Annotated in this window: 50 protein-coding genes; 29 read left to right on the forward strand and 21 right to left on the reverse strand. The window is 55.0% G+C overall.

The genetic code is table 11. The features are described from left to right. Window positions 1–22: 22 nt before the first annotated feature. Together ASC86_RS11000 and ASC86_RS11005 are read right to left on the reverse strand one after the other, a co-directional pair. Window positions 23–901: an ImmA/IrrE family metallo-endopeptidase gene (locus tag ASC86_RS11000; RefSeq protein WP_056320500.1), complete on the reverse strand. Its 879-nt coding sequence runs from the start codon at window positions 899–901 to the stop codon at window positions 23–25. Then, on the reverse strand, window positions 898–1227 hold the full coding sequence (locus ASC86_RS11005; protein WP_056320502.1) for a helix-turn-helix transcriptional regulator: 330 nt from the start codon (window positions 1225–1227) through the stop codon (window positions 898–900). The genes ASC86_RS11000 and ASC86_RS11005 overlap by 4 nt, the downstream gene beginning before the upstream one ends. Window positions 1228–1435: 208 nt before the next feature. On the opposite strand from ASC86_RS11005, the gene ASC86_RS11010 reads away from it, so the two are divergent. From ASC86_RS11010 to ASC86_RS11020, 3 genes are read left to right on the forward strand one after another with little or no spacing between them, the layout of a single operon-like run. Continuing rightward, on the forward strand, window positions 1436–2683 hold the full coding sequence (locus tag ASC86_RS11010; protein ID WP_056320505.1) for a nucleotidyltransferase: 1248 nt from the start codon (window positions 1436–1438) through the stop codon (window positions 2681–2683). Beyond that, complete coding sequence (locus ASC86_RS11015; protein WP_056320507.1) at window positions 2680–3117, forward strand: hypothetical protein; 438 nt, start codon at window positions 2680–2682, stop codon at window positions 3115–3117. The genes ASC86_RS11010 and ASC86_RS11015 overlap by 4 nt, the downstream gene beginning before the upstream one ends. After that, window positions 3114–4160: a CBASS cGAMP-activated phospholipase gene (locus ASC86_RS11020; protein WP_056320509.1), complete on the forward strand. Its 1047-nt coding sequence runs from the start codon at window positions 3114–3116 to the stop codon at window positions 4158–4160. The genes ASC86_RS11015 and ASC86_RS11020 overlap by 4 nt, the downstream gene beginning before the upstream one ends. A gap of 417 nt (window positions 4161–4577) precedes the next feature. Here ASC86_RS11020 and ASC86_RS11025 read toward each other — a convergent pair whose 3' ends face one another. Beyond that, complete coding sequence (locus ASC86_RS11025) at window positions 4578–5300, reverse strand: hypothetical protein (RefSeq protein ID WP_056320512.1); 723 nt, start codon at window positions 5298–5300, stop codon at window positions 4578–4580. Between the two features lie 101 nt (window positions 5301–5401). On the opposite strand from ASC86_RS11025, the gene ASC86_RS11030 reads away from it, so the two are divergent. Beyond that, window positions 5402–5683 carry a hypothetical protein gene (locus tag ASC86_RS11030; RefSeq protein ID WP_056320515.1) on the forward strand — a complete coding sequence of 94 codons (282 nt, stop codon included), beginning with the start codon at window positions 5402–5404 and terminating at the stop codon, window positions 5681–5683. Between the two features lie 248 nt (window positions 5684–5931). On the opposite strand, the gene ASC86_RS11035 is transcribed toward ASC86_RS11030, so the two are convergent. Continuing rightward, a complete protein-coding gene (locus tag ASC86_RS11035; RefSeq protein WP_056320519.1) occupies window positions 5932–6813 on the reverse strand; it encodes a DMT family transporter in 882 nt (293 codons plus the stop codon). Between the two features lie 122 nt (window positions 6814–6935). On the opposite strand from ASC86_RS11035, the gene ASC86_RS11040 reads away from it, so the two are divergent. Continuing rightward, complete coding sequence (locus ASC86_RS11040) at window positions 6936–7775, forward strand: transporter substrate-binding domain-containing protein (RefSeq protein WP_200943804.1); 840 nt, start codon at window positions 6936–6938, stop codon at window positions 7773–7775. 61 nt (window positions 7776–7836) lie between these two features. Here the strand turns inward: ASC86_RS11040 and ASC86_RS11045 are convergent, their stop codons facing one another. From ASC86_RS11045 to ASC86_RS11090, 10 genes are all read right to left on the reverse strand, one after another. Next, a complete protein-coding gene (locus ASC86_RS11045) occupies window positions 7837–10128 on the reverse strand; it encodes a methyl-accepting chemotaxis protein (protein WP_056320680.1) in 2292 nt (763 codons plus the stop codon). Window positions 10129–10284: 156 nt separating this feature from the next. After that, a complete protein-coding gene (locus ASC86_RS11050) occupies window positions 10285–11025 on the reverse strand; it encodes a hypothetical protein (RefSeq protein WP_156387006.1) in 741 nt (246 codons plus the stop codon). Next, entirely contained in the window at window positions 10997–11698 is a 702-nt protein-coding gene (locus ASC86_RS11055) for an ABC transporter ATP-binding protein (RefSeq protein WP_056320528.1), read from the reverse strand. Before ASC86_RS11055 ends, ASC86_RS11050 begins: the two co-directional genes overlap by 29 nt. Then, on the reverse strand, window positions 11695–12447 hold the full coding sequence (locus ASC86_RS11060; RefSeq protein WP_056320531.1) for an ABC transporter ATP-binding protein: 753 nt from the start codon (window positions 12445–12447) through the stop codon (window positions 11695–11697). Before ASC86_RS11060 ends, ASC86_RS11055 begins: the two co-directional genes overlap by 4 nt. Then, window positions 12444–13448 carry a branched-chain amino acid ABC transporter permease gene (locus tag ASC86_RS11065; protein ID WP_056320533.1) on the reverse strand — a complete coding sequence of 335 codons (1005 nt, stop codon included), beginning with the start codon at window positions 13446–13448 and terminating at the stop codon, window positions 12444–12446. The genes ASC86_RS11060 and ASC86_RS11065 overlap by 4 nt, the downstream gene beginning before the upstream one ends. 3 nt (window positions 13449–13451) lie before the next feature. Continuing rightward, entirely contained in the window at window positions 13452–14318 is an 867-nt protein-coding gene (locus tag ASC86_RS11070) for a branched-chain amino acid ABC transporter permease (protein ID WP_056320536.1), read from the reverse strand. A 20-nt stretch (window positions 14319–14338) separates the two neighbouring features. Continuing rightward, entirely contained in the window at window positions 14339–15613 is a 1275-nt protein-coding gene (locus ASC86_RS11075) for an ABC transporter substrate-binding protein (RefSeq protein WP_056320538.1), read from the reverse strand. A gap of 64 nt (window positions 15614–15677) precedes the next feature. Beyond that, a complete protein-coding gene (locus tag ASC86_RS11080; RefSeq protein WP_056320541.1) occupies window positions 15678–17327 on the reverse strand; it encodes a choline dehydrogenase in 1650 nt (549 codons plus the stop codon). Window positions 17328–17379: 52 nt separating this feature from the next. Further along, the gene (locus ASC86_RS11085; RefSeq protein ID WP_056320544.1) at window positions 17380–18804 is read right to left on the reverse strand and encodes an aldehyde dehydrogenase family protein; all 1425 of its coding nucleotides are present in this window, start codon (window positions 18802–18804) and stop codon (window positions 17380–17382) included. Between the two features lie 62 nt (window positions 18805–18866). Beyond that, complete coding sequence (locus ASC86_RS11090) at window positions 18867–20540, reverse strand: choline dehydrogenase (RefSeq protein ID WP_056320547.1); 1674 nt, start codon at window positions 20538–20540, stop codon at window positions 18867–18869. A 345-nt stretch (window positions 20541–20885) separates the two neighbouring features. Between ASC86_RS11090 and ASC86_RS11095 the strand changes: the two genes are divergently transcribed. The 4 genes from ASC86_RS11095 (at window position 20886) to ASC86_RS11110 (ending at window position 25181) form a co-directional block, all read left to right on the forward strand. Further along, window positions 20886–21527 carry a TetR/AcrR family transcriptional regulator gene (locus tag ASC86_RS11095; RefSeq protein WP_056320549.1) on the forward strand — a complete coding sequence of 214 codons (642 nt, stop codon included), beginning with the start codon at window positions 20886–20888 and terminating at the stop codon, window positions 21525–21527. Between the two features lie 183 nt (window positions 21528–21710). Then, window positions 21711–23150 carry an APC family permease gene (locus ASC86_RS11100; protein ID WP_056320552.1) on the forward strand — a complete coding sequence of 480 codons (1440 nt, stop codon included), beginning with the start codon at window positions 21711–21713 and terminating at the stop codon, window positions 23148–23150. Continuing rightward, the gene (locus ASC86_RS11105) at window positions 23147–24019 is read left to right on the forward strand and encodes an NAD(P)-binding domain-containing protein (RefSeq protein ID WP_056320555.1); all 873 of its coding nucleotides are present in this window, start codon (window positions 23147–23149) and stop codon (window positions 24017–24019) included. The genes ASC86_RS11100 and ASC86_RS11105 overlap by 4 nt, the downstream gene beginning before the upstream one ends. A gap of 130 nt (window positions 24020–24149) precedes the next feature. Continuing rightward, entirely contained in the window at window positions 24150–25181 is a 1032-nt protein-coding gene (locus tag ASC86_RS11110; RefSeq protein WP_162244995.1) for a toll/interleukin-1 receptor domain-containing protein, read from the forward strand. Between the two features lie 95 nt (window positions 25182–25276). Here ASC86_RS11110 and ASC86_RS11115 read toward each other — a convergent pair whose 3' ends face one another. Together ASC86_RS11115 and ASC86_RS11120 are read right to left on the reverse strand one after the other, a co-directional pair. Continuing rightward, window positions 25277–26071 carry an SDR family NAD(P)-dependent oxidoreductase gene (locus ASC86_RS11115; RefSeq protein WP_056320562.1) on the reverse strand — a complete coding sequence of 265 codons (795 nt, stop codon included), beginning with the start codon at window positions 26069–26071 and terminating at the stop codon, window positions 25277–25279. A 33-nt stretch (window positions 26072–26104) separates the two neighbouring features. Further along, a complete protein-coding gene (locus ASC86_RS11120) occupies window positions 26105–26896 on the reverse strand; it encodes an aspartate/glutamate racemase family protein (RefSeq protein ID WP_056320565.1) in 792 nt (263 codons plus the stop codon). Window positions 26897–27092: 196 nt separating this feature from the next. Between ASC86_RS11120 and ASC86_RS11125 the strand changes: the two genes are divergently transcribed. From ASC86_RS11125 to ASC86_RS11135, 3 genes are all read left to right on the forward strand, one after another. Continuing rightward, complete coding sequence (locus tag ASC86_RS11125) at window positions 27093–28205, forward strand: nitronate monooxygenase family protein (protein WP_056320568.1); 1113 nt, start codon at window positions 27093–27095, stop codon at window positions 28203–28205. A 262-nt stretch (window positions 28206–28467) separates the two neighbouring features. Beyond that, window positions 28468–29283, forward strand: a complete 816-nt coding sequence (locus tag ASC86_RS11130; RefSeq protein ID WP_056320571.1) for a transporter substrate-binding domain-containing protein — start codon at window positions 28468–28470, stop codon at window positions 29281–29283. Between the two features lie 259 nt (window positions 29284–29542). Then, window positions 29543–30988, forward strand: a complete 1446-nt coding sequence (locus tag ASC86_RS11135) for a hypothetical protein (protein WP_056320574.1) — start codon at window positions 29543–29545, stop codon at window positions 30986–30988. Window positions 30989–31369: 381 nt separating this feature from the next. Here the strand turns inward: ASC86_RS11135 and ASC86_RS11140 are convergent, their stop codons facing one another. Then, window positions 31370–32188 (reverse strand): citryl-CoA lyase, encoded by an 819-nt coding sequence (locus ASC86_RS11140; RefSeq protein WP_056320577.1) that lies wholly within the window; start codon window positions 32186–32188, stop codon window positions 31370–31372. A 209-nt stretch (window positions 32189–32397) separates the two neighbouring features. Between ASC86_RS11140 and ASC86_RS11145 the strand changes: the two genes are divergently transcribed. From ASC86_RS11145 to ASC86_RS11165, 5 genes are all read left to right on the forward strand, one after another. Beyond that, window positions 32398–33822, forward strand: coding sequence for an FAD-dependent oxidoreductase (locus ASC86_RS11145; RefSeq protein ID WP_056320580.1), 1425 nt, complete (start codon window positions 32398–32400; stop codon window positions 33820–33822). A 24-nt stretch (window positions 33823–33846) separates the two neighbouring features. Further along, window positions 33847–35007: an FAD-dependent oxidoreductase gene (locus tag ASC86_RS11150; protein WP_056320581.1), complete on the forward strand. Its 1161-nt coding sequence runs from the start codon at window positions 33847–33849 to the stop codon at window positions 35005–35007. A gap of 121 nt (window positions 35008–35128) precedes the next feature. Next, window positions 35129–35626: a MaoC/PaaZ C-terminal domain-containing protein gene (locus ASC86_RS11155; protein WP_056320585.1), complete on the forward strand. Its 498-nt coding sequence runs from the start codon at window positions 35129–35131 to the stop codon at window positions 35624–35626. Continuing rightward, complete coding sequence (locus ASC86_RS11160) at window positions 35623–36045, forward strand: acyl-CoA thioesterase (RefSeq protein WP_082510073.1); 423 nt, start codon at window positions 35623–35625, stop codon at window positions 36043–36045. The genes ASC86_RS11155 and ASC86_RS11160 overlap by 4 nt, the downstream gene beginning before the upstream one ends. Window positions 36046–36107: 62 nt before the next feature. Next, the gene (locus tag ASC86_RS11165; protein ID WP_056320588.1) at window positions 36108–37370 is read left to right on the forward strand and encodes an NAD(P)/FAD-dependent oxidoreductase; all 1263 of its coding nucleotides are present in this window, start codon (window positions 36108–36110) and stop codon (window positions 37368–37370) included. Between the two features lie 13 nt (window positions 37371–37383). On the opposite strand, the gene ASC86_RS11170 is transcribed toward ASC86_RS11165, so the two are convergent. Then, window positions 37384–38010 carry a TetR/AcrR family transcriptional regulator gene (locus ASC86_RS11170; RefSeq protein ID WP_162244996.1) on the reverse strand — a complete coding sequence of 209 codons (627 nt, stop codon included), beginning with the start codon at window positions 38008–38010 and terminating at the stop codon, window positions 37384–37386. A gap of 217 nt (window positions 38011–38227) precedes the next feature. Here ASC86_RS11170 and torT point away from each other — a divergent pair, with 217 nt between their 5' ends. From torT to ASC86_RS11190, 4 genes are read left to right on the forward strand one after another with little or no spacing between them, the layout of a single operon-like run. Beyond that, entirely contained in the window at window positions 38228–39484 is a 1257-nt protein-coding gene (gene torT / locus ASC86_RS11175; protein WP_156387008.1) for a TMAO reductase system periplasmic protein TorT, read from the forward strand. Window positions 39485–39495: 11 nt separating this feature from the next. Further along, on the forward strand, window positions 39496–41007 hold the full coding sequence (locus ASC86_RS11180) for a sugar ABC transporter ATP-binding protein (RefSeq protein ID WP_056320599.1): 1512 nt from the start codon (window positions 39496–39498) through the stop codon (window positions 41005–41007). Continuing rightward, on the forward strand, window positions 41004–42038 hold the full coding sequence (locus tag ASC86_RS11185; RefSeq protein WP_056320601.1) for an ABC transporter permease: 1035 nt from the start codon (window positions 41004–41006) through the stop codon (window positions 42036–42038). The genes ASC86_RS11180 and ASC86_RS11185 overlap by 4 nt, the downstream gene beginning before the upstream one ends. 28 nt (window positions 42039–42066) lie before the next feature. Continuing rightward, entirely contained in the window at window positions 42067–44403 is a 2337-nt protein-coding gene (locus ASC86_RS11190; RefSeq protein WP_056320603.1) for a molybdopterin-dependent oxidoreductase, read from the forward strand. 41 nt (window positions 44404–44444) lie between these two features. Here the strand turns inward: ASC86_RS11190 and ASC86_RS11195 are convergent, their stop codons facing one another. The 3 genes from ASC86_RS11195 to ASC86_RS11205 form a co-directional block, all read right to left on the reverse strand. Then, the gene (locus tag ASC86_RS11195) at window positions 44445–46106 is read right to left on the reverse strand and encodes an electron transfer flavoprotein-ubiquinone oxidoreductase (RefSeq protein WP_056320604.1); all 1662 of its coding nucleotides are present in this window, start codon (window positions 46104–46106) and stop codon (window positions 44445–44447) included. A gap of 718 nt (window positions 46107–46824) precedes the next feature. After that, on the reverse strand, window positions 46825–47757 hold the full coding sequence (locus tag ASC86_RS11200) for an electron transfer flavoprotein subunit alpha/FixB family protein (RefSeq protein ID WP_056320608.1): 933 nt from the start codon (window positions 47755–47757) through the stop codon (window positions 46825–46827). 25 nt (window positions 47758–47782) lie between these two features. Continuing rightward, entirely contained in the window at window positions 47783–48529 is a 747-nt protein-coding gene (locus tag ASC86_RS11205; protein ID WP_056320611.1) for an electron transfer flavoprotein subunit beta/FixA family protein, read from the reverse strand. A gap of 234 nt (window positions 48530–48763) precedes the next feature. Between ASC86_RS11205 and ASC86_RS11210 the strand changes: the two genes are divergently transcribed. The 8 genes from ASC86_RS11210 to ASC86_RS11245 all read left to right on the forward strand — a co-directional run bounded on the left by ASC86_RS11210 (window position 48764) and on the right by ASC86_RS11245 (window position 57655). Then, on the forward strand, window positions 48764–49354 hold the full coding sequence (locus ASC86_RS11210) for an adenylate kinase (protein WP_056320613.1): 591 nt from the start codon (window positions 48764–48766) through the stop codon (window positions 49352–49354). Window positions 49355–49569: 215 nt separating this feature from the next. Further along, on the forward strand, window positions 49570–49956 hold the full coding sequence (locus ASC86_RS11215) for a RidA family protein (protein ID WP_056320617.1): 387 nt from the start codon (window positions 49570–49572) through the stop codon (window positions 49954–49956). After that, window positions 49907–51628, forward strand: coding sequence for an NAD(P)/FAD-dependent oxidoreductase (locus ASC86_RS11220; protein WP_200943805.1), 1722 nt, complete (start codon window positions 49907–49909; stop codon window positions 51626–51628). The genes ASC86_RS11215 and ASC86_RS11220 overlap by 50 nt, the downstream gene beginning before the upstream one ends. 190 nt (window positions 51629–51818) lie before the next feature. Continuing rightward, entirely contained in the window at window positions 51819–52610 is a 792-nt protein-coding gene (locus ASC86_RS11225) for an SDR family oxidoreductase (protein ID WP_056320620.1), read from the forward strand. Then, on the forward strand, window positions 52607–53788 hold the full coding sequence (locus tag ASC86_RS11230) for an acyl-CoA dehydrogenase family protein (RefSeq protein ID WP_056320621.1): 1182 nt from the start codon (window positions 52607–52609) through the stop codon (window positions 53786–53788). Before ASC86_RS11225 ends, ASC86_RS11230 begins: the two co-directional genes overlap by 4 nt. Then, complete coding sequence (locus tag ASC86_RS11235; protein WP_056320624.1) at window positions 53785–54636, forward strand: polysaccharide deacetylase; 852 nt, start codon at window positions 53785–53787, stop codon at window positions 54634–54636. Before ASC86_RS11230 ends, ASC86_RS11235 begins: the two co-directional genes overlap by 4 nt. Then, on the forward strand, window positions 54633–56186 hold the full coding sequence (locus ASC86_RS11240; protein WP_056320627.1) for a class I adenylate-forming enzyme family protein: 1554 nt from the start codon (window positions 54633–54635) through the stop codon (window positions 56184–56186). Before ASC86_RS11235 ends, ASC86_RS11240 begins: the two co-directional genes overlap by 4 nt. 29 nt (window positions 56187–56215) lie before the next feature. After that, window positions 56216–57655, forward strand: a complete 1440-nt coding sequence (locus ASC86_RS11245) for an amidase family protein (RefSeq protein ID WP_056320629.1) — start codon at window positions 56216–56218, stop codon at window positions 57653–57655. The last annotated feature ends 16 nt before the right edge of the window (window positions 57656–57671 follow it).

Consider the following 57671-nt stretch of genomic DNA (forward strand, 5'->3'; position numbering starts at 1 on the left):
CTGCAGAGGCAGAAGAACGATACTACGCCACGCTGGACGCACCAGCTATGGCCGCATAACTTAAACCAAACGGTCTCCGGCAAAGTCGGGGCGGTTCACTGTCAGAGCGCAGGCACATCTCAAAAACGGGCTCATCGAACCAAACCCCTGAACGCTGATGAATTCCGGAGAGCGCTTCCTCCGTATATTCGCCACGTGTTGCTACCGCTTGGGCCGGAAGCTCGTAAACATCATTTCTGGTTCGAAGAAAGCGGCCACTTCTAAACGCTGCTTCGCTTGACTTTGCCCAGTGCGCAAACCCTTCGTTCGAGACAACGAGCATTGCCCTGGTCTCGGAGTATTCGAGCCAGCGTAGCACGGCGGCCGTCAACGAAACTCCGTAGCGCTTCGCGATCCTACCCAGCTTCTCGAAATCGACCTGCTCTTTGGCAGATATTTGCCGCCGAAAATCGTGCAGCGGCATGAGTAGTGTCGCCGCGAACTGATCGGCTTCAGCCTCGATGTCACCGCCAGCTCCTCGGATGACACTGTCTTCGCTGCAAAATATCCCGTCCTTGTACTGCTCCTCAGACTCAATTCGCTGTCTATGTAACACGTAGTGCCCCAGCTCATGAGCAACGGTGAACCGGCGGCGGGTTTCCGACTGGGTTTCGTCATAGTAAATACCCCATTGCCTGGGAAGCGTTTTGCTAAAGACCAGAGCGCCCGCGCAGCCCGTAATCTTTTTACCTACGACCTCGTGGATTGGGCTATTTGGTGATGTGCTGGATGAGTATTCAATTGCGAGTCTCTCCACATCTACCGGGCCAACGTCAAATCGGTCACCGCCCAAGACCACGTCCATCATCGTTGTCAGCTTATTGGCTTCGGCTCTGGGTTTAGGCGGTGGTGTAGTTTTCATTTTTTTCCCATCTTGGCCAACGACTCCGCCATTTCTCGCAAGACCTTGCGAGTATCGTCGGGAAGTTCACTGTATTGTCTGAAGAATGCGATATCCTCCGCTTGGGTGCGGGTCTGGTCGTCGCTCCCGATCAGGTAGTCGGCTGTGACGCCGAGTGCTCTACCTATGTCCGCCAGTTTCTCGGCGGATGGTCGGGGAGGGTGCTTGTTTTCCAATTCCCATATGTAGCTCTTGGATGAGCCGGAAGCGGCAGCCAGTTGATCCAAGGTAAGCTTCTTCTCTCTGCGCAACGCATTTATGCGAGCGCCAAGTTTGTTCTGTGTCATCCGATTTCCTTCCTTATTTTGGTTTTTCCACAGGTTCGGAGTGGCGATATTCTAAGTTCCTTGACTTCGAAATTCAAGGTCACCATATTCGGTTCTGACTAGCGAACTTTTAATTAAGGTTTAGCGAAATCTGACAGGCAGACACAAAAAGGGAGCGCCACCATGAACACCAATCCGGCAGGCAAAACGAACATTATGGAGAAAACGAATGACAAGAACTACGCTCGATGGAATTGATCCTTTTCTGAACCGTATCGACGCGATCCTTGCTGAGATCGCCTTTAGCATCCAGCTCCCGCCGTCACTCCATGGTAAAGCCGTGGATCGCTACGAGGCGGTGAGAAAGCACTTGGAAGCAACGACCTCGATCTTTCATGACGAGATCGAGCACTTCTATCCCCAAGGGTCTATGGCAATCGACGCCACGATCTCGACACGTGGCACGGACGACGAGTACGACCTCGACATCATCGCTCAGCTCGGCGAGCGCTTTCGATCCATGCAGCCCCTCGAAATTCTGACCGAACTTGAAAAGGGCTTGATTGGGTATCGCGGCTTGACGGTGGTACGACAGACCCGCTGCGTTACAATCTACTACGCAGACAAGATGCACCTCGATATTACTCCGTCATTGCGGGATAAGGGCACACTTGAGCGACAGAGCGTTATTATGCACGCGAAAGGCCCCGAGGCGTCGGATGACGACCAAGATGTGCCTATGAACGCATACGGCTTCTGCCAGTGGTACGCTGAGCGCACTCCTTTGGAACTGAAGGTCCTCGAAGCCTTCAAACGCCGTTGGGAGGATGCCGAACAGCGGGCTGTCAAGGCTGACGCCGACGTTGACGAGGTCCCGGTGCAGACGGAATTTATCGTCAAGAGCAATACCACTTTGGCGCTGCAGCTATTGAAGCGGTATCGCAACGTTCGCTATGCGAACCGTCCAGGCCGCATGCCGCCGTCGGTAATGTTGTCGTACTTTGCCGGTCTGGCAGCCAAGCCGGGCAGCTCATTGACTGACGCGCTTCTTCGCATCGCGAACTGGATCATCGGCGAAATTGACCAGGCCACGATCCGCAACAAGACGCTTCACGTCGAGAACCCAGTTTATGCCGATGATGTGTTCACCGACCGCTGGCCGGAGAATGTCGAGCAGCAGGAGCGGTTCGCTCGCGACCTGCGCGAACTTGTGAAGGGTGTCGAAAAGGCGTTGAACGGCGAGATGCTGCCGACCGCCTTGCAGGATTGGCTTCGCGAGGTCTTCGGGGATCGCGTCGTCACGAAAGCTGTCGACAACATGGTCAAAGAAACGCGTCGGGCTGCCGATCAGGGAACACAAGGCTACACTAAGCGCGGGAGCATCCTCGTTCCTGCCGCTCCGGCAGTTGTGACCTCGATCTATGCTTCGCCGGTCAAAGCCTCTCCTCACACCTACTTTGGGGATCGCCTCAAATGAGCGGGCAATACAAGACCATCGATGAGCAGATTGCCGCCATGCGGTCCGACTGGCCGCTCTTCCGCGCACACAAAGTTGACCGCCATTCGGCGGTCTGGACTGGAGATGTGAAACCCCAGTTCGCCTGTTATCGCATCGAAATCCGATATGAGATCGGCGATTTTCCGGAGGTTCGGATATTGTTGCCAGAGCTGATACGGAAGCCGGAATATACAGATGGTCCCTTGCCGCATGTATACGGACCTCTCAGCGATCCAACACTTTGCCTGTTTGACCCTGCCGCCAATGAATGGGACGGCACCATGTTGATTTCTCGAACCACCATCCCGTGGTCCATTGACTGGACCGTGTTCTACGAATTTTGGCTAATGACCGGCGTTTGGTCGGGAGGCGGCCGTCATCCAGGTTCAGCACAGGAGGCCGTACAGCAATGAATTACATAGCTCCTCCTCGCTCCGATGGCACCATTCAGCACACTCGAAAAAAGCAGCCATGGCCGAAGGCCCGACTGTTTCGCATCCTATCTATCGATGGAGGCGGAATCAGGGGCGTTTTCCCTGCTGCCTACCTTGCGGAGATCGAAAAGCGTTTTCTTGGTGGTGGCTCTATTGCGTACCACTTCGACATGATCGCGGGCACTTCCACCGGCGGCATTATCGCTCTCGGCCTCGCGAACGGCATGACCGCAGCCCAGGTGCTGCAAATCTATACGGAGCGTGGTCACACCATCTTCCCGTCGCCAAAAGGCGTCGGTCGCCTGCGGCAACTCCTTCGTTTCCTGTTTCGGCCGAAGCATGATCAATCCGTATTGAAGGGTGAACTTCTCCGGATTTTTGGCGACAAGGTAATCAACGAGGCCACCACGCGCCTCGTGGTTCCGAGCTTCGAAGGGGTGCACGGCGAGCCGTTCATATATAAGACGCCCCACCATCCTGACTATCAAAAGGATCGACACAAGACTTTCGCCCATGTCGCGTTGCACACCAGTGCCGCCCCCGCCTACTATCCGGCCGTTGAGGCCGACGGTCATATCATGATCGATGGCGGGGTTTGGGCGAACAATCCAATTATGAACGCTCTTGTTGACGTCTTGGCCTGCTATGACATTCCGAGAGAGAACATCCGCATACTCTCCCTGGGAACAGGCGACGAAACGCTGAAGCTCCGTAAGAAGCAGCTAAATGGTGGCGTGAATGGCTGGGGCATTTCCATCGGAATGCCTCCGATTTTCAAGATTGCCGCCAGGGCGCAATCAAAGAATGCTCTCGGCCAAGCATATCTCCTCGTTGGCAAAAACAATGTCGTTCGCGTGGACGTGCCCGAGCATGAAGAGCTTATCGCCCTAGATGACGTTCGCCGGTCTCTCATCGAACTGCCTAGGGTGGCTCGCGCGCAAGCTGACGCGTCAGGCCACTATATAGAAAGCGTGTTTCTGGCCAGTAAGGCGGATGCGTACACGGCCTGTCCATTGACGTGAAATGGGAAGGGATGAGTTTGGCTTTCCATCCCACCTTACCATGGGGTTATTAGATGTCACTACTAACACCACTTTACCGCGTTGCAGTTGAGTCAATGGCCGAAGCCAGCCGTCTCCAGGATACGGCAATCATTGATGAGTTCGTGAAGGCCCGTGGACTGAAGGAATGTCCCCCTGAAGATGATCGATTTATGTGGGCGTACGAACTCGCAGTGCCGGGTGAACGGCTGTTCTTCAGTATCGATACTACGATACTTCCCAAGCCTTCAGTCCGGGACCCGACAAAAATATCTATCTGCTGAAGTTTATGCTAAATGGCCAGGTCGTGGCGCAAGAAACTGTCGATTTTCTCGACAGATCAATCTACTAGTTGGCTCACATTCTGTCGAGATTCGGGAAGGGTACCTCCCACTACCGTTAACCTGGTTGAGCAATTAGCAGTTCGATTCCGAGATCAACCCGAGCGATATCTCGCGCCACCAGCAAATTCGTAAGGGTTTCTTCCTGCTCCGTGCTGATCGCTGCCGTAGGCATGGCCGCTCGAACGCGAACCCGCATTCTATCGGCTAACCCGGCTGCCTGTCTTCGGGAAGTAGATGAAGCCAAGTCGACAACCTGATTGCGGGTAGTGCGAGAGGTCTCTCTTGCATCACCATATTGCTTCTGCTGGAAGAGCGCGCCAACCTTTTGCTGGACGTCATCGAAGGTTGTGCGGCGTATTTCCTGCGGATCAGAACAGAAGAACGCATGCCCCAGATCGCTCCGATAGGCGATGGTATGCTGCTTGTTATCGGGAAGTGGTCCGATATCCCCTGGCGAGAAAAATGCGGTGTCTCGGAAAACCCTGCCCAGACCATAGGAGCTATTGAATTCGTGAATGTCCGGAAGACAAGGGGCGGCGTAGAAAACGCAACCCGGATGTTTCTTCTCCAGATCAATGAGATGGGCATGCTGCTTCGATAGGTCATTGCGCATTAAGCCAATCCGATAAAATTGCGTCTTCAACCCTGGGCAACTGCCGGTCGATACCTCGAACGCAGTTCCCTTCTTCATCCGGTCAGGCAGCTTAAACTGAAAGAAAAGCGGCACTGCTGGCAGTTGGATTTGAACGTCGTATCCAAGCTTCGCCTCTTGGACCAAATTAGGGAATACCGGCGCGCCCGTTGCCCCAGCGGGGTGTGACCGAATGAGACTTTCGGTAAACGCATAGTCTGTACGCAGAACAGAGTCCTGAGACGCACATGTCGACAGTCGCCTTCAAGGCCGGGACGGATGTCATGTTCGGCTTCGATACGTACCGCAACATTATGGCTCGGGTGTCTGCAAAGACAGCGCCCGTCTTCAACTACCGGTTCGATCAAAAGGAGCCGATGTTCGGCGGAAACTTCGCGGCCCATGCAGTGGAGCTTCTATATCTCTTCGGTTCTCTCGACATTGATGAAGCGTGGGGTGAGCCCGGCCTCCCAGCAGCGAGAGCGAAGTTGTATCCTGGGGCGAGCATTATCTCTTGCGGGACACCCTGATTGAAGCTTGGACAAGCTTTGCACGCAGCGGACAGCCGTCAGCGAGGATGATGCCCAAGTGGGAACCGTTCACCGCAGATCAAAACGTTACAATGCTGATCAGCAGCGAAGCAAAGCTTGTGAAGGATGTCTACGATGCCGATGCCAAGGCAATTCTAAGCACCCTCAAGAGCGGTCTGCTCAACTAGTCGGCAATTTACCAATATCATACCGCTGACCTCAGCCAGCGGTATTAACCTCTTGACTGTCTATATCCTTGGATTGCCGCCTCGATTGACGCGGCTTTCCCGCCAAACTGTAAACAAGCCAGCGGCCACGACGATAATTGAGCCAATGATCATGTTGCCCGTCACCACTTCGTTGAAAATGAGCGCGCCCATCAACACGTTCAGAACGAGTTGCAGGTAAGACACCGGCTGAACCTCAACCGCCAGCAAGTAGCCATACGCAATGATTAGAAAATAGTGGCTTACTGCACCGCTCACGCACAGCAATAGTATGAAATACCAGTCAGTAGGCGCGACGTGTGTCCAGTAAAACGGGCCAATCAGAGTGATTGATATTGCCCCGGCGATACCAGTGTACAGCAGGCTCGTGACAGAGCTGTCTTTCCGGCTAACAACCTTAGTTGCAATGCTGTACAGCGCAAATGAAAGGGCTACCAAGACTGGCAAGATCGTGGAGATACCGAACTCAGCCTCTACAGGATTGATAATTATCAATACGCCAACGAGACCAGCTACTACCGCCGTTGCTCGCTTCCATCCTACCGTCTCGCCGAGCAGCGGAACCGAGAGGACTGTAACGAAGAGCGGCGTGGACTGTATTACTGCTTGGCTCATTGCCAGCCCCGCGTATTTATACGCAATAACTGCCAACACGATTTCTAAAGCGAGAAGACATCCCCGAGCGACTTGGAGCCAAGGGTGATGGGTTCTGGCGGCTTGGCGAATTCCCCTGGGCGAGCACGCTGAATATAGCAGCACGAATACCGCAAAGGCCCAAAACCTAAGCATTGTAATGAACACCGGTGGATAGCTCCCGATCAGGTGTTTCGTGATGCCATCCTGCGCTGCGAACATGGAGACAGCTGAGACAGCGAACAGGTATCCGCGCGTCTTTTCGTTCATCGTTGTTTCCCTGACTGTCCTGGGAGAGCTGAAAAAAGCTCGCTTCCATAAACTCGTGATTTCCAAAAAGAGAACAATCAGTATATAAAACTGACCTTACGGTCAAATATGGGATTCTCCTCGTGACCTATCTCGGAGGAATAATTGTGAAGAAGACTTTGGTAGCCTTCGCGGCTGTTTCATTCATTTCGACGCAGCTGTCTTTTGCCGCTGACTGCAAGCAGATTGAGACGGTGTCGCCGGGCCAATTGACTGTCGCTGCGTATGATTATCCGCCTTTCACGTTCGCATCCCCGGACGGCGCAATTTCCGGGATCGACCCTGCTATCGTGAAGCGGTTCGCCACCGACAGTTGCCTCGAACTTGTAACGCTTGTCATGGACCCGGCAGCGACGATCCAGTCGGTTGTCGCCGGAAAGGCTGATCTCGCTATCGGCAGCTGGAATCGAACGGAGAACAGGCGCAAGGTGCTCGACCTGTCAGCGCCTTTGTACATTGATCACATGGGAATTTACTCCAAGGCCGGCTACGACGAGATTGAAGCTACCGTTGATAAGAGGGCAGGTACCGTTACCGGATTTTTCTGGGTCGCCGACCTGCAGAAACTCTTCGGGACAAATCTAAAGCTCTACCCGACACCCGTCGCACTTGCTCAGGACCTGGCAGCTGATCGGTTGGATGTAGGCTTTCTCGGTTACAACGCTGGGAGCTACAATCAGAAGAACAACGGGGCGTATCCGGGAATAGCCATCAAAATGGCAAAACCCGATGAGCGGATTCAGGCGACGGTTCTGCCGCCCCAAACGGCAATTCTTTATACAAAAGGAAACCAGTCTCTTGGCAAGGCTCTGGACGAAAGCATAGCCGCGCAACACGCGGATGGCTCACTTGCAAAGACGATCTCGGATGTTGGGTTCGATCCAGAGATTACGAACGTTGGCGAACCGCGCTTTGTGAAGTGATCAATCTTTAGGCAAAAACAAACCCGCCAGAAGACTGGCGGGTTTTTCGTTATCAAGGAGATCAGAATTCTTCCCAGCTCACCACGTCGCGTCCGCCTGCAACGCGAAGGGTTCTGGTCGATCCATCATTTCCTCTGCTTGCGTGACCATATTTAGGCGCTTCATTTCCACCACTATTGCGGCCTGCAGGGGAGACGTGGAACCGAGTGACCAGTTGCTGAAGGCTCAGAGCTTCATCGTTCAAGGCTACGCTAGCTGCTGTTGCTTCTTCCACCATGGCCGCATTCTGCTGAGTGACCTGATCCATCTGGTTCATAGCGCTGTTGATCTCCTTGAGTCCGACAGCTTGTTCGGCAGCGGACAAAGATATCTCCCGAACGAGTGAGTTGATGCTCATCACCTGTTCGGAAATCTTCTGCAGGGTCTTGCCAGCCAAACCGACGAGTTCGACCCCCCCCTTCACCTGCGACCCCGAAGCGTTGATCAATGTCTTGATCTCCTTGGCGGCCGTTGCCGAACGTTGGGCAAGCTCTCTGACTTCCTGAGCAACGACAGCGAAACCTTTGCCCGCCTCGCCAGCACGTGCTGCTTCAACACCGGCATTGAGTGCCAGAAGGTTTGTCTGAAATGCAATGTCGTCGATCACGCCGATAATCCGCGACACTTCAGTAGAGCCTTGCTCAATGCTCTTCATCGAGGCGATGGCTCGCTGCACGATTTCCCCTGACTCCTCCGCATCCTGAGTAGCCAAGCTAACGTTGGTGGCGGCAGTTCGAGCATTCTCGGCGCTGGAGTTGACCTGGGCCGTCAATTGGTTGAGAGCAGCGGCGGTTTCTTCCAAGCTTGCAGCCTGATTTTCGGTGCGCTTGGCGAGGTCGGCAGCGCTGTTGCTGATTTCCCGCGTACCAGAGCCAATGTTCACCACACTGGATGCCATCGTGGTAATAGTCTGCTCAAGTGCGGCAACCGTCAGGTTGAAGTCGCTCTTGAGCTTGCCATACTCGCCCGGGAACTCTTTATCGATGCGGTAGGTAAGATTGCCTTTCGAAAGTTCTCCAAGAGCTTCACCAACCAATGCAACGATATGGCGTTGAAGATCGGTCGATTGCTGTCGCTCGGCTTCGGAGCGACCGCGTTCCATTTCGGCGCTTTGCCGTTCGCGTTCCGCCTCTTCCTCTAGACGGCGGTTATTCGACAGGTCGAAGCGAAATCCTTCGAGGGCCTTGGCAAGCGAGCCTACCTCGTCTATCCGGCCCTGTCCCTCTACTGGCTGCTCATACTGACCATCGCTGAGGTCCCTTACGTTCGAGAGAAGCTTATTCAACGGTTTCTGGATAAACCCCCGAACAGCAAGTTGGAGTGCAGCCATCACAGCGAGCAGCACTAGGACACCTCCGACTACCATGAGGACGGTTTGAGCGCGAACAGGTGCATTGATGGCGCTGTAAGGTACGTCAACCAAGATCGCCCAAATGGTGTCCGTTCCAGGAATCCTAAACGGCTGCACGTAGCGGTCAAACTTGCCGTCGATTTCCGAGATGTTCATTCCCTGCTGCGCCTGCAAGGCGGCTTTGATGGTATCGGCACCTGCCTGATCGTAGTCCTTTGTCGAATCTTCCAGTCGGGCCCCTACCACCCACTTGCCACTCTGGGAAACCAGCATGGCACGGCCGGTGCCAAAAGGGTGGACTTCGCGAAGCCCATCGGACAATTTTTGAATCGACACATCCAATCCAAGGACCCCGAGTAGTTTACCGTTCGAGCGTATTGGGAATGAGATCGAGGTCGCGATATACGACTCGTTGGTCGCAGGTTCCGTGTAAGTGTAAGGATCGGTCGTTACGCCGTTTGTGGCGTTTGCAGCTGTTTTGTACCATTCTGCGCCGTAGTCATCGGGGAATGATCGGAAGTTCTGTTCGCTGCCTCGGTTCTCCCAAGACATTGCCAATACGCCGTTCTCGTTCAGGCCGAAGCCCGCATCAGCTGAGCTACCTACCGGTATGTCGAAGTTGCCCTTTTGCTCCATGAACCAGGAGTTGTACACGGACGGATTGGAAGCGCCTCCCTGGAGAATTGCTTTCAATGACGTGCGGCTCAGCTCTTTGCTTTCATAGGAACGCAGGATTGCGTCGGCCATTGCCTTCGCAGACCCGGATAATACAGCGATATCGCCTGCGACATTGCTGGCCAACCCTCGTGCTTCCGATCTTCCATGGTCGGTCAGAAGCTCCGTAACCCTATCCCGTGTCTGGCTGATCATGATCAGATTTGAAACGACAAGGACTGAGACAATCGCCGTTCCGGTGACAGCGATGAGTTTCAAAGTAAGAGATTTTCGAATTGATTTAAGCATAGCTGGCCCCATCCATGGCTTTCAACAACCTTCTGGATGGCGCGTACGAGCATGTCAGGCACCCACGAAGTTGTGCCATAAATTTAGTACCCAGTAGTTAAAAACGAATTATCAATCTAAAATACTGACCTAGTAGTATGTTGATGATTAAGGACGTTAGGCGTAGAGCTGCAACGGAACGACCGAGGCCGAAAATCCGAAGCGAACAGTGATTTCAAGTTTACGGGGAGGGATGGCCAAGGATGGGGCATCATCTTCGTACTCAGCTTTCAGAGGATTGCCTGCCTCAGCTGCGAGATGAGCAAGGTTTTGGGCAAGAAGGGCGTCACCTCCTGTTAGCGCCCAAGTGGCGGCAGTTCGCTCGATATTGTATAGCCCAGGAAGGCGAGCTGGTAGATTTCCTCGCCAGTATCGAGAGATGGCTTCCGCCATGCGAGCAGCTTTTAAAATCTCTCCGCTGCGGGCGACGGCGACCGCTCCGAGAAAATCGCTTTTCGCACGGGCGGCTTGGATGAATTCGTCGACTAATTTCTGCTCAAATGATCGATAGTAATCGGCGTATTTGCTTGCCAGCCTCATGTGGAACGCGTGGGAGCGAGGCGTCAGTTTCGCCCCCTCTGTCCGAAGCTCCGCAATAACTTCGTCCCACAGACTGAGCAGGGCAGGGAATTCCTGCTCGTCCACGTCCGTTCCGTTTCCCAGACGGCCTGCAACATCCAAATGTCGACAAACGACAAAAGCAATCTGCCGCTCGATAGCGGTCAGGTCTTCCAAGGAAACTGCCCTCAGCCTGTTGGAGACGTCGTGTCCATCTCTGACCTGGGCACTGAGCATCCAAAGACGCTGTAGCGGATCAAAATGGTTGTCTTCAGACCCCGATGTAAGCAACTCGGACATGTTCATCATCCTTCATGTCGGCAGCCTTGCCTCTCAACGAGATACGGCCCTGTTCAAGAACAGCTGCATCGCTGCTCAGGCTGAGAGCGACATTGGCGTTTTGCTCAACCAGAAGAACTGATTTTCCCTCTGCGTTGATGGATTTGATGACCTCTGCCATCGCGCCAACCATGACCGGCGACAAGCCCATCGACGGTTCATCCATCAAAACGAGCTTTGGAGCAGCCATGATTGCTCGCCCGATGGCCAGCATTTGCTGTTCGCCACCGCTTAGGGTGTTTGCGAACTGTTTCCGGCGCTCCGCCAAGCGCGGAAAAACGGAGCATATTTTATCATAGTCCCGCTTCACCGCCGCGCTGTCTCTCCGAAGATACGCACCGATTTTCAGGTTTTCATCGACGGTCAGTTCGGGAAAAACATGACGTCCCTCCGGAACGTGAGCGATCCCGCGTTCGACAATCGCTTTCGCCGACAGGTTTTCGATGGGTTCGCCTTCAAAAAGGATGCTGCCTGAAGATGGGCGGACAAGGCCAGATATGGCACGCATGAGCGTGCTTTTTCCTGCCCCATTTGACCCAATGATACAGTTGATCCCATGTTCGAATGTGAGGGACACGTCGTGCACTGCCGCGACCCTACCGTAATGGACTGCGAGATTCCGGAGTTCGATCATGCTGCCGTTCCCAAATACGCTGACATCACTTCAGGGTGCCGCCTGACGTGCTCCGGCGTGCCCTCCGTGAGCACTTTTCCAAAATTCAGAACCGTAATAACGTCGCAAAGTTTCATGACGGTTCGCATGTCGTGTTCCACAAGGACCACGGTGGTCCCGCTTTGGCGTATCGCTTGCAACATCTCGACCAGTCGATCTTTTTCGGAGGCCGTCATTCCCGTAAACGGCTCATCCAGGAGCAAGACACGAGGTTTGGCAGCAAGTGCGATTGCGATCCCAAGGACCCGCTGCTGCCCATGCGACAAATCTCGTGCCGCCGCATTCCGAAGATCAGTAAGTCTCGCGAACTGCAGCAGCTTTTCCACCTCATGGTCTCGGTTTTTTGCGTAGGCCTGGCTTTCTGAGAACCAATCCCTCCAAGACCCGGAAGCGGTCGCGAGCATCCCGTTTGCGATGTTCTGAGCGACCGTTTGATCGGGAAAGAGAACGGTTCCCTGGAACGTTCTGACCAGCCCCTTTCTCGCCCGATGGCTGGTTGAGGTCGATGTAACTTCCTCACCATCGAGGTGGACGGTCCCCGTTGTCGGTGTGTAAAAGCCCGTGATGAGGCTGAAGAGGGTCGTTTTGCCTGCACCATTCGGTCCGATTAGACCATGGATGGTTCCCGCCCTCACTTCGAGGTTCACGTCGTTCACGGCGGTGAGTCCGCCGAACTTCTTCGTTACACCCTTGAGAGATAGAACACTCATCGGGCGTCTCCTTTCGTACTGGCAGCGAGTGAGCCGCTGTCGGGCAGGGCGGCTTTGGGAGCGAAGAGCTTGTCCAACCCGACGAGGCGCTCAATACCTCGCGGCCAAAACAACATGACAAGTATCAGAATGATGCCGTAGATTCCCGGACGCAGCTCATCAGCGAAACGCAGGGACTCATCGAACCCCATAAGAATGATGCCGCCAAGAATTACGCCATAGAAGGAGCGGGTTCCGCCAACGATGGCCCAGATCATCAGATAGAGCGCGAAATTGAGGTTGAACCTGTTTGGCGTGACCGATCCGAATGCATATGCCAGAAGCACTCCAGCAATACCTGCGAACGCGGCTGAGATGATGAAGGCAATACGACGATAACGACGGGTGTCTATGCCTACTGCTTGGGCAAGAACGTCCTGCTGCTCGATGGTTCGCCAGATTTGGCCCAGCCGAGACTGCTCCATGCTCCAGATGACGAGCAGACAGACCACCACGATAGCGAGAGCGAGATAGAAAAAAGACGCCGGATGACCGAAGTCGATGGTGATGGGACCAACTTCGAGATAGGGAGCTGAAATCCCGGAGAAGCCACGGGTGCCGCCGAAATACTTGAATTTCCTCCAGAGCAAACGAATGGCCTCCGCTGCGCCGAACGTTCCCATCAGGAAGTAGAACCCGCGCATTTTCAAGAGCGGGAAGCTCAGAACCGCAGCGACGGCAGCAGCGACGACCGCCCCCGCAACAAGGGAAACCGGAAAAGGAGCACCCCAATCCTTGACCATGATGGCGGCCGTGTATGCGCCTACACCCTGTAGAACGACGTGAGCAAATGACCATTCCCCAGTCAGCACCACCATTCGGTAGCTGGACAGCATGAGGATCATGATCGCGATTTCGGTCGAGAAGGAAACGTAATAGTCCCCGGCAACCAATGGCACGATTGCAGCAGCGGCTATGGCGATTATCGCAAACCCGAAGCCAGCTTTCTTATTTGAAGTCATGGCCTAAACTTTCTGAGCCTTGCCCATCAGACCACTCGGCTTCACGACCAGTACCAATAGCATCAGGCAAAGGCCTGCGATGCTGGCGACCGTGCTGTCGAAATATGCCGAAATGAACGTGAAGAAGGTCGAGTAGATGATGGCCGCCAAGATCGCTCCTTCCAGAGAGCCGATTCCACCCAAGATGATGACGATAAAGGCGGTGATGATGATTGGCTGCCCCATGTATGGGCTTATGCGAACGATTGGAGCCATGAGGGCACCAGCTGCGCCAGCCAGACCAGCGCTGAGAGCCATAGCAAGGAGAGATATCGCGCCAATCGAAATGCCTTGAAGTCGAGCAGCATCCTTGTCCTGAGCCACCGCGCGCAGAGCCCATCCGAACTTTGTGGTCCGGAGCAATACCGTCAATCCGCCCAGTAGAACAATTGCTGCTCCAATGACAAAGAGCCGGTGCCACGGAACATTGATTCCAGCGATACTGGCCGCTCCTGCGAAAGGACTATCGACGAGGAGGTTACTGTTTACCCCGAACAGCCATGCGGCCGCCGTCTGCAAAACGAGTAGGACCCCGATGGTTACAATGAGGGGGCCCATCGGGTTCTCTTTCAATCGTCGAAAAAGGAACACCTCCATGAATACGCCGATCATGGCTGTGACCATCACGGCAGCGACAAAACCAACCGCGTAACCACCACCTAAGCTCGTCCCAAAATACCAAGCCGCGTAGGCTCCAACCATATAGAGTTCGCCATGCGCAAAATTCTCGATGCGCATGACGCCAAAGATCAATGCAAGGCCGACAACGACGAGCGCGGATGCCGCGCTCGCCATTGCAGAGTTAATCAACGTTTCGATTAGGAACTGCATCACTCAATCTCGGTGCTGTCTTATCGACGTTGGTCAGGCATAAGGTCTTCTTCGCGGAACCGCGCTTCGACCTTGTCCTTGTGGGCCTCGTACCAAGCGGCCTGATCGCCTACTTCAGCGATTTCAACTTTGCCATCCTTCACGACGACGATAGGCCAATTCCCTAGAAGTGCGTTGTCGATCCCGAAAAGGTCTTTGCCCCACCATTTCGCTTCGCCGAAGATGTGCTTCGGCGGTGTTGCCTTCATGCTTTCGAGTACCTTGTCCGCGTCGAAACTTCCGGCAGCTTCAACGCCCTGCTTCCAGACCTCAAGTGCAGCTGGGAATTCCCACGAAGTGTTGTTCCACTCGTTCGGATGCGCAGCATTGTACTCGTTGTAGAAGCCCGACGGATCGCTGAAGCCGGTTGCGGCCTGTGCGATGGTTTGGTCGTCGAAGCGGGGGAAGAAGGCAATTGAACCTTCCATAAACTCCTTGCTGGTCCGCTTCACCATATCCGGTAGCAACTCGAAGCCAGCATGAAGAATGCGACCCTTGTAGCCCTGGGTAAACAACTGCTCCACGAGGAGCAGGGCCACAGATGGGTAGGTCGTGTCGATGCAAACCGCTTCCGGCTTACCTGCGAGCATGGCACTTACCACCGGCGCAAAGTCCGTCGTTGCGTTGTCGAAATACTGGTCGTTGACGATCTCGAAGCCGTGTGCGTCGAAACCAGCACGCCAGTAAGCCAGCGAGGAACGACCGGTCACATCATCCTGCGCACAGAGGGAAACAGTCTTGATATTCGGCTCGACCTTTCTCAGGTATTCCACGCCCAACCCAAAATAGAAGGGGTGCGCTTCCACTGGCGCGATGAGATACGTCGAATCCGGGTTCAAGTCGGACACGTACAGCGTCGCGGTGAGCATCTTGTTGCGGTTGGAGAAGTCCTGCAGCGCAGACCAGTCATCCCCGCCAATGATCATCGTGAATTTCACGTCCTGATCCTGAAAGGCACGGGCACCCTGGAGTGTTTTTTCCGCGATGTAAGCGCCATCGAACGACACCACTTCGACGTTGTACTGCTCCCCAGCTACCTTGATACCGCCCGCCTTATTGACGCGCGAAGCCCAAACATCAGCTCCGTTTTTTGCAGGCAAACCCCATAGGGAAAGGTCACCGGTCAGCGGCACGAGCGCGCCAACTTTGACGGTTTTGGTCTCCGCCCTGAGAACGCCAGGCATCGCGAGAAGCGATGTCCCTGCTGCGGCCGCAAGAAGCGCCTGTCGGCGGGTCATGTTGATTGAATTGGTCATAATGCTCGCTCCTCTTTCAGTTGTTTTGTTTTTGCTGCCCAGTATGTAGGTCCGTATGGACCGCCTATCGTTGCGCTACCTTCCAGTTCTCATTCACCCAGTGCCGCGCTTGCACCGCCGTAAGCTGCTTTCCAAGAATGAGGTCGGCCGCCTTCTCCCCGATCATGATTGTCGTGGCGTTCAAGTTGGCGCTGACTTCAAGAGGCATGATGGAAGCATCTGCTACCCGAAGGCCTTCGACGCCGCGCACCTTGAGTTCAGGATCGACCACACTCGCGGGGTCTGATCCCATCCTGCATGTCCCAGCAGGGTGGTAGGCGGTGGCCACGTGATCGCGCAGCCAGTTCTCAATTTCCTCGTCCGACCTAACGCTCTTCCCAGGTGCGATTTCCTCACCGGCCAATCCGCTGAAAGCCTGCTGATCTACGATCTCGCGAGTGAGTTTGATGGCGTCGCGCATGACCTCGACATCTCGATGATCTTGCAGGTAATTGAAGAGGACTTTGGGAAGCACCGACGGATCGGGTGAGGTCACGCGAACGCTTCCTCTGCTCTCTGCCCGAAGGAGCGTCATATGAATTTGAAACGACGGCCCGGCGTGGGGAAGGAAACTGTCGTGCTGGAAAGCAAGTCCCAGAAGTTCGAGCTTTATGTTCGGGTACTCGACGCCCGCTCTGGTCCGTAGATAAGCAGCAGCTTCGAACTGATTGCTCGCCGCAATTCCAGACTTCGCGACGAACCATTGGAGGCCTGTCGTGATACGTTTCAATCCGCGTGTCGCGGAATACAGGCCAACAGGGCGCTTCGCCCAAAATTGGATCGTGACGTCAGGATGATCCTGCAGATTACGCCCGACTTCGGCCGAGGAGACGATGGGTGCGATCCCTGCCGCGTGCAGTTCCTCTTGTGGGCCAATACCTGAACGCATCAGAATAGCGGGTGATGCGAAGGAGCCGCCGCAGACGATGATCTCCCGTCTTGCGCGCACGACCTCGTCATTGCTGACCGTCTTATAAATGACTGAGACAGCCCTCCCGTTCTCTATATTGATCTTGTCGACCAGGGCATTAGAGATGACCGTCAAATTGGGGCGTTTACTTGCAGAGTCCAAATAGGCGCGCGCTGTGCTCCACCTGCGACCCCGATAGATCGTCTGCTCATTCGGCCCAAAGCCCTCCATCTGGAAAGCATTGCTGTCAGCCGTTACAGGGTATCCAGCCTGCTGCCCGGCCTTCAGGAACGCATGGTTGAGCGGATCGCGCGTCAGGTCAGGCCGAGCGACCTTCAGCGGACCTTCCGAACCGCGATAATTGTTTCCGCCTCCAAGCGAGGTTTCAGCGCGCTTGAAATAGGGAAGAACGTCCGCATAGCCCCAGCCAACGCACCCCGCCTCGTTCTTCCAATCATCGAAATCGAGAGCATGGCCCCTGGTATAGACCATGCCATTTATTGATGAGGACCCACCCAGCAAACGCCCGCGCGGATGGGCGATACGTCGCCCGTTGAGATACGGCTCAGGCTCGGTTTGGAAATTCCAGTTCCTCGGGTCTTCTCCCAGCAGTCGCTCGACTGCAAGGGGCATATCCACAATCCAACTCTTGTGGTTTCCACCCGCTTCCAGCAACAGAACCTTATTGGTGGTGTCTTCGGATAGCCGCGAGGCTAGAGTACAACCCGCAGAACCCGCACCAATGATTATAAAATCGAATTCCATGGATTGGCCAACCTACTGCAATGAGGAAATGGACGCAGATCGAACGGCGCGGTTACCCGTGACCCACCATTGCTTTGATTTCCAGGTATTCGCTGAGCGAGTGATGTCCTGCCTCGCGTCCGTTGCCGGACTGTTTGTAGCCGCCGAACGGAGCTAGCGGGTCCCAATCTGGATAGTTGATAAAGATCGAGCCAGCGCGTAGCTGCCTTGCAACCCGTCGTGCACGATCCTGATCGGCAGACTGAACATATGCCGCGAGCCCATACGGGGTATCATTGGCGATGCGAATTGCATCCTGCTCGTCCTCATATGGGAGGATGCAAAGCACTGGCCCGAAGATTTCCTCTTGCGCGATCTTCATGTCGTTTGTGACATTCGCGAAGATCGTAGGCTTCACATAATATCCGATATCGAGTCCTTCCGGTCTTCCAGGTCCGCCGACCAATACGGTCGCGCCTTCGTCGATACCCTGCCGAATGAGGCCTTGGACTTTATTGAAGTGAACTTCGCTTGCGAGGGGGCCAAGAACTGTAGCCGGATCGGTCGGGTCACCGACGGTTTGATCACCGGCCGCGTCACGTGCGATTGCGAGAACTTCGTCGTAACGAGATTTTGGAACGAGCATGCGGGTAGGGGCGTCGCACGACTGACCGGAATTGGCGAAGCAACCCACAATGCCGTTGCGCACAGCCGATGCAAAGTCGACGTCGTCCAGCAGAATATTGGCTGACTTTCCTCCCAGCTCCTGGGTAACCCGCTTAACAGTATCGGCGGCAGCCTTTGCGACACGTACGCCCGCGCGGGTCGATCCCGTGAAGGATACCATGTCGATATCAGGGTGAGCGGAAATCGCTTCCCCCACAACAGGTCCCTCACCATTGACGAGATTGAATACGCCCGCAGGTAGGCCAGCCTCTTCCAAGATTTCCGTAAAGATTGTTGCGTCCAGCGGTGCGATTTCGCTGGGCTTGATCACGATGGTGCAGCCAGCAGCCAGTGCGGGAAGGACTTTGCAGACCACCTGGTTGATAGGCCAGTTCCACGGCGTGATCAGACCCACAACACCAATTGGCTCTTTCACGATAAGGGTTGTGCCGCTCCGCTCCTCAAACGAGAAGTCCTGAAGAATATCGATAATTGCTTCGATGTGTGCGACGCAGGTTGCTGTCTGGGCTTCAATGCTAAAGGTGATAGGCGAGCCCATTTCCTTTGTGACGATCTCTGCGATCTCGTTCTGACGGCGACGGAAGATGTCCAGCACTCGTTTGAAGAAGGCTATTCTGTCCGCAACGCTCACCTGGGAGTACGCCGGGAAGGCGCGACGCGCTGTGGCGACGGCATCGTCTACGTCCTTGGGAGCACCCAGGGCGATCTTCGCAAATGGTTTTTCCGTAGAGGGATCAACTACATCCAGGTATTCTCCAGAAGACGGCTCTCTCCATTCACCATCGATGTAAAACTTGCCGTAGTTGTCCATGATAGGCTCCTCCAATTCGATGTTTCGGTCTGTTGGACCGCTTAAGTCAGCTGCGCTGCTCTTCAGCACGCAATCGAGGCTGTAGAATTCTGGTGTCGGTAAGACGGCGCTTCCGACGGCGGGAGCGGCGTGTTGCCGAGAATGTAGTCGGCAGCCTTCTCAGCGATCATGATCGTAGGGGCGTTGGTGTTGCCGTTCGTGGGGCGGGGCATGACTGATGCATCGACCACGCGCAGGCCCTTGATGCCATGAACTCGCAACTGGCCATCGACCACCGACTCCGGGGTCTCGCCCATGCGGCATGTGCCAGCATAGTGGTACCCGGTCTCCGCATGGGATCGGATGTACTCATCCAGCAGAGCGTCGTTATCGATCTGCTTGTTCGGATGTATCCGCTCACCTCGATATTCGCGAAGAGCAGGCATCTCCAAAATCTCGAAGGATTTACGGATAGCAGCTCTTGCTTCTACCCAGTCTCGTTCCTCCGAGAGGTAGTTCGGCTGAATAAGCGGGTGATCTTCAGGGTTCGCAGACTTGAGTTTCAGCCATCCACTGCTCTCCGGAAGGCCGGGACTCAGGTGAACCTGGAAGCTGTGACCTGGAGCGGAGACGCGACCGCTATATTCCGCAGCAAGTGCTACGAAGTGCAGATGCACATCGGCATATACTTGTGCGGGTGTCGACCGCAGGAAGCCACCAGCTTCAAAGAAATTTGATGCTCCCAGGCCAGTCTGCGTGGCAAGCCATTGTGCCCCAATCATCGCCTGCTTGAGAGGCTTCGTCGCATTATAGTAGGAAATCGGCTTCGTACACTTGTAAGAAACGATCCATTCCAAATGGTCGCGCAGGTTTCGCCCCACACCCTTGAGATCAACGGTGGGTTCGACGCCTGCTTGCTTCAGATCATCGGCGTTTCCGATACCAGAGAGCATAAGAAGCTGTGGTGATTGGATTGCGCCTGCGCACAGTATGATTTCTTGTTCGACGTGCGCGGTATGAAGCTTTCCTTCGCTCCTATAGGTGACGCTATCGGACCGACGGTTGAGGAAGTTCAATTTCCCCACCATAGCACCCGTCACAACGGTTAGGTTCGGCCGCGTCTTCATTACAGGGTGCAAGTATGCTCTGGACGCACTTTCCCGAATTCCGTTGTGAATTGTCGCGTCGAAGTAACCAAAGCCCTCCTGACGATAACCGTTCACATCCGGCGTATGCTCGTGTCCAGCTTCGTACGCCGCCTGAAGAAAGATTTCGTACAAAGCGCTTTCAGGTTTTCCGCGAGATACATGCAGCGGCCCGGAGTCGCCTCGATAGTCATCGCCGCCTTCAGAATAGGACTCCGACCGCTTGAAATAGGGAAGGCAACGGGAATAGTTCCAGTCTTCGAGGCCCTTCTCACGAGCCCAGTTATCGAAGTCCATGGAATTGCCGCGAACATAAACCATTCCGTTGATTGTCGACGAACCGCCGAGACCTTTGCCCCGGAAGAATGGAAGCTGGCGATTGTTGAGTGTCTGAACCGGTTCGCTGAGAAACTGCCAATTGTAGGTCGTGCTGTTGAGCGGATAGACCAAGGCCGCAGGCATGGTAATCCTGAAATCCCACCGACGGTCGGGGCCACCTGCTTCGAGAATCAGAACCTTAACTTTGGGATCAGCGCTCAATCGGTTCGCAAGCACGCTGCCAGCGGAACCCGCACCAATAATTACGTAATCATAACGTTCAACGACGGACATGCGCTTCTCCCACAAGCGCGGAGGTTTGCTCGCGAGAACCTTCTGGTTCTCGGTAACCTCGGGCGCTTGCCCTGTATTGCTCACTCATTTCATGCCTAGAACCGAAGTTCTTTCCCGAGCGATCCGCCGCGCGAATGCGCCTTGACCTTTTGGTTCTTTTTTTAAACTCTTCGGTCAGAAAATACCTATATCACGGATTTGGTCAAGTGACCAAGCTCATGATAGGCTCTTTTTTTAGTGGACGCTGCCGCCCGCAATGTCTCAACCGCAAGGACATTTTTGGTCTTGCCACATTGGTTCGTCACTGTCTGAAAAGACCGAGTTCCCTCGAAGGAAAAGTCTAAGATGCCGAAAACACTCAGCGATCCGCAGCAAATCGTCCTTATTCAGGCCGCAGCAAAAATCATAAGAGAGGAGGGCGTTTCTTCCGCAACGACACGTCGGATTGCATCGGAGGCGGGCGTGCCGCTTGGGAGCGTCCACTATCATTTCGAAAATAAGCAGCAGCTATTCGAAGCGGTCTCTGACAGCTTTGGAGCGACCGGGAAAGAGTGGGTGGCGAAACATGTGCACCCCGAAATGGGGGTCGCAGCAGCCGCTGGCGCGATTGCCCGAGCGTTCTCCGTGTGGGCTGCTCAAACCCCAGCAGATCAGCTGACGGAATTCGAACTTGGTATCTGGGCTTTACGGACCAAGACTCAATTCAAACTCCCGCAGCAGTCTTATGAAGAGTGGCTGAACCACTACCGCGCGCTGTTGCAGCGCGGGCGTCGATCCGACGAGCCGCTCCGCGACATCGAGGCCGTTGCTCGTAGCCTGCTGGCGTTAGTGGACGGTTTTATTATCCAGGATCAGTTCCTGCGGGAGACCCAACTCCCTCACTCCTCCGAGAGGCTCATTGTAGCTTTCGTTCAAGGTATCGAAGCCGGTATTTTCGATGTGAAGGTCGCAACGGAAGCTGAAACATTGACTGATGGGATAAATTAAAATACTCAGTAGTCAAATTTTGGCGAAGGAGGATCGTCATGCGTCGCAAGGAGCGCCCTAACAGGGATTCCGGCGATGGCTTCAGCTCATCACCAAGAGCGTTTGTGGCACGCCCAATAGAGGCAGTCGTCAAACGATAGTTTCCATTTCGTCGTTGAGAAAATACAAAGCAGGGAACTCGACATGGTCGATACAACCACATTTAGCGCGGAGGCTACGTCTTCACGTCTTTCAGGGCAGCTTGGTGCGCTGGATATAGCACTCGCCACGCTAGCTTATGCAGGCCCTTTGACCGGAACGGCCGGATACATCACCTTTATCGTCGGCTACGGTAACGGACTGGGGGCTCCCCTTACTTTCGTCGCCGTAATGCTGGCGTTCCTGCTGTTTGCCGTAGGGTACTCCGCTCAGACCCGATATGTTCCCAATCCAGGTGCCTTCTACGCCTATATTACAGCCGGTTTGGGACGATCCCACGGCCTTGGATCATCTTTTCTTATCCTTGGGTCCTATCTCTCGATTGGGGTGGGGTTCTACGGCTTTGCTGGGATCATAACAAAGCAGTTCGCGGAAAACCTCTTCGGGCCCTTATCTCTGGATTGGTGGGCCTTCAGCCTCATCTATTGGGCTACCGTGGGTGCGCTGGCATACTTCCACGTTGCCGTCTCCGCAAAGGTTCTTGGCGCTCTCTTGATCGCGGAAGTGGCTATCGTCGTCGTGTTCGACGCCCTTGTTATGGCTGACGGGGGCAGGGAAGGCATCAGCCTCGAACCACTCACCTGGCAGGCCTTCTCTTCGGGCCAGCTTGGTATCGCTTTCATTTTCGGAGCTGCCCTGTTTTGTGGGTTCGAGGCAACGGCAATCTATCGCGAGGAAACCCGCGACCCCGAGCGCACCATCCCCCGCGCGACATATGCGGTCGTGCTTTTCATCGGCATCTTCTATGCCATTACCTCGTGGGCGCTGATCACCGCGTTGGGCACTTCGAAGGCTGTTGAGCTTTCGATTGCTGATCCTGCAAACGCCTTCTTTGTCGTTGCCAAGGAGTTCGGCGGCCAGATTCTATTCGACATCGTCAGCGTTCTGCTTCTCACCAGCACTTTCGCTGCGCATCTTTCGATCCAAAACGTGACCACTCGGTATGTTTACTCGCTTTCGGTTGATGGCGTATTCCCCAAATCTCTCGGCGTCGCACACCCTGTCCATAATTCACCGAGTCGAGCATCGGTGACCGTGAGTATCGTTTATCTGGTCCTCACTGCACTGCTCGTCGTAGCCGGATTGACTGCCGAACAGATTTACTCATGGTTTGCGGGACTAGCTTCATTCTCGATCCTGCTCGCGATGGCCGTCACCAGCATCTCCGCGTTCGTGTATTTCCGCCGTGCGAGGACTGATGTGAGCGTCTGGCAGGGGACAGTTGCGCCTGCACTGTCGACGTTCTGCCTGGCAACTATGGTCGTTCTGGGAGTTTATAACTTCTCGTCGCTCATCAATGGGTCGCCGACCCTGACGAACATTATGCTGGTCGGCATATCTTCGACTTACGTCATCGGCTTTGCCTATGCTCAGTATCTTCTTCGGGCGAAACCCGGCGTCTATGCAAGGATCGGACGTCAATGAGCGCGTTCTCTCGGACAGCAGTGCTAGGCTGTGGCCTTATGGGCTCGGCTATCATTCGAACACTGCACGGGAAGGGGCATGCGGTTGTCGGTTGGAATCGCAGTGTCGCTCCCCTGCTGCCTCTGCAGGAAGCGGGCATCCAGGTGACGACCGACCTCTCTTCCGCAGTGGCAGGCTCTGACGTTGTCGTGACTGTTCTCTCATCTTACGACGTCGTTCGTTCGGTGCTGGGGACTATTGGCCTCCCTCAGCTTTCGGGGAAGATCATAGTCAACCTGTCCAGCGGTTCTGCGCAGGATGCTCGCGATATGCGCGAATGGGCACACGACAGAAATGCGGAGTATGTTGACGGCTCCATATGGGTCCTGCCCAATATGATTGGTGCGCCAGACACGGTTCTCTCCTGCGCAGGACCAATCGAGTTGTGGGAACGAATTGAGCATACGATCAAGCTACTTGGCGGCGCGTCATTCCACGCAGGGGAGGCAATCGAGAACGGGAATGTCCTCGAAGCCTGCTTCCCGGGAGCGTTCTACATGACTGCGCAGCATTGCTTCGTCGAGTCGTTGGTTAGAGCCAAGCGCCTTGGAATTGACCTGAATGTCATCACCCGGGCGGTGAGTCCATCCATGAGGCTGCTCCAAAACAGCCTCGACGATCTCCTTAGTAAGATCGCGATAGACGATATCTCGGCGTATGAGGCATCGCTCGATGTCTGGTCCCACGCAGCAGAAGGCTATGGCAAGATCAGCAGCGCAGCGGGACTGCACAGCCCATTCCTCGATGTTTTGAGAGGTCAGTTGCGTTCGGCGGTCGATGCTGGGTTGGGCCCACGTGGCGCGGCCGCAGTCGTGGCGCACCTTGAGTAAAACAAAACCGGCCACAGGTGGCATGAGCCCCTGGGCCGGAGCTGACTGTTGACCTTCTCAGAGGCGGTATTTCCCTTTCGTTTTGATTGCGCTAACAAGTCTCATCACCTAATAATTGTGGACTTGTGCTGTGCCTAAAAATACATCTCCTGTGCTGATTTTCCTCAGTCATGCCGCTGCCGATTTGGCTCTGGTTGAGGCTTTTGAAAACCTGCTTACCCAAGCCCTGAATATCACATCGGAAAGTATTTTCTGCTCCAGCTTAGAGGGGCAAGGTGTGACCAAAGGCGCAAATTTTGTCGATGGGATCAAGGATAAGGCTGCTCAAGCAAAGGCCGTTATCGCACTGATTTCGCCTGCTTACTTGGAAAGCCCTTTTTGCCTCGCCGAACTTGGTGCGGCTTGGGTTTTGAACACCCATCGGTTTCCTATCGTCGTGCCTCCAAACTCATTCGAGGTTATGCAGGCGACCCTATTGGGAGTTGTGGGTGTGAAAATCGATCAGCAGGAAGCGCTTACACAAATGCTTGAAGATATCGGCGACGCTCTTGACCTACCGGCACCTAAGGCTGGGGTAAGGATGCGGGCAATGCGCCGTTTCGCGGAAGCGTGGCCGGAGTTAAAGCAGGGAATCAGAAAAGCAACGAGGGTTGACGCCTCGATCCATGAGAAGGTTCTTAATGATTTGAAGGAGACGCGGGAAGCTTGGGAGGCGAATGAAGCGGAACTCGAAGCTTCCAGGGCTCATGTCAAGGCGCTTAAGCAACTGAACCCTGTGGAAGCGGCGGTTGTAAGTAAAGCGTTCGAGAACACAGACTGGGAGACCGAGTTCGAAAGCGCCATTCGCGAGGTTTCTGCGATTGCTTACGAGGTTGGTGGTGGAAGAGTTCTTCGCCTTATGATCCTCGAACTCCTTGGAAAGCCCTCGGTGCCAGACAGGAACGACGACAACATTGAGCGGGCGGTGGAAATCGACGTTTATGATCCGGACACTAGGTCTTGGAACCGCTCCTCTGATGAAATGAAAGCGCTTTCCAAAGCTATGGAGAAGGTCGACTTGGTCTTTGAAGAGCATGACGGCGTGGCTGACGTGCTGAAACAGAGGGGCAAGCGGCATAAAACGGACGATATCCGATTTTGGGAAGAGCATGTGGGACTGTAAGACTAATCGAAAAGCGGCCGTCGGGGCGATTGCCGACGGCCGCGAAATTCGCCTGAGGTGACGCCACTCCTTATTCTGGTGGCGTAAGCGACCCCTTAAGTCGCAGTCCAACCGCCATCAATCGCAATGGCCTGACCTGAGATGTAGCTTCCAGCGTCTGTCGCCAGGAAAAGCGCCACCGATGCAATCTCGTCTGGCGTGCCTTTTCGCTTGGCAGGAACAAGCCGCTTATATGCATCAGGATCGCTACCGACGCCTTTCTGCATATCGGGGCCGTCTGCGCCCAGGATGGCGGCGGAGTTACCCCGGATATCTGTCTGGATAACGCCAGGGCAGATCGCGTTGACGGTGATACCGTATTGGGTGTGAGTGACGGCGAGCTGACGTGTGAGACCGACGACGCCAAACTTCGAGGCTGTATAAGATAGACCGTCAGCTGCGCCTCGCAATCCACCTACGGACGAAGTGTTGATGATCCTTCCCCCGCCCTTGGTCACCATGTGCTTCAGCGCCGCTCGGCAGCCGAAGAACGTGCCTTTGAGGTTGATATCGATGATCTGATCCCACAGAGCCTCGGTGGTTTCAAGGCAATCTGCGAAACCGTCGAACACACCCGCATTGTTGACCATCACATCGATTGAGCCGAATTTCTCGACAGCCCCATCAACAAGTGCATTGACGTCCGCTTCCTTGCGGACGTCAGTCTTCTGAAATGACACCTGAAGGCCTTCAGCTGCGAGACTTTCTGCGAATTTTGTTCCGACATCTTCGAGTATCCCTCCAACAACGACGGAAGCACCTGCCTGTGCCAGAGCGCGCGTGATTGCCGCGCCAATTCCTGTTTCGCCACCCGTAATGACTGCCGTGCGGCCCTTCAAACTAAGTTCCATGTTTCACCTGTTCGTATCTGATCTGATTTGATGTTATCGAGCGAAGTGCGGCTTTGACGCGTTCCACGTACGACGCGCATTCTCGAATTCTTGTTTGAAGTGACCTTCGGGCTTCATATAAAATCCCTGACGCGCCAGGAAATAACCCCCCTTTCGCTTCAGGTCCGCTAGTCCCTCAGCCATCTTCAAGGCCATTAGGTTTGGATTGATAATCGGAACCTCGGAAGGTGTACCGCCTTCCATAAGGTGCTCCTGGTAGATTGCGGCGATGATTGTGCATCCCATGATCACGGTCTCCGCACCGAAGCGGTGGGCCGCTTCCTTCGATAGCCGGACGACGTCGTCTGCTACCGCACGGCGGTCATTGATCATGTCCTTCACAAACCAGTCGATGGCATCAACACCCCGTACGGTGCCGCCTTGTCCGTTCAGTCGTGCCTGATCGTAAATGTACGGAACCGCTTTGCGATGGTCAGTGAGAACCATGGTTGAATGACCGTAGTTCGCGGCCATTTGGAAGGAGGCCTCCAGCGGGCCGATGACAGGAATGTCAACAAGTTCGCGAGCAACTCGTACACCAGGATCATAGAGGCAGCCGACGATAACCGCGTCGTATCCCTGTTCTTCAGAGGCCATAACGGCCTCGAAAAGCGATTGCTCAATCATGTGCTTCGAGAAAAAGAAGTCGATGTCGGATGGGCAATTTTCAAGGTGCGTTACTTCTAGAACGGTGTCTGAGGCCGCGTAGTGGCCGAGCGTCTTGAGGATGATTTCGTCGTACTTGGGAGACCCGAACGGGTTTACAAAATTGATCCGGTTTGACATGGCATCCTCATAATTTGACCAGCCAGAATAATTTACTGACGTGGTAGTTTGTCGCCTTGATACCCGGCCCTGTCAAGCTCGTTGGGAGCGAGAATTGGTTGATCTGGCGCTTGACGAGACCGAAAGGATGGATTTACATACCCATAAGTCAAAAATAATGTCGTAAAAGTCAGCTAACTGCTGCCGGAGGGTCGAGTTGAAAACTGCCGTCACCGAAATGTTCGGGATCGAAACGCCCGTATTTGCATTTTCCCATTGCCGCGATGTTGTCGTGGCGACGTCGAAGGCCGGAGGAATGGGAGTTTTGGGCGCTGCCTGGATGACGCCGGAGCACCTTGAACAGGAATTGAAATGGATCGACGATCACATCGACGGGAAGCCGTACGGTGTGGACATGATTTTCACGTCCACTGCTTCTGATATATCGGGAGGGAAAAGTCCTCGTAAAATTCTCCCGCCTGAGCAGGTCAACTACATCAACAACCTCATGACAGAGGACGGCGTCCCACCAATGCCCGAGGAGGATGTCGATGGTTGGTACGAGGAATATGCCAGTAATCTGAGCTTTACTCAGGAAGAAAGCGACGCTCTCTTTGAAGTGGCGATGAGGCATCCAATAAAGCTTGTAGTCAGCGCTCTCGGTGTAGCGCCACCTTCAGTGATGGGGCGCGCACGAGAGGCTGGAATTAAATTCGGTGCCCTCGTTGGTTCTGCGCGCCAGGCTGAAAAGCAAGTTGAGGCAGGTGTTGATCTGATCATCGCCCAGGGTACTGAAGGTGGCGGGCACACGGGAAATGTCGCCTCGATGGTTTTATGGCCAGAGATCGTTGATCTCGTTGCGCCAATTCCAGTCCTTGCTGCCGGTGGAGTAGGGAACGGTAGACAGATGGCGGCAGCTCTGGCACTCGGCGCAGAGGGTGTATGGTGCGGGACCATCTGGCTAGGCACGATGGAGAGCGAACTAAATCCCGATATGCGCGAGGTACTCTACGCGGCTAAATCAACAGACGCGGTCATTACCTACGGTTACACGGGCAAGCCATGCAGGGCCATTCGAAGCAAATACACGGAGGCTTGGGCCGCACCGGAGGCCCCAAAGCCTCTGAAGGTTCCATACCAGTCCATTCTCTCGGGAGAGCCGTTCCGTAGAGCGGAGCGCTCTCATCGCAAAGATTGGATGACCTATTCCGCCGGACAGGTTGTCGGGCAAGTCAATGAGCCGAAGACGGTTAAGCAGGTGATGTACGACATGTTGAGCGAATATGTTGAAGCTATGGATAGAATGACGACTATCCTCGAAAGCGAGTGAACATTCCGCGCTCTTCACTTTCGTGAACGGACATGTGGCCATCAACTTTGTTTAATGGCCTCGCCAATAGTTCAGCTTTGCACAGTCAGGTGGTAAGCCGGTTGTGCAAAGTTTTCTGTTTAAGTTGTTGTTTAAAAATACAAAATTTAATTTTTTCATTATTTTTTATTGCACATTAGTCCTCTCTCGAATATAAAACTGACTGATCGGTATATTTGAATACCGGCGCAGACAATAACCATAATCGCAGAGAGGAACTTACATGAAGCGTCTACTGGCCCTCACGGCAGTTTTGACGGTCGCCCAGACCATTTCGGTGCTCGCGGCTACTTGCACGACCGAAGTCCAGACGGTTGAAAAAGGCAAGCTCACTGTTGCTGCCTACGATTATCCCCCTTTTTCCGTCACGTCCGGTAACGGCGCTTCGGGCATCGACTTTGATATTGTAAAGCGGGCGGCTGAAGAAAACTGCCTGGAAGTCGTCACCCTCACCCTGGACCCGGCTGCTACCATTCAGGCAGTCGTCAGCGGAAAATCCGACGTTGCAATTGGCAGCTGGAACCGAACTGAAAAGCGCGCTCAGGCAGTCTCTATGTCGGCTCCAACGTACCTCGATCCGATGGGCATTTTCTCCAAGGAGGGCTACGACACTGTTGAGTCGTTCGTCGGCAAGAACGTGGGGACCGTACAGGGTTACCTCTGGGTTGGCGAGCTTCAGAAGCTCCTTGGTCCCAACCTAAAACTCTATCCGACACCGGTTGCTTTGGCTCAGGACCTGGAAGCGGGGCGCATCGATGTTGCCGCCGACGGATACAATTCGGGTGCATATCTTCAGAAGACTGCGAACGGGTACAAGGGTATCAAGATCGTGGTTTCCAAGCCGGACGAGCGCGTCACCGCATCGATCCAGCCTGCTCAGGCGGGTATCATCTACACCAAGGGCAACGAGTCGCTCGGTGCCGCTCTCGACAAGAGCATCAAGGCGCAGCACGAGGACGGTTCAATCGTGAAGGCTTTGGAAGCGGCAGGCTTCGACAAGGCGGTCGCTGACGTAGGTGAACCGCGTATGGTTAAATGACCTGTTTCGAGTGAAGCTTCCGATGGCCGCCTTGGGAGACCGAGGCGGTCTTTTTGTTACGAGGTGAGGGGCCTGTCGTGGTGAGGGTTTAGCCGATATCGCCCGGTTTGGAGATTAGACCGGAAGCTGCCTCTTCCACATTGGTAGTGCGGATTGCGTCATATCCAGACTGACGGCTATCCGAAGCTCTTTGAAACCCGGCCTTAATAAAAACGACCTACGATTGTGGACGGGAGCCGTATGATTAGTTGAGGGCCTAATGCGATATCCGAAATCTATTGCCGATGAGGTTGATCGTATCAATCTCGCTATTTCGTCCTGGCCCGCTGACATGGCGGTCTCTACCGACGAGGTAATTAAATGGGTGCTTCAATTCGACGAAGCAGACTTCGGTCTTGCTCTGCGTGTCGTCCAAAATCTTAATATCATAGGGCAGCGCGATATAGATCGTGGTCTTCAGATCGCCTTTTCAAAACTGGTTCGTAAGGCCGTTGAGAAGAAGTCTCGCATCACAGGCACAAACACCATGTATGCCGCGATGGGTGATGTGGGAAAAAGTGGTTCTATGATTGGGTATCATCTGCGGATGAATACTTCGATTTCAGAGGAAAACTTCCTGAACTCGGAGAACTTTCACCATATTGCGGCAGGTCATGTGGAGAATCTTGTCCTTCTTGATGACGTAATCGGGACCGGTCGCCAAGCGACTGAAGAAATCGAGAAGCTTGCGGAGAGCGTACTACCCCTCGGAGTGAAAAACCTTTTTGTTTTATCGGTCTGCGGCATGAAAAATGCCATTGAAGAAATCGAGGAGAAGACGAAAGCGTTCACCTTCTCAGCGTTCGAATATGATGAGGCAGACACTGCCGGGTCGCTTGACTCGTCGTTTTATGCGGGCGTCCCCCACGTTGACAGAGTTCGTTTAAAGAGCCGCCTCGAAGACTATGGGCGGATTTGCTACAAGAGTAGTCCGCTCGGCTTTGGTGCGCTAGCGGCACTGCTAGTGCTGCCTTACAATACCCCCAACTTCACCCTGCCTGTTATCTGGAGTGATAACAACGAATGGATTCCGCTTTTCCGGCGCGTTCGCCGCGTTAACGGAATTTCCGCTTACTACAAACAATTCAAGAAAGCGGTGGACGAGAAAGCGCAATCTGAAAAGCCAGTTGAAAGCGGAGCACCTCTTGACCAAGTCACCCTCTTCGTCGAAGGCAAACGCGATGAAGCATTTTTCGATGAGCTTTCCGCGCGCATCAATCTGGCCGACTTGATTGGTGCGCAACGAGTATCTGTCGTGAGCCTCGGTAGCAACGTGGCATCTGAACGTTTGGCCGAACTATTGGCAACCACCACGCCAAATGCGATATTTGTGGTAGATGAAGTACAACACGGACGAAATATTCACGAGAGACTTGCTAAGACAGCACCGGTTATAACCCTAAACCCCTCATATTTTCGTTTCTTCGATCTCAACCGGCTGGTCGAGGAGTATCTTCCAGAACAAGCTGCGCTGGGTGTACTCAATGCTCCGAAAGAACAGGTGGCGACAGAAGTCGAAAGAGTTCTTGCCCGTTCCGGGCCAATGGAACGTGCGCTGCGCACGACAAGGGACCTTGTTGAGCGCTACTTAAATTACGATGAGGTGGAATTGTTTGTCGAAAAGCTCAAACACGCGATAATGCAATCACGCAGTCAGCGAAGTTGAGCGTACAATTATTTCAGGACAGGGAGGGGTAACAGCCTCTTAGATGGCGGCACAGAAACTCCCGCCGACGAATAAATCGATTGGTAGCCGATACTGCATCCTGGTTTGGAGATATGGGAGTTACCTATTAATTGATTGAGCACCTCCGCCGGGGAGGACTTTGGCTCGCTGCGCTCGGAACCATGCCGCTAATGCAGTCAGCTCTTCCCGCAGAGAAGGTTCGTCGAGGTCCTCTGCAGGACTACAATCAACCCAAGTCATGCGCCCGGCGAAACAAACCCGACATTTACGATTATCTGGAGATAAAATAACCAATGGCGTGCTCCCGGCGTTGTAGAACTGAAGGGCGCGCCCGGTATTAGGCGCACCCCCCAATAGCAATTATTTAGCCCAACCAGCTGCGCTCAGATCGTTGGTCAGGTCTTTCCGTTCGCGTGTGTAGTTGACAATCTCGTCCGGCAGAGTGCGGATACGCGTCTTGGACTGAAGTTCTTCAGATACGTGCGCGACAACACCGGGGAAGGTCGAGAGGAGGGCGAGGCCCGTCATCTCATCCGGAGTGAAGCCCATTTCGGTCAAGATTGCCGCCATGATGCCAACTTCATTGATGGCCATTTCCGGCTTGTTCACTCGCTTAATAAAGGCGCGATGCACGGCCTCGTACCACTCGCAGACGTCGCCCCAAACACCAGCCTCTACGGCAATGGACTTGAGCTTCTGAGCGCGCGGGTCGGTAAACTTAAAATTCGGATGTCCGAAGCCGCCAACCCGCAGCTTCTTCTCGCGGATTTCGTCGACTGCAGCTTCCGCACACTCGTCGAGGGACGCGCCTGGCTTGCGATGGGTGTCGTAGGTCGCGCGAATGAAGGAGCCCGCGCTGTCAGGTGCGAGGGTATATTCGCCTGCGGACAACATTGCTGTAGCCAATCCCGCAACCATCGACGGGTTGCCCGAAACGCAATAGCGGGCAGCGACTGTTCCCGGCTTCTTCAATGAATAGTCAAGGACTGAACACAGTATGGCATCGATGATCTTTGTCTGACCCGGCGTCGGGAGCTGCCCTCGAATGAGCAGGTAGGTAGCGGCGGGAAAGGAGATGTTCCCGATTATCTCGCCCAGGCTATAGCCACGAATGAAGACATCCGACTCTTCCACATCGCTTACACTGGTCTTCCACGACTTCTGAATACCGGCCGTCATCTCATTACCTCTTGCTTCTCAGATCGGTGCAGCTAAAGGCGCTGCGCGTGCTTTTGAGTACCAAGGATTAAAATATTTGTCCAGTGAGTATGTTTTTTGATTGAAGGGTATTTTTTTACGAGGATAGCTGCGCTAACGTTCGTTTTGTCGTGTCGGGGAGGCTTCTCCGAAAAGATGAAGACGTGCTCGACCACGCAAGGGAGATGGCTATGCAAGGTAAGATCGTCGTGGTGGGGGCGAGTGCAGGAGGATGTCGCGTCGCACTGGCGGCCCAAGCTGCTGGACACGATGTAACGCTCGTGGATGAGCATCCTCAAGCGATGAAAGACATGAGTTTCGATGCTCCGTGGTTTTACGGAGCAGGACTGCCTTCAGCGCTTCTAAATGACAACTCCATTGCTCAGGCAGTCTTGGAAGGCAGCCCGGAGTTGATCGAATGTTTGGAAAGCGGTGTCGACGTGCGCGTTTCCACTGTCCTTTGGGGCGCATTTCGCAATGGGCCGAACAGCGTAAATGTCGGGCGGCCCCGGGTTGGTCTAGTAAACCGCGATGGCAACGAGATTCTGGAGCACGACACCTTGGTAATCGCTACTGGTGTCAGGGACTTCGTGCCTTCTTTTAAGGGTTGGGAACTGCCAGGCGTATTTGGCGGCAAGGCTGGCATCGCAATGCTCGACCTTTATCAAGTGTTCGAAGGGAGAAAAGCGGTAGTTCTCGGCACCTCAGAGTTAGCGCTGAGGTTTATTCGTTCGGCGCTGGCGCGGGGTACTGAGATTGTTGCTGTCATTGAGGCGGGACAAGAGGTGTATGCGGGGCCGGAGGCGGCTGCTTGGCTGGCCGAGCGGGGCATTCCCGTGCACCTGCGGCATGTCGTACACGAAGCCCTCGGAAAGACTGAAGTTTCTGGCGCAATCTGCGTTTCGCTCGACGGTGATGCGACCTTTGCGGTTGACTGCGACTCCATAGCTGTCGCCATTGCAACACTGCCCAACATCGAACTGCCTGCCGCAATGGGCTGCAAAATGCACTATGACCCCGGGCTGGCCTCTTGGGTACCTGAAGTCGACGCTCGGGGTGAGACGAGCCTGGAAAGCGTTTATTGGTTGAGAGATGACGCCAGTTCCGAGGCATTGTTGGCCTCGATCAAGGGTGAGACGAACGCTGATCGATTCCCGCCTCACGCCGCTCAAACTCAGCCTACACTGGACTACATCAAGACCTGGATAAGTGCTCTACACGAAAGTGGAGGCGACGACGTCAATATCTGCCAATGCGAGACCGTCACCCGAGGTGAGTTTTGTGGAATCGCGCCTCCCTCATATCTCGGGCAGGGTCTACGACATGCCCAAAGCCCCATCGTCCACTCCGACGCTGCGCGCGCACCACGCATCAACCAAGATTTTATGAAGCGGATGACACGCGTTTCGATGGGACATTGCCAAGGCAAACGTTGTCGAGACGAGGCTTCCATCGCGCTGGCGCTGCGCTTCGGTGTCGACCCAGATGCAATCCGCCCCGCCAGCTATCGCTTCCCGTTGCGACCTATCGACCTCGCCTTGATCGCCGATGATGATGAGAGTGAGGACATCCGCCTGCACTGGCAGATGTGGCCGTACGAGACCCGACAAGACTAATCACCCGCCAACTTGGATACGACGATGAATAATTTCGATGTAATTGTTGTTGGCGCGGGCATCCTCGGCCTATCGACTGCTTATCATGCCCAAAAGGCAGGAGCGAAAGTGTTGGTCCTTGACGCTGGAGCAACCGCATATGAGGCTTCGTCACGCGCTACGGGCTACCTTAGCCTGCGTGGGGAAACCCCAGCTGAGAGCCCGTTGGCTCAAGAGGCTGAGAAGCTCTGGGACGGCCTGGATGAGGAATTGGGCTACCCCACGGAATGGACGCAGAAGGGCCGTATCTGGGCAGCATTCAACGAGCGTGAACTTGATGAACTAAAGCAGCTGTACGGAACATTCAGGAAAACCAACGTTCCGTTTGAGTTCCTGAGTGGCGACGACCTCCGTGAGATGATGCCCTGCCTCAGCGAGAGTTGTCTCGGAGGTATTTGGACTCATCGGTCGGGTCACGCCAATCCGCAACGCACGTCACAGGCATTTGCATGGGCGTTCAATGACCGGGGTGGCGAAATAAGGGAATACACGCCCGTACTTGAAATCCTTACCGAAGGCGGGAAAGCTAAGGGTGTTCGTACCCTTCAAGGCGAGCTGCATAGCGACAAGCTGGCGCTTTGCGCCGCCGCGCACAACACTTTGCTTTTGGAGCCCCTCGGTATTCACTTTCCGCTGGCCCCGGTTCGATTGGAAGCATTGGTAACGACGCCGATGCCGCCTCTGTTCGAGCAGGCCTTTATCGGAAACGGCCTTTCGATCCGCCAGACAAAGCGTGGAAACCTCCACATGAACGGCGGTCCATACGAGTGGGTTGATCTGGAGATCGGCAAAGAGGCCGCAAAACCCAATACTCAGATTGTACGGAACATCCTGCGACGTGCCATCGAAACCATGCCGGTCCTCAAGGGCGCGCAGTTTCTTCGTAGCTGGGCGGGCATCGTCGATATGGCACCAGACCAAATGACTACAATTCACAAATTCGATAGTCCTGAGGGTTTGGTGACCGCAGCCTGTTCAGGTCATGGTTTCGGAATGGCACCTGCAGTTGGTATCGCCGTTTCTGAGTTGCTGCTGAAAGGTGAGACACGGATGCCTATCGACCAGTTATCACTCGACCGCTTTAATAAAGTTTCGACCGATTGGCGAGCCAAGCGGCGCTGGGAGGCAGGTCAGTACAATACCTAGCAGCACCGCAGGGCCACTTTGGAGGAATCCGTCCGCTCCCGCGCTCAAACACTGCACCGCATCCATGTCGCCTTCACCGGCGCGTGGGAGAACTTGTCTGCCGTCGTGAGGTATAATAGCCATGGAAAACACCACGGACCCATTCTTCGAAGACTTGTCGATTGGGTACACGGTCTGGAGCGGAAGCCGGTTAGTCACGAAGGACGAGATTATCGACTTCGCGAAGCTCTGGGACCCTCAACCCTTTCATACCGATGAAGCCAAGTCAGGCGACACCTTTTTCGGTAAGCTTGTAGCAAGTGGTGCCCATACCTATGCGATTACAATGAGATTAGGTGTCGATAGCAGAGTCCTGACCGGCAACGCTGTCGCCGGTTTCGGGGTAGATGAGATGCGCTTTCGAGCGCCCGTCTTACCGGAAAGCAGGTTACTTGCGCGCTTCACGGTGCGCGCGATGCGACCTTCCAGTAGCAAAACTGGACTGGGAATCGTCAAATGGGAAGCCGAGACCTTTGATCAGGACGGCACCTGTGTGTTGTCTGCGTTCATAACGAACCTGTACCGACGGCGGGAGTCTGCCGTTGGAGCCGAGGCGTCATCATCCGGGAGCATGAAATGAGAACCTATTCCGCCGTCGTTTATCCGGCGGCCTGTGACGCGATGGGGCACATGAATGTTCAATACTATGTCGCAGCGTTTGACCAAGCTATGTGGCACTTGGTGCACGCATTGGGGTACCGTACTGAATGGCAGAAAGAGAGGGGGGAGGGTTGGGCCGATGTCCAGCACAACGTCAGCTTCTCAAAGGAATTGGCGGTAGGCAGCCTCTTCTATGTCGAAAGCGCGGTGTCGAACATCGGAGGCAAGTCCCTCACGAGCTTCCATCGGCTCTACAATATAAATGGCGAGTTGAGCGCATCGAACGAAATCAAGTCAGTCTATTTTGACCTGGTGGAGCGCAAAGGGTTGGTGCTCCCTGACGAGATAAGATTGAACGCCGAAAAGCACCTCGAACACAAAAAACTGCCCGGAAATTGAATATTGCCACCCTGCCTTTGGATGGACTGAGGGCGGGACGTTACAGCGGAAGGGGTGCACCCATGACTGATCATCACCTTGTTGTTGTTGGCGGCGGTTTCGCGGGTTTGCAACTCGTCAATGACCTTAAAGGCGTACCGATCAAGATCACACTTATCGACAGGCGCAATCATCATCTGTTCCAGCCGCTTCTCTACCAAGTCGCCACGACTTTGCTCGCGACATCCGAAATCGCCTGGCCTATCCGTTCGCTTTACCGGGACAGACCGGAAGTGCAGACGCTTCTCGGGGAAGTCGTTGCGGTCGACCGGTTGGCAAAGAAGGTCGTTTTGAGCAGCGGGGAGAATATCTCTAACGACACGCTCGTACTCGCGACTGGTGCCACTCACGCCTATTTTGGAAGGGACGATTGGGAACATGTCGCACCTGGTCTTAAAACCCTAGAAGACGCGACTACAATCCGGCGGCGGGTATTACTTGCTTTTGAACTCGCTGAGCGGGCTCGCTCCGAGGAGGAGAAGGAGGCACTGCTCACGTTCGCAATCGTAGGGGCAGGCCCCACCGGCGTCGAACTCGCAGGAATTATCGCAGAGTTGGCTCATCGAACCCTACCCGCAGAGTTTAGGGCAATCGATACACGGAAGACCAAGGTGCTGTTGGTGGAGGCAGGAAGCCGTATCCTGTCGACGTTCGATGAGAAGCTATCGAAATACGCTCAACAGAGCCTTGCGAAACGTGGAGTGAATGTGCTTCTGGGTAAACCAGTTACCGAGTGCACGGGGGATGGGGTGACTGTGGCCGAGAACTTCATACCCTGTAAGACAATTATTTGGGCCGCTGGGGTAAAGGCGTCACCTGCTGCACGGTGGCTCGACGTCGATGCTGATCGAGCGGGCAGGGCGATTGTCGATGAAAATCTGACTGTCCTTAGCGACCCGGCAGTCTTCGTAATCGGGGACACGGCGTCGGTTATCCAGATGGGGAAGCATGTACCTGGAATCGCTCCTGCTGCGAAGCAGCAAGGCGCTTACGTGGCAAAGGTGATCAAGAATCGGCTTGTCAACAAGCAGCCACCGTCACCGTTTCGTTATCGCCACCAAGGCAGCCTCGCGACCATCGGAAACAATTCAGCGATTATCGATTTCGGCAAACTGAAGCTGCGCGGTTGGCTGGCTTGGTGGGTCTGGGGATTCGCCCATATCTATTTCCTAATCGGAACACGGCGGCGCTTTGCGGTAGCCTGGAGCTGGTTATGGATTTCCATAAGCGGCCAACATAGCGCTCGACTGATAACCCAGCGCGAAACTATCCGGGACGCAACGTGATCCCAACTAAACCCTATGCCGATTTAGTGGAGCGGGTATTTGTCGAGATTCCCGCCCTGACGAGCAATGTCTCAAGCATGTCGTCGCACAGTTCCTTGGCTCGGGAGGTTGGGTCGGAGAGATATTGAAGGCTACAACCATCGATGATCACCAGCAGTGCTCGGGAGAACCGGTCAACGTCCCATTCGCAGCTTTCGCCAGCAATCTCCAAGGATTTGGAGAGCATTTCCGAAAGTTCTAAGATGTACGAGGGGTAGATCGTTGCGGCTAACTCGGCTTTGTCGTTTCTCATGGCCCAGAGAGGCAACTCGAACTGCGCCATCGCATCAGTCGGAGTGCTCACCAATGCTTCCCACCAGGCTTCAACCATCTGACGGGCAGCTGACCGCATGCCTCCTTCAGTCGAAAAGCTGATAACGTCAGTGATCATCGCGCGTAGCCAGCGTTGAATTGCTGCGGCGAGTAGAGCGTCCTTATCTTCGAAACAGTAGTGAACTGTCGCCAGCTGAGCACCCGCCTCCGCAGCTACAGCTCTCATGGTTGCCGCCTGAACTCCATCGCGGCGCATGACGTTAATGGTGGCGTCGATCAGCTGCTCTCGCCTGTCGGCCGTCGATACTCTCACAATTTTTTTGGCCATTTCTAAATCCATACAAGTGCAGTCGCACGCTATCTCGCCAACTAGTGCCGAGCAACAAATTTGATCATGGACGATTGACTTAGACAAGTGTCCATGTTTCGTTATTGCTGCAGTCTTTATATCTGCCGCGCTTAGATCGGCGAGTTTAAGACCGTATGGGAGTGTCGGGCAGTTCGGAGGAATCGCTCGCAAACATAGAAAATCAGCAGATAGCCACGTGGAGATCGTCGATCCCGCGCAGGGTGAACTTTGCCCAAATTTTAAAGGGGAACATCGAATGAAGAGAAAAAACTGCACAATGTTGTTCGCTGCCGCACTGATCGCATCAGGCGTAACAGGCACTCAAGCGCAGGACAGGCCCCAACCGTTGCCAACGGTTGCAGAAGCGCACGGCGTGTTCGCTGACAACTCCAAAAATTCAGTCGAGTCGATAAAGAATGCTGTGACAGCTGGAGACTGGGCCGTGCCGGTTGAAGTGATCGGCTGTGAAACGGCGGGTTGCGACGGCGCGCGAACGCCTTCCGTTTATACCCCCCTTCCGGTCAGCGAGATTTCCGGCAAATGGAATATCTGCGCGGTGCTACCACATGTAAAAGACCCATATTGGGTTGGGCAAGACGCTGGCTTGGTCGATGAAGCTAAACGCACAGGTGTCACCTTGCAGGTCTTTGAAGCTGGCGGCTACACCGAGATCAGCAAACAGCTCAATCAGATTTCAAATTGCGTTGCCAGCGGTGCAAACGCAGTCCTGGTTGGTGCGGTCAGCAGTGACGCGCTCAATCCGGTGATCGAGGAAATCGCCGCTCAGGGGATCGTCGTAATCGACTACGTGAACGGGGTCAGCTCCCCAGCCGTTGCAGGGCGGGCACTTTTCGAGCACTGCACGCTCGGCGGCTACATGGGCAAGCATCTGAAGGAAACCGGGGAACCGGTCAAAGCAGTATGGTTCCCAGGTCCGGCAGGTGTCAGTTCGCTTGAAACCATGATCCGGTGCTTCAAGGAGCAGGCCGAGGGTGGGGACGTAGAGGTGCTCGGTGTCAGCTATGGCGATACCGGCAAGGACGCGCAACTGAACCTTATTGAAAACGCTCTCTCTGCGTATCCTGAGATGAACTACATCCTGGGAAGCGCTGTCACGGCAGATGCCGCAACAGGCCCGCTCAACGAACGCGGTCTCACCTCGAAGGTAAAAACGGCTTCCTACTACTTTACGCCAGAAGTCTACGCTGGCCTGGAAAACGGCTCCATCACCTGCGCAAGCGCGGGCAATGACAGGATTTTGTCTCGCATCGCGATGGATATGGCGATCCGCGTCCTTGAGAAGAAGCCATTCCACGGCAGCTCCTACATCGGGATGGCGGCTAACGTCATCTGCGGCAAAGGTGCAGGCGAAAAGAACGATAATCTCAGCACGCTCATCAAGGAGCTTAATCTCCCTCCGGAAGGTTTCCGGCCGGTCTTCAGCGTGAACTGAGGTTCGGAAATATGACTTCAAGCACCACAACGGTGGCCGAGACCCGGAACCTCTGCAAGAGCTTCCTGGCTGTCACCGCCTTGAAAGACATGTCGGTTGGCTTCCAAGCTGGCACCGTTCATGTTCTTTTTGGAGAGAATGGTGCCGGAAAATCGACGTTGATCTCGCTGCTTTCAGGCATTCATAAGCCCGATTCTGGCGAGATCATATTCGACGGACGGAACGTCTCTTTTTCAAGCCCCCGCGTTGCGCGGGAGCTTGGTATCTCGGCTGTCTACCAGGAGCCCGCGCTCATACCTCAGCTAACTGTTGCTGAGAACCTGACGTTGGGGAGAGAGCCGCTGAAAAGCGCTTTTCTGGATCGGCAAGCTCAAGAGAGGCTCGCCAGAGCTGCGCTCGACAGAATTGGCTCAAAAATCCCTCTATCAGCGTTTGCGCGCGACCTTAGTCGGGCGGAGCAACAGGTGGTGGAAATGGCACGAGCCTTGCAAGACTCCGCCAAGCTCCTGATCCTTGACGAACCCACCGCCTCCCTTACCGAAGAAGAAACGGAACAGCTTTTCAAAATCGTGATGCGGCTTCGCGAGCAAGGTATCGCGATGATCTATATCACCCACCGTATGGCGGAAATCCGTCGTATCGGTGACGTGGTCTCGGTGATGCGCGACGGTTGTTTGATCAAGACGACGGCAGTGCCTGATGTGAGCGACCAGGAACTGGTCGAGTTGATGACCGGGCGGAAAGTGGAAGCGCTTTTCCCACAAAAGCTCCTCCACACGGTGCCTGGCGGGTTGGAATTGGTCAATGTCTCGAACGACGCGCTTAAGGATATTAGCCTTCATGTGAGGCGTGGCGAGATTGTGGGGGTAGGTGGGCTCGTCGGTTCTGGTAAATCCGACATTGGCAAGGTCTGTTTCGGTATGTCGCCGTTGACGCGCGGTAGGATCGAAATAGACGGTAGCGATGCTGGCCCAGCTTCCCCCCAAAGACGTCTGGAGCGTGGTGTCATCCACTATCCATCGGACCGAAAAAAGGAAGGTTTGATCAGCGTACAAACCGCCAGGGAAAACGTAACCCTGTCCGCGCTCGATAAGTGGCTTGGATTTTTACGCTTCATTCGCAGGAAAGCAGAACGCAATGATGCCGATGCCATCTTGGCCAAACTTTCCTTGAGGCCATTCCATCCAGACGCGCTCCCCAGCACGTTCTCGGGTGGGAACCAACAGAAGATCGTTCTCGCACGCGGTTTTACGCGTCCGTATGCAGTTCATATCTTCGATGAGCCGACTGCTGGTGTCGATGTAGGTGCACGAGCCGAAATCTACCAAGCTATGCACGGGCTTGCCAAGGAGGGGGCAGCTGTACTCGTCATATCTTCCGACCTCCCTGAGATCGTGAACCTTGTCCACCGGGCGTACGTCGTCGCGCACGGCCGGATCGTCGGCGAGTTCACTGGGGCTGACCTCAGTGAAAAGACCATGCTCCCTTACTTTTTCCACGAACCGGAAATGAATGTACAATGACCACTTTCACTACTACGGCTGAGGCCAAATCCTCTCGACCAGCTCCCTCGAACAGAGCTGGAACGTTTTTCCGGCGGCAGTTTGTGATCTACGGGATTCTACCGCTGCTCCTGGTTGTGCTTGTCGCAGCCTTTGGCTGGATCGAACCGCGATTCTTATCCTATGGTAATCTCATCAATGTTTCGCGCCAGGTAAGCTATTTGGGGATCATCTCGCTTGCCCAGATGCTCTACCTGATCACCAGAAACTACGACCTCTCAAACGGAGCAACGGTCGCTCTTTCGTCCGTCTCCTGCGCGCTGGTGATGACAAACACCTTTCCCGACGACCCGGCAATGGCGATTGCGGCTGGCCTCGCCTCAACGCTTGTACTGGGGCTGGTCATTGGCTTGATGAACAGTACCCTGATCGCCGTCTATAAAATAAACTCTTTCATGGTGACCTTGGGCGTTGGTTCGGCCGCGACCGGCGTAGCTTTGCTCATTTCTGGTGGCACTCCCGTTTCGGGACTGCCACCCGCATTTGCGCGGTATTTTGGCGGTACCTCGGTCATGGGCATACCTCTTCCCTTGATCCTGTTCGCCGTGGTGATCATCGCGGTTTATGTGCTTCTCAACTGGACACGAGTTGGTCGGCAAGCCTATGCGGTGGGCGGAAACGACCACGCGGCGTACCAGGCAGGGGTCAACGTCAAGCGGACACTGTTCACGATGATGGTGCTCGGGAGCCTCTTCGCCGCTTTCGTGGGTGTCATTTTGACAGCTCGCATTTCCACGGGGGAGGCGAACATCGGTCTCCAATACCCAATGCAGTCGATTATCGCATGCGTTATCGGTGGTATTGCGTTGTCGGGAGGTGAAGGGCGAGTTTCTGGCGCAGTCATGGGAGCGTTATTTATCGTCCTTCTTAGCAACGGTATGGACCTTATCCGGGTCCAAAGCTACGTCCAGGATATCCTCCTTGGCGCGCTCCTGGTGCTCGCACTGCTCGTCGACCGGCTCCGCGCTCGCGTCCGACTGAAGCCGGTTTGACGGTTATGCCGGATAGATTGGACATACGATGACTGACCGTCGCTCAACGCAACGCTCTCCGGTGGAACGCCCCCCGGAGAGGCTAACAGCTGGCCATTGGGGAATCTCGGAAGTCATGGAAAATGGCGGGAGATTCTCCCTTCGCAACTGGAGCAAGGACCCTAATCCGACCCAGATCGGCCTCGACCAAATGTCTGAGGCAACAGAAGCTATGCGAGTACGACGCCCGTCATTTCGTAAGGGATGGCTCAATCGCGGCGCGGGCAACTCTGGAGATCAGCGAGGTAGCGAACCGTTCGTTGAAGTGCCGTGGGATGAGGCCAATGAAATTATCGCCATAGAATTGTCGCGAGTAATCGAAACCCATGGAAATGACGCCGTCTATGGCGGATCGTACGGCTGGGGAAGCGCCGGAAGGTTTCATCATGCCCAAAGTCAAATCCATAGGTTCCTGAGTTCAATCGGCGGCTACGTACGCTCGAAGGATTCGTACAGCTACGGAGCAGGGTCTGTCATTCTTCCCCACATCGTCGCTCCGATGGACACTTTACTCGATCAGCATTCCGACTGGAGCGTGTTGGCGGAAAACACCGATTTATTCGTCGCTTTCGGCGGCTTGCAGATCAAAAACACACAGATGACGGCAGGGGGCGTGAGCAGGCATAACGTCTTGGATGCTTTCAAAAGGATGCAATCGAGGGGAACGCGCTTTATCAACATCAGCCCATTGCGCTCCGGTAATGGTGTGGAGATGGAGTGGCTACCCATCCGCCCGAACACCGATGTCGCGATGATCCTCGCGCTTTGCTACGTCATTTTGCAAACTGAGGCGCATGATCAGGATTTTTTGAACACACACTGCGTGGGGTTTGAAAGTGTTCGCGAATACCTCTTGGGCATTTTCGATGGACAGCCGAAAGACCCGGCTTGGGCCTGTCGGATCACCGGTGTGGCCGCTGAGTATATCGACGTTCTTGCGCGGGAACTAAGCACCAAGCGCACCATGGTGAATGCATCCTGGTCGTTGCAAAGGCAGAGACATGGAGAACAGACTTACTGGGCCATCGTGACGTTGGCGGCGATGCTCGGTCAGATTGGACTGCCTGGTGGCGGTTTCGGAGTCGGCTACGGCACGATGAATTCTGTTGGTTCAACGAACAGGCGCATTTCGGGACCCCGTCTCCCGCAAGGCCGCAATGCCGTTTCAGCCTATATTCCCGTGGCGCGTATCGCGGACATGCTTCTCAATCCAACCAAGTCCTTCACCTATGACGGGAAGGTCGGGACATATCCCGACATTCGCCTGATATACTGGGCAGGCGGTAACCCCTTCCATCACCATCAGGACCTTAATCGGTTTCTAAAAGCTTGGAAGCTTCCTGAGACGATCATCGTTCACGAACAGTATTGGACTGCTACCGCAAAGGCGTCTGATATCGTGCTGCCTGCATGTATCGCGGCCGAGAGAGATGACCTGGGGTTCGCGTCTCGCGAGGGCTATGTAATGGCGATGCATAGATTCAAAGAACCGCTGGCGGACGCCAAGAGCGACTATGACATCTTCCTTGGTATCGCAGAGAAAATGGGATTCGGAAACGCATTCGGGGAGGGGTTAGACGAGCGCGGCTGGTTGATCCGGATGTATGAGGATTTCAGGGCGAGAGTACCAAGCGATGTTAGTTTGCCGCCGTTTGATGAGTTCTGGAGAACAGGTTGGATCGATCTTGGAAGATCGCCGGAACCTCAGGTTCTATTATCGAACTTCCGCTCCGACCCCGCATCCTTTCCTCTTCCCACTCCGTCAGGGAAGGTTGAATTGTCATCCGACGTAGTCTCGAATTTCAATTATGCGGATTGCCCGGGACGCGCCACCTGGCTTGAACCAGAGGAGTGGCTAGGTTCGACGAGCACCAGATTGCACCCGATTCATCTGGTAACCCACCAGCCTAAGCGACGACTTCACAGCCAGCTCGATCATTCCTGTCATAGTAAGGAGGGAAAGGTGGCAGGCAGGGAGCCGATTCTCCTGAATGACCACGACGCTCAGCAGCGCAATCTTCGAACGGGCGATCTTGTAAGAGTTTATAATGCTCGGGGTGAGTGCCTAGCGGGAGTTCAGGTAACCGAGGACGTAATGCCGGGCGTGGCAATTATGGCGACCGGCGCGTGGTTCGATCCAACCGATTGGACGAGGCCATCTTTGGAAAGCCACGGCAATCCCAATGTCCTTACTATGGATCAGGGCACGTCAGCGCTTAGCCAAGGCTGCAGTGCGCTCTCCTGTTTGGTGCAAGTCGAGCGATACCTCGATGAGGTGCCGCCGGTACGAGCCTTTGAACTTCCGATGATTGATTCAGGTGACTGATCGGAGGCACGAACAGCCACTTGCTGCATCAGGCCGCCCCGTTACATCCCCGGATAAACAGGACCTTCGCCACCCTGCGGAGGTACCCAGGTTATGTTTTGGTTGGGGTCCTTGATGTCGCACGTTTTGCAGTGAACGCAGTTCTGCGCGTTGATAACGAACACGTCCTCACCGTCCTTCTCCAGCCACTCGTAGACACCAGCGGGACAATAGCGTGTCGACGGACCGGCATAAATGTCGTGCTCCGACCGCTTCTGCAAATCCATGTCCTTTACCTTCAGATGGACCGGCTGATCCTCTTCATGGTTGGTGTTCGAGAGAAACACGGAGGACAGGCGGTCGAAGGTAAGGACGCCGTCCGGCTTAGGATAATCGATCCGCTTGTGCTTGGCTGCCGGTTCCAGGCTCTGAGCATCCGTCTTGCCGTGCTTCAGGGTGCCGAAAAAGGAGAAGCCAAAGACCTGGTTCGTCCACATGTCCAGTCCGCCCATGGCAACGCCGATGGCTGTTCCAAACTTCGACCAGAGCGGCTTGACGTTGCGGACTCGTTTCAAGTCCTTGCCGATATCGGTGGACCTCCAGTCATTCTCGATCTCTGTCACTTCATCGTGCGCGCGCCCTGCACCAATCGCTGCGGCAATGCGATCAGCTGCCAGCATTCCGGACAAAACGGCATTGTGGCTGCCTTTGATGCGGGGGACGTTCACTAGACCTGCCGAACAGCCAATCAATGCACCCCCAGGGAAGGACAGTTTCGGTACCGACTGATAGCCGCCCTCAGTGATGGCTCGTGCGCCATATGATAAGCGCTTGCCGCCCTCGAACGTAGCACAAATGGCCGGATGGGTCTTGAAGCGCTGGAACTCTTCGAAGGGATAGAGGTAGGGGTTCTTGTAGTTCAGGTGCACGACGAAGCCGACAGCGACCAGATTATCCTCAAGGTGATAGAGGAAGGAGCCACCACCGGTCTTCATGCCAAGCGGCCAGCCGAAGGAGTGCTGTACGAGGCCCTGTTTATGGTTCTCGGGCTTTACCTGCCACAGCTCCTTGAGGCCGATCCCATATTTCTGAGGTTCACGGCCCTCATCGAGCTTGAACCTGGAAATAAGCTGCTTGGCGAGTGAACCCCTGACGCCTTCAGATATGAGCGTATATTTACCCAGCAGTTCCATACCGCGCGTGTAGTTCGCGCCGGGCTCGCCAGACCGCTCGATACCCATGTCTCCGGTCGCGACGCCAATAACCGCGCCGCTCTCATTGTAGAGAACTTCCGTTGCCGCGAAGCCAGGATAGATTTCGACACCGAGTTCCTCGGCCTTCGCTGCCAGCCAGCGACAGACGTTACCGAGAGAGACGATGTAGTTGCCATGGTTGTTCATCAATGGCGGCATCGCAAAGTTTGGGAGCCGGATCGAGCCAGCCGGACCAAGCAACAAGAACTGATCGTCTTTAACTTCGGTCTTGAACGGATGATCGGAATCGTTGCGCCAATCAGGAAGCAGACGGTCGATTCCCACGGGGTCGACAACAGCGCCGGAAAGAATGTGTGCGCCCACTTCCGATCCCTTTTCCAGCACAACGACTGTGAGGTCGGGATTTGATTGTTTCAGTCTAATCGCGGCGGACAGCCCTGCAGGACCTGCGCCAACAATAACGACGTCAAATTCCATGCTTTCGCGCGGTTCTACCTGTGCTTCGCTCATAATGTCCTCGGGTTGAATGCGCTGGAGTAGGGATGTCGCACCAGATCGTTAGGAGAGGGGTCGCAGTGCATCGGTAGGCAACAAGTTCACTTGCTGGCGCGAAGCAGACTGTTCCCGCCTCGACCCTCATCCAGCCCGTGCTTTCGGTCGAAAACTCGAAGTCCGTGAGAGCTAAGTATGCACGTGGACAATCAAGCTTGTGATCTGGCATCCGCATGTAGGGAGCCAGCATCGCGATGCCTATTCTTGCGTCGGCTCGTTCCTCAAGGCCACCGGGTCCAACCACGACGGCATGGGAATTCGATTTCTCGAAATTCATGCTCGCAAATGGACCTGCAGGTTCTCTGAACCAAGTCAACCCGCCGCATACTCGCCTAAGGGCTTCCGCCAAATCGCGATATCGAGGGCGGCGGTGTAACCGTTCGAGGGAATAATCAAAGCATCCTTGAAGCGCCGAAGACAGTGGCTGCGTGTTTAGGCTGATCCGGCCCGGTTTCAACAGCTTGCCGAAGACACGACCGGCTACCTGCTGCGACATCAACGATCCATCGTAAGCGAGTATTTTACTGCAGGTTTCGTTCACAACAGTCTGTAGCGCCGACGACCTGATGCTTGGCCGGGCAACCTCAAACGGCACACTGCCGAAAGAATCCTCCACGAAGAATAGATCGTATTCGTTGGGAAGAGGTCTTTCGGGAGTAGACATGCGTTTATCCGGCTAGAGCTTGGCTGCGAATTCGGGGAGAACCTCGAACAGGTCCCCGACCAGTCCGTAGTCTGCAACTTGGAAGATCGGGGCTTCCTCGTCTTTATTGATGGCAACGATGACTTTCGAGTCCTTCATGCCCGCCAAGTGCTGGATGGCACCAGAAATGCCACAGGCAATGTACAGGTCGGGAGCAACGACCTTACCGGTCTGTCCAACCTGCCAATCGTTCGGAGCATATCCAGCATCGACAGCAGCACGTGACGCGCCAACTGCCGCACCGAGCTTGTCGGCAACTGGAAGGATCACTTCCTTGAACTTGTCAGATGAACCCAAAGCGCGGCCGCCAGCGATCACGATCTTTGCCGACGTAAGGTCGGGTCGTTCAGACTCCGAAATCGAGTTTGATACGAAAGTGGACACTGAGGGAGAGGGCGCTGCCGCCGTCTTCTCGACGGCGACAGCAGAGGGGCCTTGGGAGGCAGCGGAAAAGGATGCGGTGCGAACGGTAATGACCTGCTTGGAATCAGACGTCTGGACAGTCTGGATCGCGTTACCGGCATAAATCGGACGCTTAAATGTGTTCGAAGAAACCACTTCAGTGATTTCCGACACCTGAGCTACGTCGAGGAGGGCGGCTACTCGCGGCATTACGTTTTTGCCAACTGAAGTGGCCGCCGAGATAATCGTCTTATAGCCCGCCGCCAGGGTTTTCAGGAGGTCGGCGAGTGGCTCAGCGAGAGCGTTTTCCAGATCATCAGCTTCAGCGACGATTACCTTGGCAACGCCCTGCAGTTTGGCGGCTTGTTCCGCCACAGCGTCAACGCCTTTGCCTGCAACGAGGATATGAACGTCTGATCCGATCTGAGTGGCCGCAGTCAGTGCGCGAGCCGTCTGTTCGGACAAAGTCTGGTTGTTGTGTTCAGCCAGGAGAAGAGTGGACATATGTGATACTCCTTATCGCGCCAGCTTAGATGACCGCGTCTGCTTTCAATTTTTCGATCAGTTCACCGACGTTCGAGACCTTCACCCCAGCTTTTCGGCCTGCGGGCTCCTCGGTCTTCAGAACCTTCAGGCGAGCGGCGGTATTGACCCCGAAATCCGTGGCCGCGCGTTTAACGAGCGGCTTCTTCTTGGCTTTCATGATGTTGGGCAGCGAGGCGTAGCGCGGCTCGTTCAGGCGAAGGTCGGTCGTCACCACGGCTGGCAAAGTGATAGCGATTGTTTGCAAGCCACCATCAACTTCACGAGTAACGGTTGCCTTGCCATCGGAAATCACGATGCTCGACGCGAATGTGCCCTGTGGCCATCCGGCGAGAGCTGCGAGCATCTGCCCCGTCTGATTGGAGTCGTCATCAATTGCCTGCTTACCAACGATGACCAGCCCAACACCTTCCTCGGCTGAGATTGCATTGAGTATTTTCGCGACTGCGAGGGGTTCAACGGTATCGTCAGTTTCAATCAGGATTGCTCTGTCAGCTCCCATCGCCAGAGCCGTCCGAAGGGTTTCTTCAGCCTTCGCCGGTCCAATCGATACGACGACAACCTCTTCTGCCTCGCCGCGTTCTTTTATTCGGAGCGCTTCTTCGACGGAGATTTCATCAAAAGGGTTCATTGCCATTTTGACGTTTGCGAGGTCGACGCCCGTGCCGTCGGGCTTCACTCGAATTTTGACGTTGTAGTCGACGACTCGTTTGACTGGCACCAGGATTTTCATTGTCTCACCTTTGTATCTGAGCGCCAAAAGACGCCGTCGATCTCTCCATCGGGCGCGAAACTAACAAAACATACCCTTTAGTCAAATCAAAATACCAATAAGTCAGTTTTTCTTTTGATGCACTGCTTTGACCGGTTGCTGAACCGCGAAAAGAGAGGTAGCGGACTGTCGGGTCAAAAAAAATGAGCAGTTAGTCCGCAGTGGTGCGGGGTATCCTAAGAGAGGTTCATAAAGATGCGAATTATCCTTCTGGGGCCACCAGGAGCCGGGAAAGGCACTCAGGCCAAGTCGCTTGTGGAGCGACACGGTATCCCTCAGCTGTCCACGGGCGACATGCTGCGCGCCGCCGTTGAGCAGAACAGTGAAGTTGGCCTACAGGCGGCTGCATACATGAATGCGGGCAATTTGGTGCCCGACGAAGTTGTTACCGCCGCAGTCCGGGCGCGGTTGGTGCAGTCCGATTGCCGACGTGGTTTTATCCTCGACGGGTATCCGCGTACGGTAGAGCAGGCGCTTTCGCTCCAAGACATGCTTCGGGAATTGGAGGCTCCGCTCGATGCGATAATCTCCTTTACGGTCGACGAGGATGCCTTGGCCGCCCGGGTCGAGAAGCGCTCGCAAGAAGCTCAGGCGAAGGGACAAGCCCCAAGGTCCGACGACGATCCAGAAGTCCTGAAGCGCCGTATCGTCGAGTATCGCGAGAAGACGTCACCGGTGACCGCCTTCTATGGGGCGCTTGGTTTACTGCACTCGGTCAATGGGATGGCGACGATTGATGAAGTCGCTAGCGAGATTGAACGGCTGCTTTCGACGGTAAGTTCGTAGGCGTCTCTGCTGGGTATTTTTCCCTAACCCAAGGATGTTCCGGGGAAACGAGCCGTGTCGAAAGTCAGAGTTTGCCAGGGGTAAACTGTGCCTAGCCGATAAAATTATACCAATGGGTATTTTTATTTGGATAAAAGGTCTGTTTTGCTGTACATCGTAATTTTGGAGGCCTATCGTTGGCCAAATCCACGCAGGTGGGACGAAGGAGCTGTAGGATGTTGAAAGCTGTTAATGCCCCGGGGACCGAGTGGCCGGGTTTGTCGCAGGGCGTCGTGATGAAGGGGAGCGGCGTTTTCGTTTCGACCGGGCATGTCGGTACGGATGCAAGTGGCGAACCCATCGTATCGTCCCTCGAAGACCAAGTTGTTGCGGTGTTTGAAAATCTCAAGGCGACCCTGGCAGCAGCAGACCTCGACTACAGCCATGTTGCTCGCATGACCTGCTTTGTCAGCAACTTCGAGCCAGAAACGTTGGCTGCAATCCGCAAAGTGCGCGCGAATTACTGGAATCAGGAATGCCCGCCGTCGAGCGTGATGGTGCAGGCGGCACTGTATGACCCGCGCCTGGTTCTGGAAGCTGAAGTCATCGCCGTCGTCCCGTAAAGGCAACACGAACATGAAATCCTATGATGTCGTAATTATTGGCGGTGGGCACAATGGCTTGGTGTGTGCATGCTATCTAGCCAAAGCGGGCCTTAAGGTTTGCGTCGTTGAGCGCCAGCCTTTCGTAGGTGGCGCTGCAATCTCGCGTGAAGTATGGCCGGGCTTCACGATTTCGGTCGCAAGCTACTGGATGAGTATGCTCCAGCCGAAAATCATGATGGACCTCGATCTTGTGCGAAATGGCGTCGAGGTTATACCGGTTCCCCCGACCTTCCAGCCGTTCGAGAGTGGCAAGAGCATCGTCTTCTGGCCGGACGAAAAGCGCCTGGCTGAGGAGATCGCGCAGTTCTCCAAGAAGGACGCTGAGAACTATCCAAAGTTCTCCGCGCATATGATGTCGGTTATCCCGTACATCCGTCGCCTGCTTTGGGAGACCCCAGTCGATCCTACCACCGGCAAGGTTTCTGATATCGCAAAGACCATGGCTCTGGCCTGGCGCATGCGTGATATCGGCGCGAAGGTCTATGACGTTTGGGATTTGCTCACGTTGAGCGCTTACGATTACCTGAAGCGCTGGTTCGAAAGCGATGAAGTCCTGACTGCGTTTGGTAGCTACGCGTCCGGTTCTGCAGGCCTTATCAGCCCGAAAACGCAGGGTTCGGCCTACGTGCTTGCCCGACCATATCTTCGCGACAACACGACTGAAGTCGGCGGAGGCGGTCTGATCAAGGGGGGCATGGGCGCTATCTCCGAGGCGCTCTTGAAGGTCGCGAAATCAGAGGGCGTTGAAGTTATAACCGGTCAGTCCGTGAAGAAGGTTGACATTAAGAACGGCAAAGCCGTCGGTGTCGAGCTGGCCAATGGCGAACATATCACGGCAAAGACCATCGTGTCCAACGCGGGCGCGAAGATGACGTACTTCGATCTCATCGGGAAGGAGCACCTGAGCGAGGATGTGAAGGGGCAGGTTGAACGGCATCGGACGAAGTCGATTGCGTTCAAAATCAACCTTGCATGCAATGCTCTGCCACGTTGGACCGCTTATGATGAGCGGAGACTTAACGAACCAAATCCTGGTTCCATAGTGGTCGCGGAGAATTCCGATGAGCTGGAAGAGGCTTTCTACTCGGCTCAGAACGGCGAGATGTCGAAGCGCCCCTACCTTTGGATCACAACTCCCAGCGCTTTTGACAAAACTGTCGCTCCGGAAGGCAAGCACGTCGTACAGATCATGGGGGGGCATGTTCCCTATAAGCTGAATGGACGGGAGTGGGACGATGCATCCAAGCGGGAAATGCTCGATATCGTTCTCGACCAAATCTGCCGTTATGCGCCGGGCTTCGACAAGGAAGTCATCCATGCACAGATTCTGACACCCAAGGACATTGAAGAGATGTTCGCGATGGTCGATGGCCATGTTCACCATGGCGAGATGAGTTTGGACCAAGTCTTTTTTCGTCGTCCAATCCAGCACTATGCGGATTATCGCACTCCCATTAAGGGCATGTACATGTGCGGTGCCGCTTGCCATCCAGGTGGGGGTGTCAACGGTGTTCCGGGGCATAATGCAGCCCGTGAAATCATCGCTGATCTTGGGAAAAAGTTCCCGAGTTCTAAGCGCGACACGACTCGCAAACCCGCGCCATTTACGGTTGTGCCGAGCGCAAAGTAGCGCAAGGCTCCCGAAGCACGTCAGTTCATCAAAGGTTGGGAACGCGAGGAGTTGCGTTCCCGGTAGCAGATAAACGGCTGTAGCGTCATTTGGTGTTGCATTCACAAACGTCTCCGACTAACATACTAATCAGTCAGTTTTGCATACTTTTTGGTACTCACCTTCTGGTGGTTAGTGCAAGGAGGTCGAAATGAGCGGCTTGGAAGGCCAAATTGTCGTCATCACGGGTGGCGAAACCGGTATCGGTCGTTCGACCGTTGAATTGCTCGCGGAGCGTGGGGCAGTTGTTATCATCGGGGGTGTTCTCGACGATGAAGGTGCCGCGACCGCGAAAGCTGTAACGGAAAATGGCGGAGTCGCTGAATACGTGCGCACTGACGTGCGCTATCTCGACCAGATCGAGGCTCTTGTCGACGGCGTAATTGCCCGTCATGGAAAAATTGACGCGCTGATCAATAACGCAGCTGTTTTCGATGGTTTTGTAAATATCCTGGAGACGACGGACGGCCTTTGGGACCAGATCATGAACGTGAACCTCCGGGGTCCGTTCTGGGCGTCTCGTGCCGTTATTCCGCACATGCTGAAAGCTGGGAAGGGGAAGATCATCAATACTTCCTCCATTGGTGGCATCGCTGGCTACGCCGACGGGCCTGCTTACACCGCTTCGAAGCACGGTCTCATCGGCCTGACGAAGCAAATCGCATGCGAATACGCGAGCAAGGGCATTGCCATAAACGCCGTCTGCCCGGGTGCTATCGAAACAAACGTACGCGGCAATTCTGCCAAGCTTCTCGGTGAAAACGCGCCAGCCAAGATGGGCGGGGCAGGGTCCGACAACAGCTGGCTGTCGCGCGTTGTGCCAGCCAATCGGAAGGGGAAGCCGGAGGAGATCGCTGAGTTGATCGCGTTCCTGGTTTCGGAAGCTGCAAGCTACATCAACGGACAGTCCTTTGTAATCGACGGTGGTTGGACCGCAAAATGAACTACGATCAGTTTACGCCAGAAGAGAACGAAATTGTCTCGACCGTTGAGCGGTTCATCGAGGAGCGCGTGCGGCCGAACGTGATGGTCTTTGAGAGAGACAACGCCTACCCGCAGCAAATCGTCGATGAGATGAAGGAGTTGGGTCTGTTTGGCATTGCGGTGCCTGAAGACTTCGGTGGGCTTGGCTTGCGAGTGCCGGTGTTTGCGGCCGTAATGGAAGTTATTGCGCGCGGCTGGACCACTCTTGCCGCCTACATCAACAGCCACTCCACTGTTGCCCACGCTATCAAGACCTACGGAACTGATCAGCAGAAGGAGAAGTACCTTCCTGGGCTGGCCACCGGTGAACACCGTGGTTCGCTGTGCCTGACCGAGCCTGGGTGTGGCTCCGACCTGCAAGCTATTCGCGCCACTGCCGAGGACAATGGCGACGCCTATAGCCTCACCGCGAGCAAAACCTACGTGACGAACGGAGCGCGCGCGACGCTGCTTCTGACTCTCGTCAAGCACCCGAAGGAAAGCCCGGACACCAAGACCAGGTTCACGCTACTCGTCGTCGAGAAGCAGTGGACGGGTATCCAGGTGACGACAACCTTCCACAAGATGGGTATGGGTCTCGTCGACACCGTCCAGATTGAAATGGACAAGGTCACTGTCCCCAAGGCGAACGCACTTGGCAATGTTGAAGGGAAGGGGTTCCACCATCTCTTCGAATCGCTGGAAATCGGCCGCATCGCTATCGGCATCAGCGCCGTTGGCCTCGCTGCAAATGCCCTTTCTGAAGCAGTCAGGTATGCGTCGGAGCGCGTGACTTTCGGTGTCACCATCGACAAGCATCAGGCAATCCAGCTGAAGTTGGCCAATATGGCGACGAAGCTGGTAGCTGCTCGTCTCATCACCATGGAATCTGCATGGATGAAAGAGCGTGGCGGTCGGTGCGATATGATCAGCGCTATGGCGAAGCTATATGCCAGTGACACCGCCCTTGAGATCGCCCACGAAGCCGTGAATGTTCACGGTGGGGCAGGGTATATCCAAGAATACGCAGTCGAAAGGCTTTACCGAGAGGCACTGCTCTACACGATTGGCGAGGGAACCAACGACATTAACCGCATCGTGATTGCTCGAAGAATGGCAGGCGACGAGGAACGTGCCTACCTCGGGCTGGTCCAATGACAACAGTTTGTCTGACGTTCGATTTTGACGCCGTCTCGCTGTGGATCAGTTCACTCAAGCAAACGACAGCAAATCCGATGTCGAGGGGCGAGTTTGGCGCAAACGTCGGCCTACCGCGCGTATTGCAGCTCCTGTCCGAGAAGCAGGTTAAAGCGACATTTTTCGTTCCTGCCCACACGGCAGCATCGTTTCCTGCTGAGACATTGACCATCCTGGAGGCCGGTCACGAGATTGGCGTCCACGGATACTGCCACGAGACGCCTATTGGATTGAGCCGCGATGAAGAGGCTTCCCTCCTGGATCGATCACAGTCGAAGTTGCGCAATTCCCTTGGCAACGATTTCCAGCCCGTGGGCTATCGGTCGCCTGCATGGGACCTTTCCACCAATTCAGTCGAGTTGTTGGAAGAGCGGGGCTTTCTCTACGACAGTAGCCTGATGGCCGACGACTATTCGCCATACTGGGCGCAGCGAGGTTACGAGGTCTCCGAAGAAATCTTCAGACCGGGGCCGCCGTCGAAGGTCGTCGAAGTCCCGGTCGCATGGGAGTTGGACGATTTCCCTCATTTCATGTTCCTGAATAAGCCGATGTACCAGGGGATGCGAACACCCGCTGAGGTGTTCGAGCTATGGAAGGGTGAGTTCGACTTCTCGTCGACGATAGATCGGGGAGTTTTCACCCTGACAATGCATCCTCAGATCATTGGCCGGGGCCCTCGGATCGCAATGCTCTCCAAGCTCATTGATCATATGAAAGCGACGCCAGGCACCTCGTTTTCGACCGTCGCCGACGCGGCGCTCGCCTGGAGAGCGTCCGCGACCCATCCATCTGTTGAGACCAATCGATGAACACGACCGTTAAGAAGGCGTCTGAAGTGACATTTAACCTCGAACCCGAGTTCCCGTCAGTCTATGCGGCCTTCGAGGCAAGTGCGCGGCGAAACCTAGCTAAGATCGCGCTGGTATTTGAAGGCACGAGCATCACCTATGCCGACCTCATCGAGCGTATCGAGAACACAGTGCGGCATCTCCGGTCCCGGGGGATTGGGAAGGGAGACGCGTTCGCTGCGTTCAGCCAAAACCGTCCCGAGCAGCTTTACTGTTACTATGCTGCGGCAAAAATCGGAGCGGTGTTCGTCCCCGTGAACCCGAACCTGACACCTTCGGAGGTCGAGTATACGGTCGCTCATAGCGAGGCGAAGCTGCTCTTCCATGATGAGGTGGTCGCGGAAACTGCGAAGGCAGCTGTATCCAACGCTCTACTCGTTCCCATGGAAGAACTCGCCACTCAACTGCCAGTCAGACTGCTAGACTCTGCTGTCGTAACGCCACAGGACGACTTCCTGGTCATCTATACCTCTGGGACGACCGGGGCACCGAAGGCGATCATCCTGAATCATGCGGCTCAGATGGACGGCCCGGCCGCGTTGGCTCGGATGTTCGGCATCACCTCCGATGACATCACGCTCGTCGCACTGCCACTCGGCTATCTGTACGGCCTTTCGACGGCTGCTGCGACCAGTCTCCAAGCAGGCGGTACCGTGGTTATCCTGCGACGTTTCCACCCGCGCGACGTACTCGCTGCCTTGGTCGAGAACAAGGCGACCGTCTATCACGGAGTTCCCACCATGTTCTCCATGATGATGGAGTATTGCGAACAGCGGTCGCTGACATTCGATCTGTCCCAGATGAGGAAGTTGATCTGCGCGGGCGCTCCTCTCACTTCCGAGGTAGAGAAACGCTTCGTCTCGCAGTTCGGGAAAGAGCTGGAAAACTACTACGCTCTTACAGAATGCACGCCGGTTTTCGGACGCTATTTTGATGATCCGACGCCACTGCCCGAAGGTTCGATTGGTCGAGCTGCCCCCGGAGCAACGGTGAAAATTCTTCGTGCCGATGGGAACGAATGCGGGCCGAACGAAGATGGTGAGCTTTTTGTGCGGGCAGCGGCAACGCTCGACCGATATCTCAAGAATCCGTCAATGACCGACGAAGCTCTCAGCGATGGACTGTTCAAAACAGGTGATCTTGTAAGGCGCGACGAGAACGGGTTCTTCTACATTACCGGCCGGATCAAGGAGATCATCATTCGTGGTGGGGCAAACATATCCCCTGCGGAAGTGGAGAAAGCCCTTATCTCCCATTCTGGTGTGCAGGACGCTGCCGTCATCGGCGTAGCAGACAAGATTTTTGGCGAAGTTCCCGTCGCCGTGGTCGTGCGCCGCCACGGCTCCGAAGTTTCGCAGGAGGAGCTGATCTCGCACGTCGAAGGTCTCCTTTCGGACTTCAAGGTGCCCCGGACAATCGTCTTCGAGACCGAACTCCCTCAAGGCAAAACTGGAAAGACCGACAAGAAGGCGCTGAAGGAACGCGTCGAAGGGCTGCTTGCTAACCGCTGAAAGTTGATACCAGAGACCGGGGCCACTCAATGCAATTGTCCGAATACCAAAAGCTAGATGGAATTGCGTTAGCGCGTATTATCCATGACCGGGAAGTCACGCCTGTTGAGCTTATGGAGCGTGCCATCGAAATCGGTGATGGGCGTGCCGCCACGCTCAATGCACTTTGCTATGTTGACCGTGAGCGGGCGATTGACGCGGCTAGGTCGGCGACACCAAAGGGCCAGTTTGGAGCGCTTCCATTCCTTCTGAAGGACTCGGGTCTGGCATCGAAAACGTTGCCTTCGAGTGTTGGATCGCGGCTTTTCGGAGCCATGAAATCATCTATCAATGCGACATTAAACGAACGTTTTATCGAAGATGGCTTCATTTCCTTCGGGCGCACCACCGTTCCTGAATTTTGCATGGCTCCGACTACGGAAGCCGTCCAAAACGGTGGCCCAACACTTAACCCGTGGGATGAAGCGCGCTCGGCGGGCGGGTCCAGTGGAGGAGCCGCAGTAGCAGTCGCCACCAGCGTGGTGCCCATCGCGCATGGGAGCGATGGCGGTGGCTCCATCCGAATTCCCGCAGCCTGCTGCGGCGTTTTTGGTCTTAAGCCCTCCAGAGGTTTGGTGCCGATTGGCCCGTCCAGAGGAGAGGCGTGGGGCGGGTTGGCGGCTGACGGCGTGCTCACGAGAACCGTTCGCGATACAGCTGCCGCACTGGATGGTGTTGTCGGTATGGAACTTGGTGCACCTTACGCTGCCCCGCCTGTTCCGGGAAAATACCTCGACCTTCTGGACCAGCCATTCGAAAGGCCGCTTCGGATCGCAATGTGGACGACGGCGTTCGACGATATAAAGGTCGCTGACGAATGTGTGGCTGCGGTTGAGTACACCGCTGGCCTTTTAAGGTCACTTGGCCACGAAGTCGTTGATGTTCCATTTGCGCCAATCAAGTACAGCAGTTTCCTTCGGGCGCACCAGGACGTGCTCGCCGCCAGTGTCACCATGACCGTGAATGGTATGCTTCGGGCCAAGCCGGATATCGATCTGCGAACGTCCTTAGAACCTGCCATCCTGGATGCCTACTTTATTGGCAAAACCCTGTCGGCCGAGACCTATGCTCTTGCGATCAATCGGTTCCACAGCATCACCAGGCAAATGGAGGTGTATATGGTCGACTACGACTTCGTGCTTACGCCGACACTGACCCAGTTGCCTGCACCCATCGGTACCCATTCGATGGATACGGATTTCCGGACCTTCCGGAATGCAGTGGGCCTCTACACGACGTTCTTGGCCATCATCAACGCATCCGGGCAGCCCGCTGCCAACGTCCCAGTTTTTTGGACAGAGGACGGCCTGCCGGTCGGCGTGCAACTCGTTGGACGTTTCGGTCACGAGGCGGACCTACTGAAAATCTCGGCGCAGCTTGAGGAGGCTGCTCCCTGGATCGGACGATACGCCCATCAGTTTCACGCTTGAATTGCCGCATTTCTCA

This window comes from Rhizobium sp. Root1212 (assembly GCF_001424985.1).
In the GTDB taxonomy this organism is placed as follows: Bacteria; Pseudomonadota; Alphaproteobacteria; order Rhizobiales; family Rhizobiaceae; genus Pararhizobium.

What these genes read in the sequence shown, in the direction of transcription:
- ASC86_RS11145 (WP_056320580.1), top strand. Translation starts at nt 32,398, where the DNA reads ATGCAAGGTAAGATCGTCGTGGTGGGGGCGAGTGCAGGAGGATGTCGC.
- ASC86_RS11070 (WP_056320536.1), bottom strand. Translation starts at nt 14,318, where the DNA reads ATGCAGTTCCTAATCGAAACGTTGATTAACTCTGCAATGGCGAGCGCG.
- ASC86_RS11200 (WP_056320608.1), bottom strand. Translation starts at nt 47,757, where the DNA reads ATGTCCACTCTTCTCCTGGCTGAACACAACAACCAGACTTTGTCCGAA.
- ASC86_RS11115 (WP_056320562.1), bottom strand. Translation starts at nt 26,071, where the DNA reads ATGGAACTTAGTTTGAAGGGCCGCACGGCAGTCATTACGGGTGGCGAA.
- ASC86_RS11215 (WP_056320617.1), top strand. Translation starts at nt 49,570, where the DNA reads ATGTTGAAAGCTGTTAATGCCCCGGGGACCGAGTGGCCGGGTTTGTCG.
- ASC86_RS11090 (WP_056320547.1), bottom strand. Translation starts at nt 20,540, where the DNA reads ATGTCCGTCGTTGAACGTTATGATTACGTAATTATTGGTGCGGGTTCC.
- ASC86_RS11220 (WP_200943805.1), top strand. Translation starts at nt 49,907, where the DNA reads ATGACCCGCGCCTGGTTCTGGAAGCTGAAGTCATCGCCGTCGTCCCGT.
- ASC86_RS11195 (WP_056320604.1), bottom strand. Translation starts at nt 46,106, where the DNA reads ATGAGCGAAGCACAGGTAGAACCGCGCGAAAGCATGGAATTTGACGTC.
- ASC86_RS11160 (WP_082510073.1), top strand. Translation starts at nt 35,623, where the DNA reads ATGAGAACCTATTCCGCCGTCGTTTATCCGGCGGCCTGTGACGCGATG.
- ASC86_RS11100 (WP_056320552.1), top strand. Translation starts at nt 21,711, where the DNA reads ATGGTCGATACAACCACATTTAGCGCGGAGGCTACGTCTTCACGTCTT.
- ASC86_RS11120 (WP_056320565.1), bottom strand. Translation starts at nt 26,896, where the DNA reads ATGTCAAACCGGATCAATTTTGTAAACCCGTTCGGGTCTCCCAAGTAC.
- ASC86_RS11225 (WP_056320620.1), top strand. Translation starts at nt 51,819, where the DNA reads ATGAGCGGCTTGGAAGGCCAAATTGTCGTCATCACGGGTGGCGAAACC.
- ASC86_RS11135 (WP_056320574.1), top strand. Translation starts at nt 29,543, where the DNA reads ATGCGATATCCGAAATCTATTGCCGATGAGGTTGATCGTATCAATCTC.
- ASC86_RS11095 (WP_056320549.1), top strand. Translation starts at nt 20,886, where the DNA reads ATGCCGAAAACACTCAGCGATCCGCAGCAAATCGTCCTTATTCAGGCC.
- ASC86_RS11140 (WP_056320577.1), bottom strand. Translation starts at nt 32,188, where the DNA reads ATGACGGCCGGTATTCAGAAGTCGTGGAAGACCAGTGTAAGCGATGTG.
- ASC86_RS11085 (WP_056320544.1), bottom strand. Translation starts at nt 18,804, where the DNA reads ATGGACAACTACGGCAAGTTTTACATCGATGGTGAATGGAGAGAGCCG.
- ASC86_RS11105 (WP_056320555.1), top strand. Translation starts at nt 23,147, where the DNA reads ATGAGCGCGTTCTCTCGGACAGCAGTGCTAGGCTGTGGCCTTATGGGC.
- ASC86_RS11075 (WP_056320538.1), bottom strand. Translation starts at nt 15,613, where the DNA reads ATGACCAATTCAATCAACATGACCCGCCGACAGGCGCTTCTTGCGGCC.
- ASC86_RS11045 (WP_056320680.1), bottom strand. Translation starts at nt 10,128, where the DNA reads ATGCTTAAATCAATTCGAAAATCTCTTACTTTGAAACTCATCGCTGTC.
- ASC86_RS11245 (WP_056320629.1), top strand. Translation starts at nt 56,216, where the DNA reads ATGCAATTGTCCGAATACCAAAAGCTAGATGGAATTGCGTTAGCGCGT.
- ASC86_RS11020 (WP_056320509.1), top strand. Translation starts at nt 3,114, where the DNA reads ATGAATTACATAGCTCCTCCTCGCTCCGATGGCACCATTCAGCACACT.
- ASC86_RS11210 (WP_056320613.1), top strand. Translation starts at nt 48,764, where the DNA reads ATGCGAATTATCCTTCTGGGGCCACCAGGAGCCGGGAAAGGCACTCAG.
- ASC86_RS11015 (WP_056320507.1), top strand. Translation starts at nt 2,680, where the DNA reads ATGAGCGGGCAATACAAGACCATCGATGAGCAGATTGCCGCCATGCGG.
- ASC86_RS11130 (WP_056320571.1), top strand. Translation starts at nt 28,468, where the DNA reads ATGAAGCGTCTACTGGCCCTCACGGCAGTTTTGACGGTCGCCCAGACC.
- ASC86_RS11235 (WP_056320624.1), top strand. Translation starts at nt 53,785, where the DNA reads ATGACAACAGTTTGTCTGACGTTCGATTTTGACGCCGTCTCGCTGTGG.
- ASC86_RS11080 (WP_056320541.1), bottom strand. Translation starts at nt 17,327, where the DNA reads ATGGAATTCGATTTTATAATCATTGGTGCGGGTTCTGCGGGTTGTACT.
- ASC86_RS11155 (WP_056320585.1), top strand. Translation starts at nt 35,129, where the DNA reads ATGGAAAACACCACGGACCCATTCTTCGAAGACTTGTCGATTGGGTAC.
- ASC86_RS11035 (WP_056320519.1), bottom strand. Translation starts at nt 6,813, where the DNA reads ATGAACGAAAAGACGCGCGGATACCTGTTCGCTGTCTCAGCTGTCTCC.
- ASC86_RS11170 (WP_162244996.1), bottom strand. Translation starts at nt 38,010, where the DNA reads ATGGCCAAAAAAATTGTGAGAGTATCGACGGCCGACAGGCGAGAGCAG.
- ASC86_RS11060 (WP_056320531.1), bottom strand. Translation starts at nt 12,447, where the DNA reads ATGAGTGTTCTATCTCTCAAGGGTGTAACGAAGAAGTTCGGCGGACTC.
- ASC86_RS11230 (WP_056320621.1), top strand. Translation starts at nt 52,607, where the DNA reads ATGAACTACGATCAGTTTACGCCAGAAGAGAACGAAATTGTCTCGACC.
- ASC86_RS11185 (WP_056320601.1), top strand. Translation starts at nt 41,004, where the DNA reads ATGACCACTTTCACTACTACGGCTGAGGCCAAATCCTCTCGACCAGCT.
- ASC86_RS11065 (WP_056320533.1), bottom strand. Translation starts at nt 13,448, where the DNA reads ATGACTTCAAATAAGAAAGCTGGCTTCGGGTTTGCGATAATCGCCATA.
- ASC86_RS11205 (WP_056320611.1), bottom strand. Translation starts at nt 48,529, where the DNA reads ATGAAAATCCTGGTGCCAGTCAAACGAGTCGTCGACTACAACGTCAAA.
- ASC86_RS11010 (WP_056320505.1), top strand. Translation starts at nt 1,436, where the DNA reads ATGACAAGAACTACGCTCGATGGAATTGATCCTTTTCTGAACCGTATC.
- ASC86_RS11005 (WP_056320502.1), bottom strand. Translation starts at nt 1,227, where the DNA reads ATGACACAGAACAAACTTGGCGCTCGCATAAATGCGTTGCGCAGAGAG.
- ASC86_RS11030 (WP_056320515.1), top strand. Translation starts at nt 5,402, where the DNA reads ATGTCGACAGTCGCCTTCAAGGCCGGGACGGATGTCATGTTCGGCTTC.
- ASC86_RS11165 (WP_056320588.1), top strand. Translation starts at nt 36,108, where the DNA reads ATGACTGATCATCACCTTGTTGTTGTTGGCGGCGGTTTCGCGGGTTTG.
- ASC86_RS11150 (WP_056320581.1), top strand. Translation starts at nt 33,847, where the DNA reads ATGAATAATTTCGATGTAATTGTTGTTGGCGCGGGCATCCTCGGCCTA.
- ASC86_RS11000 (WP_056320500.1), bottom strand. Translation starts at nt 901, where the DNA reads ATGAAAACTACACCACCGCCTAAACCCAGAGCCGAAGCCAATAAGCTG.
- ASC86_RS11055 (WP_056320528.1), bottom strand. Translation starts at nt 11,698, where the DNA reads ATGATCGAACTCCGGAATCTCGCAGTCCATTACGGTAGGGTCGCGGCA.
- ASC86_RS11050 (WP_156387006.1), bottom strand. Translation starts at nt 11,025, where the DNA reads ATGTCCGAGTTGCTTACATCGGGGTCTGAAGACAACCATTTTGATCCG.
- ASC86_RS11240 (WP_056320627.1), top strand. Translation starts at nt 54,633, where the DNA reads ATGAACACGACCGTTAAGAAGGCGTCTGAAGTGACATTTAACCTCGAA.
- ASC86_RS11180 (WP_056320599.1), top strand. Translation starts at nt 39,496, where the DNA reads ATGACTTCAAGCACCACAACGGTGGCCGAGACCCGGAACCTCTGCAAG.
- ASC86_RS11190 (WP_056320603.1), top strand. Translation starts at nt 42,067, where the DNA reads ATGACTGACCGTCGCTCAACGCAACGCTCTCCGGTGGAACGCCCCCCG.